Source organism: Azospirillum lipoferum 4B, assembly GCF_000283655.1.
Classification (GTDB): Bacteria; Pseudomonadota; Alphaproteobacteria; order Azospirillales; family Azospirillaceae; genus Azospirillum; species Azospirillum lipoferum_C.
In genome coordinates this window covers 525,663-582,294 of record NC_016586.1, presented here as the reverse complement: position 1 = coordinate 582,294, position 56,632 = coordinate 525,663, and the positions used below count along the sequence as shown (strand labels likewise).

Annotated in this window: 49 protein-coding genes (2 of these 49 only partly in view); 28 read left to right on the top strand and 21 right to left on the bottom strand. The window is 68.4% G+C overall.

What is annotated here, in order from left to right; genetic code table 11:
• The 5 genes from AZOLI_RS20840 to AZOLI_RS20820 form a co-directional block, all read right to left on the bottom strand.
• Positions 1-520, bottom strand: partial view of a Gfo/Idh/MocA family protein gene (locus AZOLI_RS20840; protein ID WP_014189122.1) — the start only. Its footprint begins 668 nt before the window's first position; 520 of the gene's 1,188 nt are visible here — the first part of the coding sequence; its start codon is at positions 518-520; its stop codon lies beyond the left edge, outside the window.
• Complete coding sequence (locus tag AZOLI_RS20835) at positions 517-1,584, bottom strand: sugar phosphate isomerase/epimerase family protein (protein WP_014189121.1); 1,068 nt, start codon at positions 1,582-1,584, stop codon at positions 517-519. The genes AZOLI_RS20840 and AZOLI_RS20835 overlap by 4 nt, the downstream gene beginning before the upstream one ends.
• Positions 1,585-1,748: 164 nt before the next feature.
• Positions 1,749-2,687 (bottom strand): substrate-binding domain-containing protein, encoded by a 939-nt coding sequence (locus AZOLI_RS20830; RefSeq protein WP_085938491.1) that lies wholly within the window; start codon positions 2,685-2,687, stop codon positions 1,749-1,751.
• A gap of 78 nt (positions 2,688-2,765) precedes the next feature.
• Entirely contained in the window at positions 2,766-3,797 is a 1,032-nt protein-coding gene (locus AZOLI_RS20825; protein ID WP_014189119.1) for an ABC transporter permease, read from the bottom strand.
• A complete protein-coding gene (locus AZOLI_RS20820; RefSeq protein WP_014189118.1) occupies positions 3,757-5,259 on the bottom strand; it encodes a sugar ABC transporter ATP-binding protein in 1,503 nt (500 codons plus the stop codon). The genes AZOLI_RS20825 and AZOLI_RS20820 overlap by 41 nt, the downstream gene beginning before the upstream one ends.
• 356 nt (positions 5,260-5,615) lie before the next feature.
• On the opposite strand from AZOLI_RS20820, the gene AZOLI_RS20815 reads away from it, so the two are divergent.
• Entirely contained in the window at positions 5,616-6,833 is a 1,218-nt protein-coding gene (locus tag AZOLI_RS20815) for an ROK family protein (protein ID WP_014189117.1), read from the top strand.
• 24 nt (positions 6,834-6,857) lie between these two features.
• Here AZOLI_RS20815 and AZOLI_RS20810 read toward each other — a convergent pair whose 3' ends face one another.
• The 3 genes from AZOLI_RS20810 to AZOLI_RS20800 form a co-directional block, all read right to left on the bottom strand.
• Positions 6,858-8,960, bottom strand: a complete 2,103-nt coding sequence (locus AZOLI_RS20810) for a methyl-accepting chemotaxis protein (protein WP_014189116.1) — start codon at positions 8,958-8,960, stop codon at positions 6,858-6,860.
• A gap of 493 nt (positions 8,961-9,453) precedes the next feature.
• Positions 9,454-10,875, bottom strand: a complete 1,422-nt coding sequence (locus AZOLI_RS30480; protein WP_014189115.1) for a DUF5666 domain-containing protein — start codon at positions 10,873-10,875, stop codon at positions 9,454-9,456.
• Entirely contained in the window at positions 10,872-11,786 is a 915-nt protein-coding gene (locus tag AZOLI_RS20800; RefSeq protein ID WP_048816547.1) for a DUF6502 family protein, read from the bottom strand. The genes AZOLI_RS30480 and AZOLI_RS20800 overlap by 4 nt, the downstream gene beginning before the upstream one ends.
• Positions 11,787-12,112: 326 nt before the next feature.
• Between AZOLI_RS20800 and AZOLI_RS20795 the strand changes: the two genes are divergently transcribed.
• Positions 12,113-12,814, top strand: coding sequence for a hypothetical protein (locus AZOLI_RS20795; RefSeq protein WP_014189113.1), 702 nt, complete (start codon positions 12,113-12,115; stop codon positions 12,812-12,814).
• A 103-nt stretch (positions 12,815-12,917) separates the two neighbouring features.
• On the opposite strand, the gene ptsP is transcribed toward AZOLI_RS20795, so the two are convergent.
• Positions 12,918-15,488, bottom strand: coding sequence for a phosphoenolpyruvate--protein phosphotransferase (ptsP, locus tag AZOLI_RS20790; RefSeq protein ID WP_014189112.1), 2,571 nt, complete (start codon positions 15,486-15,488; stop codon positions 12,918-12,920).
• Positions 15,489-15,821: 333 nt separating this feature from the next.
• On the opposite strand from ptsP, the gene ptsG reads away from it, so the two are divergent.
• The 3 genes from ptsG to nagA all read left to right on the top strand — a co-directional run bounded on the left by ptsG (position 15,822) and on the right by nagA (position 19,991).
• Positions 15,822-17,606, top strand: a complete 1,785-nt coding sequence (gene ptsG / locus AZOLI_RS20785; protein WP_014189111.1) for a PTS glucose transporter subunit IIBC — start codon at positions 15,822-15,824, stop codon at positions 17,604-17,606.
• A gap of 178 nt (positions 17,607-17,784) precedes the next feature.
• Positions 17,785-18,831 carry an SIS domain-containing protein gene (locus tag AZOLI_RS20780; protein WP_014189110.1) on the top strand — a complete coding sequence of 349 codons (1,047 nt, stop codon included), beginning with the start codon at positions 17,785-17,787 and terminating at the stop codon, positions 18,829-18,831.
• Positions 18,831-19,991 (top strand): N-acetylglucosamine-6-phosphate deacetylase, encoded by a 1,161-nt coding sequence (gene nagA / locus AZOLI_RS20775; protein ID WP_014189109.1) that lies wholly within the window; start codon positions 18,831-18,833, stop codon positions 19,989-19,991. Before AZOLI_RS20780 ends, nagA begins: the two co-directional genes overlap by 1 nt.
• 152 nt (positions 19,992-20,143) lie before the next feature.
• Here the strand turns inward: nagA and AZOLI_RS20770 are convergent, their stop codons facing one another.
• Both AZOLI_RS20770 and AZOLI_RS20765 read right to left on the bottom strand, forming a co-directional pair.
• On the bottom strand, positions 20,144-20,812 hold the full coding sequence (locus AZOLI_RS20770; RefSeq protein ID WP_014189108.1) for an HAD-IA family hydrolase: 669 nt from the start codon (positions 20,810-20,812) through the stop codon (positions 20,144-20,146).
• Positions 20,813-20,863: 51 nt separating this feature from the next.
• Positions 20,864-21,625 (bottom strand): GntR family transcriptional regulator, encoded by a 762-nt coding sequence (locus tag AZOLI_RS20765; RefSeq protein WP_014189107.1) that lies wholly within the window; start codon positions 21,623-21,625, stop codon positions 20,864-20,866.
• Positions 21,626-21,857: 232 nt separating this feature from the next.
• Between AZOLI_RS20765 and AZOLI_RS20760 the strand changes: the two genes are divergently transcribed.
• Positions 21,858-22,763, top strand: coding sequence for an N-acetylmuramic acid 6-phosphate etherase (locus AZOLI_RS20760; protein WP_014189106.1), 906 nt, complete (start codon positions 21,858-21,860; stop codon positions 22,761-22,763).
• Between the two features lie 65 nt (positions 22,764-22,828).
• Positions 22,829-24,298 carry an N-acetylglucosamine-specific PTS transporter subunit IIBC gene (nagE, locus tag AZOLI_RS20755; protein ID WP_044552310.1) on the top strand — a complete coding sequence of 490 codons (1,470 nt, stop codon included), beginning with the start codon at positions 22,829-22,831 and terminating at the stop codon, positions 24,296-24,298.
• Positions 24,299-24,370: 72 nt separating this feature from the next.
• Here nagE and AZOLI_RS20750 read toward each other — a convergent pair whose 3' ends face one another.
• Positions 24,371-25,123 (bottom strand): GntR family transcriptional regulator, encoded by a 753-nt coding sequence (locus tag AZOLI_RS20750; protein WP_014189104.1) that lies wholly within the window; start codon positions 25,121-25,123, stop codon positions 24,371-24,373.
• Between the two features lie 291 nt (positions 25,124-25,414).
• On the opposite strand from AZOLI_RS20750, the gene AZOLI_RS20745 reads away from it, so the two are divergent.
• The 6 genes from AZOLI_RS20745 to AZOLI_RS20720 all read left to right on the top strand — a co-directional run bounded on the left by AZOLI_RS20745 (position 25,415) and on the right by AZOLI_RS20720 (position 31,883).
• Positions 25,415-26,419: an ABC transporter ATP-binding protein gene (locus AZOLI_RS20745; RefSeq protein WP_014189103.1), complete on the top strand. Its 1,005-nt coding sequence runs from the start codon at positions 25,415-25,417 to the stop codon at positions 26,417-26,419.
• A 58-nt stretch (positions 26,420-26,477) separates the two neighbouring features.
• Complete coding sequence (locus tag AZOLI_RS20740; protein WP_014189102.1) at positions 26,478-27,782, top strand: ABC transporter substrate-binding protein; 1,305 nt, start codon at positions 26,478-26,480, stop codon at positions 27,780-27,782.
• 162 nt (positions 27,783-27,944) lie between these two features.
• Positions 27,945-28,862 (top strand): ABC transporter permease, encoded by a 918-nt coding sequence (locus AZOLI_RS20735; protein ID WP_014189101.1) that lies wholly within the window; start codon positions 27,945-27,947, stop codon positions 28,860-28,862.
• A gap of 3 nt (positions 28,863-28,865) precedes the next feature.
• On the top strand, positions 28,866-29,693 hold the full coding sequence (locus AZOLI_RS20730; RefSeq protein ID WP_014189100.1) for an ABC transporter permease: 828 nt from the start codon (positions 28,866-28,868) through the stop codon (positions 29,691-29,693).
• 14 nt (positions 29,694-29,707) lie between these two features.
• Positions 29,708-30,412 (top strand): aspartate/glutamate racemase family protein, encoded by a 705-nt coding sequence (locus tag AZOLI_RS20725; protein WP_044552304.1) that lies wholly within the window; start codon positions 29,708-29,710, stop codon positions 30,410-30,412.
• 157 nt (positions 30,413-30,569) lie between these two features.
• The gene (locus AZOLI_RS20720; RefSeq protein WP_044552609.1) at positions 30,570-31,883 is read left to right on the top strand and encodes an amidase; all 1,314 of its coding nucleotides are present in this window, start codon (positions 30,570-30,572) and stop codon (positions 31,881-31,883) included.
• A gap of 25 nt (positions 31,884-31,908) precedes the next feature.
• Here AZOLI_RS20720 and AZOLI_RS20715 read toward each other — a convergent pair whose 3' ends face one another.
• The gene (locus AZOLI_RS20715) at positions 31,909-32,289 is read right to left on the bottom strand and encodes a hypothetical protein (RefSeq protein WP_014189097.1); all 381 of its coding nucleotides are present in this window, start codon (positions 32,287-32,289) and stop codon (positions 31,909-31,911) included.
• A 260-nt stretch (positions 32,290-32,549) separates the two neighbouring features.
• On the opposite strand from AZOLI_RS20715, the gene AZOLI_RS20710 reads away from it, so the two are divergent.
• Positions 32,550-32,933 carry a nuclear transport factor 2 family protein gene (locus AZOLI_RS20710; protein WP_014189096.1) on the top strand — a complete coding sequence of 128 codons (384 nt, stop codon included), beginning with the start codon at positions 32,550-32,552 and terminating at the stop codon, positions 32,931-32,933.
• A gap of 17 nt (positions 32,934-32,950) precedes the next feature.
• Here the strand turns inward: AZOLI_RS20710 and AZOLI_RS20705 are convergent, their stop codons facing one another.
• Entirely contained in the window at positions 32,951-33,415 is a 465-nt protein-coding gene (locus AZOLI_RS20705) for an Lrp/AsnC family transcriptional regulator (protein WP_014189095.1), read from the bottom strand.
• A gap of 156 nt (positions 33,416-33,571) precedes the next feature.
• Between AZOLI_RS20705 and AZOLI_RS20700 the strand changes: the two genes are divergently transcribed.
• Together AZOLI_RS20700 and otnI are read left to right on the top strand one after the other, a co-directional pair.
• The gene (locus AZOLI_RS20700; protein ID WP_014189094.1) at positions 33,572-34,588 is read left to right on the top strand and encodes a 1-aminocyclopropane-1-carboxylate deaminase; all 1,017 of its coding nucleotides are present in this window, start codon (positions 33,572-33,574) and stop codon (positions 34,586-34,588) included.
• 140 nt (positions 34,589-34,728) lie between these two features.
• The gene (gene otnI, locus AZOLI_RS20695; RefSeq protein ID WP_014189093.1) at positions 34,729-35,502 is read left to right on the top strand and encodes a 2-oxo-tetronate isomerase; all 774 of its coding nucleotides are present in this window, start codon (positions 34,729-34,731) and stop codon (positions 35,500-35,502) included.
• 7 nt (positions 35,503-35,509) lie between these two features.
• Here otnI and AZOLI_RS20690 read toward each other — a convergent pair whose 3' ends face one another.
• Positions 35,510-36,868, bottom strand: a complete 1,359-nt coding sequence (locus tag AZOLI_RS20690) for an Nramp family divalent metal transporter (RefSeq protein ID WP_014189092.1) — start codon at positions 36,866-36,868, stop codon at positions 35,510-35,512.
• A 244-nt stretch (positions 36,869-37,112) separates the two neighbouring features.
• On the opposite strand from AZOLI_RS20690, the gene mntR reads away from it, so the two are divergent.
• Positions 37,113-37,592, top strand: a complete 480-nt coding sequence (mntR, locus tag AZOLI_RS20685; protein ID WP_014189091.1) for a manganese-binding transcriptional regulator MntR — start codon at positions 37,113-37,115, stop codon at positions 37,590-37,592.
• Positions 37,593-37,617: 25 nt separating this feature from the next.
• On the opposite strand, the gene AZOLI_RS20680 is transcribed toward mntR, so the two are convergent.
• From AZOLI_RS20680 to AZOLI_RS30475, 3 genes are read right to left on the bottom strand one after another with little or no spacing between them, the layout of a single operon-like run.
• Positions 37,618-37,839 carry a hypothetical protein gene (locus tag AZOLI_RS20680; RefSeq protein ID WP_014189090.1) on the bottom strand — a complete coding sequence of 74 codons (222 nt, stop codon included), beginning with the start codon at positions 37,837-37,839 and terminating at the stop codon, positions 37,618-37,620.
• A 3-nt stretch (positions 37,840-37,842) separates the two neighbouring features.
• Positions 37,843-39,753: a ferrous iron transporter B gene (gene feoB, locus AZOLI_RS20675; RefSeq protein ID WP_014189089.1), complete on the bottom strand. Its 1,911-nt coding sequence runs from the start codon at positions 39,751-39,753 to the stop codon at positions 37,843-37,845.
• A 36-nt stretch (positions 39,754-39,789) separates the two neighbouring features.
• Positions 39,790-40,167, bottom strand: coding sequence for a FeoA family protein (locus AZOLI_RS30475; protein WP_014189088.1), 378 nt, complete (start codon positions 40,165-40,167; stop codon positions 39,790-39,792).
• A gap of 775 nt (positions 40,168-40,942) precedes the next feature.
• Between AZOLI_RS30475 and AZOLI_RS20665 the strand changes: the two genes are divergently transcribed.
• The 8 genes from AZOLI_RS20665 (at position 40,943) to kduD (ending at position 50,309) form a co-directional block, all read left to right on the top strand.
• On the top strand, positions 40,943-42,460 hold the full coding sequence (locus tag AZOLI_RS20665; RefSeq protein WP_014189087.1) for an MFS transporter: 1,518 nt from the start codon (positions 40,943-40,945) through the stop codon (positions 42,458-42,460).
• A gap of 86 nt (positions 42,461-42,546) precedes the next feature.
• Complete coding sequence (locus tag AZOLI_RS20660; RefSeq protein WP_014189086.1) at positions 42,547-43,704, top strand: alpha/beta fold hydrolase; 1,158 nt, start codon at positions 42,547-42,549, stop codon at positions 43,702-43,704.
• 11 nt (positions 43,705-43,715) lie between these two features.
• The gene (locus tag AZOLI_RS20655) at positions 43,716-44,318 is read left to right on the top strand and encodes a histidine phosphatase family protein (protein WP_014189085.1); all 603 of its coding nucleotides are present in this window, start codon (positions 43,716-43,718) and stop codon (positions 44,316-44,318) included.
• 99 nt (positions 44,319-44,417) lie between these two features.
• Positions 44,418-46,094, top strand: coding sequence for a methyl-accepting chemotaxis protein (locus AZOLI_RS20650; protein WP_014189084.1), 1,677 nt, complete (start codon positions 44,418-44,420; stop codon positions 46,092-46,094).
• A 164-nt stretch (positions 46,095-46,258) separates the two neighbouring features.
• Complete coding sequence (locus tag AZOLI_RS20645; protein ID WP_244442599.1) at positions 46,259-47,386, top strand: malate/lactate/ureidoglycolate dehydrogenase; 1,128 nt, start codon at positions 46,259-46,261, stop codon at positions 47,384-47,386.
• 215 nt (positions 47,387-47,601) lie between these two features.
• The gene (gene kdgT, locus AZOLI_RS20640; RefSeq protein ID WP_014189082.1) at positions 47,602-48,618 is read left to right on the top strand and encodes a 2-keto-3-deoxygluconate transporter; all 1,017 of its coding nucleotides are present in this window, start codon (positions 47,602-47,604) and stop codon (positions 48,616-48,618) included.
• An 81-nt stretch (positions 48,619-48,699) separates the two neighbouring features.
• On the top strand, positions 48,700-49,536 hold the full coding sequence (gene kduI / locus AZOLI_RS20635) for a 5-dehydro-4-deoxy-D-glucuronate isomerase (RefSeq protein ID WP_014189081.1): 837 nt from the start codon (positions 48,700-48,702) through the stop codon (positions 49,534-49,536).
• Positions 49,537-49,550: 14 nt separating this feature from the next.
• Positions 49,551-50,309, top strand: coding sequence for a 2-dehydro-3-deoxy-D-gluconate 5-dehydrogenase KduD (gene kduD / locus AZOLI_RS20630; RefSeq protein ID WP_014189080.1), 759 nt, complete (start codon positions 49,551-49,553; stop codon positions 50,307-50,309).
• 49 nt (positions 50,310-50,358) lie between these two features.
• On the opposite strand, the gene AZOLI_RS20625 is transcribed toward kduD, so the two are convergent.
• Both AZOLI_RS20625 and AZOLI_RS20620 read right to left on the bottom strand, forming a co-directional pair.
• Positions 50,359-51,522, bottom strand: coding sequence for a hypothetical protein (locus AZOLI_RS20625; RefSeq protein WP_014189079.1), 1,164 nt, complete (start codon positions 51,520-51,522; stop codon positions 50,359-50,361).
• A gap of 8 nt (positions 51,523-51,530) precedes the next feature.
• Complete coding sequence (locus AZOLI_RS20620) at positions 51,531-52,772, bottom strand: polysaccharide pyruvyl transferase family protein (RefSeq protein ID WP_014189078.1); 1,242 nt, start codon at positions 52,770-52,772, stop codon at positions 51,531-51,533.
• Positions 52,773-53,511: 739 nt separating this feature from the next.
• Here AZOLI_RS20620 and rpoH point away from each other — a divergent pair.
• The gene (rpoH, locus tag AZOLI_RS20615; RefSeq protein WP_014189077.1) at positions 53,512-54,456 is read left to right on the top strand and encodes an RNA polymerase sigma factor RpoH; all 945 of its coding nucleotides are present in this window, start codon (positions 53,512-53,514) and stop codon (positions 54,454-54,456) included.
• Positions 54,457-54,544: 88 nt separating this feature from the next.
• Here rpoH and hypA read toward each other — a convergent pair whose 3' ends face one another.
• Positions 54,545-54,886 (bottom strand): hydrogenase maturation nickel metallochaperone HypA, encoded by a 342-nt coding sequence (hypA, locus tag AZOLI_RS20610; RefSeq protein ID WP_014189076.1) that lies wholly within the window; start codon positions 54,884-54,886, stop codon positions 54,545-54,547.
• 565 nt (positions 54,887-55,451) lie between these two features.
• Here hypA and AZOLI_RS20605 point away from each other — a divergent pair.
• Both AZOLI_RS20605 and AZOLI_RS20600 read left to right on the top strand, forming a co-directional pair.
• Positions 55,452-55,928: a 4Fe-4S dicluster domain-containing protein gene (locus tag AZOLI_RS20605; protein WP_044552276.1), complete on the top strand. Its 477-nt coding sequence runs from the start codon at positions 55,452-55,454 to the stop codon at positions 55,926-55,928.
• A gap of 2 nt (positions 55,929-55,930) precedes the next feature.
• Positions 55,931-56,632: the 5' portion of an aldehyde ferredoxin oxidoreductase family protein gene (locus AZOLI_RS20600; protein WP_014189075.1), read on the top strand. It continues 1,104 nt past the right edge of the window; 702 of the gene's 1,806 nt are visible here — the first part of the coding sequence; its start codon is at positions 55,931-55,933; its stop codon lies beyond the right edge, outside the window.

The window sequence follows — 56,632 nt, the reverse complement described above, 5'->3', positions numbered from 1 at the left end:
CATATTCGACCTGCACCACACGGATCTTGCCCAGCGTTCCGGCCGCGACCATGGCGCGGGCCTGCCGGATCATCGGATAGCCGCTGTAATTGTGGGTCAGCACGAAGACGAGGTCGCGTCGGCGCACCAGTGCCGCCAGTTCCTCCGCCTCCTCCACCGTGTGGACCAGCGGCTTGTCGCAGATGACGTGGATGCCGGCCTCCAGGAACGCTTTGGCGGCGGGGTAATGCAGGTGGTTGGGCGTGACGATGGCGACCGCGTCGATGCCGTCGGGCCGCGCCGCCTCCGCCTCTGCCATCCTGCGGAAGTCGTCGTAACAGCGGTCCGGCGCCAGGAACAGCTCCGCCCCGCTGGCCCGCGCCCGCTCAGGATTGGAGGACAGGGCGCCGGCGACCAGTTCATAGCGGTCGTCGATGCGGGCGGCGATGCGGTGGACCGCGCCGATGAAGGCGCCCTGGCCGCCGCCGACCATGCCCAGCCGCAAGCGTCTGGAGGCCGCGGGTGCTTGATCCGCGCTCATGATGTCCCTTTCCCCAGACCCAGAATTCGGCGGTTGGCCGCCTCGTCGGTTCCGGCATCGGCGAAATCGTCGAAGGCGCGGTCGGTGACGCGGATGATGTGGTCCTGGATGAAGCGGGCGCCCTCGGCGGCTCCCTGCTCCGGATGCTTGATGCAGCATTCCCATTCCAGCACCGCCCAGCCGTCGAAGCCGTACTGGGTCAGTTTGGAGAAGATGCCGCGGAAATCGACCTGTCCGTCGCCCAGCGAGCGGAAACGGCCGGCCCGGTCCTTCCATGGCGCATAGCCGGAATAGACGCCCTGCCAGGGGGTGGGATTGAACTCCGCATCCTTGACGTGGAACATGCGGATGCGGTCGTGGAAGACGTCGATGTAGCCGAGATAGTCCAGCTGCTGCAGGACGAAGTGGCTGGGATCGAACAGGATGTTGCAGCGCTTGTGCCCATCGACCCGGTCCAGGAACATCTGGAAGGTGGTGCCGTCGAACAGGTCCTCGCCGGGATGGATTTCATAGCAGAGGTCGCAGCCGGCCTCGTCGAAGGCATCGAGGATCGGGCGCCAGCGCCGGCCCAACTCGTCGAAGGCGGTCTCGATCAGGCCGGGCGGACGCTGCGGCCAGGGGTAGAGATAGGGCCAGGCCAGCGCGCCGGAAAAGGTGGCGTGGGCGGTCAGGCCGAGATTGGCGGATGCCTTGGCGGCGAGGTGCAGTTGCTCCACCGCCCAGGCCTGCCGCGCGTCGGGACGACCATGGACCTCCGCCGGGGCGAAGCCGTCATAGAGGGCATCGTAGGCGGGATGGACGGCGACGAGCTGGCCTTGCAGGTGGGTGGACAGTTCGGTCAACTCGACGCCGGCATCGGCGAGCGTGCCCTTGACCTCGTCGCAATAGGTCCGGCTGGTGGCTGCCTTCTGCAGGTCGAACAGGCGGCGGTCCCAGCTGGGGATCTGAACGCCCTTGAAGCCGAGGCCGGCAGCCCAGCGGGCGATGGCGTCCAGCGAGTTGAAGGGTGGGGCGTCGCCCGCGAACTGGGCGAGGAAGATCGCGGGGCCTTTGATGGTCTTCATGGGTTTGGGCTCCCCGGTTGTCGGGAGGTGTCGGCTGGCGGTTGCCCCCACCTAACCTCCCCCGCTGGGCGGGGGAGGGACTGCCGCCGAACGCCGACAAAGCTCCAATTCCCTCCCCCGCCCAGCGGGGGAGGGTTAGGGTGGGGGTCTAACTTCGCCGACGCTCAGTACGGCGAATCCGCGAAGTAGAACTCCTTGGCATTCTCCTTGGTGATCAGCGACGATGGGATGATGTAGGTCGCAGGCAGCTTGTCGCCCTTCAGACGCGCCTCCGCGGTCATCTTGATGGCGTCGTAGATGAACTTCGGCGAATAGGACACGTCGGCGTGCAGCAGCGGGTTGGAGCCGTCCATGATGGTCTTCACCATCGTCTTGGACCCGGCGCCGCCGAACACCTCCTTGATGTCGGTGCGCTTGGCCTGCTCGATGGCCTTCAGCACGCCGAAGGCCATGTCGTCGTCGGCGGCCCAGATGACGTCGATCTCCTTGAAGCGGGTCAGGAAGTCCTGCGTCACCTTGAAGGCGTCGTCACGGTTCCAGTTGGCGTATTTGGCGTCCAGGATCTTGATGCCCGGATGCTGCTTCATCACGGCGGTGAAGGCCTCCCACCGCTCGTTGTCGAGCGTGGTCGGGATGCCGCGCAGGGCCACGATGTTGGCCTTGCCGTTGTACTTCTTCGCGATGTATTCGGCCGGGATGCGGCCGAAGGCGGTGTTATCGCCGGCGATGTAGGCATCCTGCGCGCTCGGATCCGTCAGGCCGCGGTCGACGACGGTGACGTAGACGTTCTTCTTCTTCGCCTGCATCACCGGCTGGGTCAGGGCGGCGGATTCGAAGGGGAAGATGACCAGCGAGTCGATCTTGGTCACCGTCACCAGATCCTGAAGCTGGTTCGCCTGTTCCGGCGCGCCGCTGGCGGTCTTGACGGTGATCTTCAGGTTGGGATGGGCCTTCTCAAGCTCCGCCTTCGCCTGGTTGGCCCACCAGACGATGCCGCCGGTGAAGCCGTGGGTGGCGGCCGGGATGCTGACGCCCAGCTTCACCGCATCGGCCGCGAAAGCGATGCCGCCAACGGCACTGCCGAGGGCGACCGTCGCGGCCATGGCGACACCGGCGCCCAAGACAAGACGGCGGGAATAACGCGCAACTACCGACATGACGTTTCTCCTCCTTATCGTTTTTCAGGGACGCCGGCGCTGCAGGAAGGCGACGGCGATGATGACGCAGCCCTGGACCGCCGCGTTCAGATAGACGCTGATGATGCTGGTCAGGTTCAGGATGTTGCTGATGACCGACAGCAGCACCGCACCGATCACCGTGCCGGCGATCCGCCCCTCGCCCCCCTTGAAGGAGGTGCCGCCGACGATCACCGCGGCGATGGCCTCCAGTTCCCACAACAGGCCGGTGGTGGGGGAGGCGGATCCCAGGCGCGGCACATACAGCACCGTGGCGATGCCGACGCAGACGCCCAGCAGTCCATAGGTCAGCAGCTTCACCCGGTCGACATCCACCGCGGCGAAGCGGGCCACCTGCTCGTTGGAGCCGATGGCCTGGACATAGCGGCCGAAGGCGGTCCGGTTCAGCAGGACGGCACCGGCCACCGACACGGCGAGGAAGACCCAGACAGGCACCGGAATGCCCAGCAGGCTGCCGTAATAGACCGGGCCGTAGGCCTCCGACAGATCGTTGTCCAGCGTGATGGCGCCACCATCGGCCAGCCAGGTCAGCACGGCGCGGAAGATACCCAGCGTGCCCAGCGTGACGATGAAGGGCTCGATCCGTCCGCGCGTGATCAGATAGCCGTGCGCCAGCCCGAAGCCGCCGCCCAGCAGCAGCGCGAACAGCATGCCGAGCCCCACCACCGCGACCGGCGAAGCGACCGATGCGGCCAGCGCGTTCATCAGCAGGATCATGCCGCCGGCGATCAGCGCCGCCATCGACCCCACCGACAGGTCGATGCCGCCGGAGATGATGACGAAGCACATGCCGATGGAGATGATCCCGATGAAGGCCGTGCGGGTCAGCACGTTCATCAGGTTGTCCCAGGTCGCGAAATCCGGGTTCAGCGCCGTGCCGACGATCAGCAGCAGCACCAGCCCGATGACCGGGCCGAAGCGGTGCGGATCGAAGCGGCGGCTCGCCTTGCGCGGCGCCGCACCGTCGCGCCGGACGTCAGTGACGGGCGTGGGTGCCGATCTCTGTCCCGATGGCATGGGCAATCAACTCCTCTTCGCTGAGCCGGTCGGCGGGCACGGTCGCGGTCACCCGGCGCCCGCGCATCACGATCACCCGGTGGCAGAGCCCGATCAGTTCGATCAGTTCGGATGAGATCACGATCACGCCGCGCCCTTCGGCGGCCAGCCGCGCGATCAGGAAATAGATGTCTCGCTTGGCGCCGACATCGACGCCGCGCGTCGGCTCGTCCAGCACGAAGACGCGGGGGTCGGGCTCCAGGAACTTGGCGATGGCCAGCTTCTGCTGGTTGCCGCCGGACAGCGACGACGCAAACCCCTGCGGATCGCCGCGGATGCCGAAGTTGGCGACCGCGTGTTCCAACGCCCGATCCTCCGATGCCGGCGACAGCAACGGCTGGGCGTGGTGGCGCAGCGTCATCAGGGTCAGGTTGTCGCGCAACCCCATCTTGACGTGCAGGCCCTTGCCCTTGCGATCCTCGCTGAGATAGGTCAGGCCGTTGCGCATCGCCTCGCGCGGGGTTCGCAGGGACACCGGGCGGCCTTCGATCTCGACGGTTCCGGCGCTGCGCGGGCGCAGGCCCAGGATGCCTTCGAACAGTTCGGTGCGGCCGGCGCCGACAAGCCCCGCGAAGCCCAGGATCTCGCCGGGAGCAAGGTCGAAGCTGACATCCTCCGCCCAGCCGGGCACGGTCAGGCCGCGCACCGCCATCAGCGGCTTGCCGATGGGCGGGATGTGCTTGTCGGGGAACATGTCGGTCAGTTCGCGCCCGACCATCAGCGTCGCCATGCGCTGGCGCGGCGTCTCGGCCGTGGGGGCACGGGCGACGAAGCGGCCGTCGCGCATGACGATCACCTCGTCGGTGATGCGCTCCACCTCGTCCAGCTTGTGGGAGATGTAGACGATGGTGACGCTGTCCTGCTTGAGCCGGGCGATCAGGCCGAACAGCCGGTCGCATTCGGACGGGGTCAGGCTGGCCGTCGGTTCGTCCATGATCAGCAGGCGGGCGTTGCGCAGCTGTGCCTTGGCGATCTCCACCAGCTGCTTTTCGGCGACGATCAGGTCGCGCACCTTGCTGTCGGGATCGAGGTCGAAGCCGACCTGACGCAGGGCGTGGGCCGCCCGGTCGCGCATGGCGCGGTCGTCCAGCAGCCAGCCGCGCTTGATCTCGTGGCCGAGGAACATGTTCTGGGCGACGGTGAGATCGTCGGCGAGGCTGAGTTCCTGGTGGATCAGCACGATCCCGCGCTTCTCGGCGTCGCGGGAGCTTTTGAACGTCACCGCTTCGCCATCGATGCTGAGCGTGCCGGAGGTCGGCGCGTGATAGCCGGCGAGGATCTTCATCAGCGTCGATTTGCCGGCGCCATTCTCGCCCAGCAGCCCATGCACCCGGCCCGGATGCAGGTCGAAGCTGACGCCGTGCAGGACGCGCACGGCTCCGAATTCCTTGGTGATGCCGTCGAAGGCGACATGCAGGCTCATGGCTCCGCACCCCCTGACGGCCATTCCACCGGCCGCAAAGCTGCGGCAGGGCGGATGCCGTCCATGACGTTTCTCCCATTGCGGAGCGTGTCGTCCCGGAAGACGCCGCTTCGTCTGTTGAGCGGATGGTAAGCGTGATGCTTTGGACAGACAATGGACGACTTCGAACATAATTTGGCAAAAGTGGGGTGGGTGTGCTAGGGGTGGGGGAGCGTCGGCTAACGATGCCCCCTCCCTAACCCTCCCCCGCTAACGCGGGAGAGGGAACTACCGCCGCTTCGCACAAGGCACCCTCTCCCGCGTTAGCGGGGGAGGGATGGGGAGGGGGCGGGACCAGTTCGGAAAGGCATTCCTCCATGGTTGACTGGCAACGTCTGTCGGATGGCGAGCGCGCCATGCTGGAGCGGCTGTTCTGGTCGGGCGGGCTGTCGCGCGGCGAATTGGCCTCCTCCGTCGACTTCTCCAAGAGCAAGGCCAACCTCGCGATATCCAGCCTGATCGCCCGCGAACTGATCGAGGAGGGCGGGGTGCAGCCCTCATCCGGCGGGCGGCGGGCGGAGGTGCTGCGGCTGAGCCACCGGATGGGGGTGCTGGCGGGGATCGACATCGGCGCCACCAGCGTCGACGTGGCCCTGCTGGCTCCGGACATGACGGTGCTGGACCACCGGTCGGAACCGGCCGAGGTCCGCGACGGTCCGGCCGCCCTGTTCGCACGCGTGCGAGATCTGCTGCGCGAGGCGCGGGAGCGCTGCGGGATCGGTGCTGCGCAGCTGCTGGGGATCGGGGTCGGCGTGCCGGGACCGGTCGCCTTCGACAGCGGCATGCTGGTCAACCCGCCGCTGCTGCCGGGGTGGGAGAGCTTCTCGATCCGCGATTGTCTGGCGGAGGAGTATGCCGCCCCGGTCTTCGTCGACAACGACGTGAACATCATGGCGCTGGGCACCCATTGGCGCCTGCGCGGCCAGCTTCAGAACTTCCTGGTCATCAAGATCGGCACCGGCATCGGCTGCGGCATCATCTGCCACGGCATGGTCTATCGCGGGCGCGACGGGTCGGCCGGCGACGTCGGGCATATCTGCGTCGATCCGCAGGGGCCGATCTGCCATTGCGGCAATGCCGGCTGTGTCGAGGCGATGGCGGCGGGTCCGGCCATCGCCCGCATGGCGGAGGCGGCGGCCCGCGCCGGGGAAAGCCCGCGGCTGATGGAATTGCTGAAGCGAAACGGTGCGCTGACCACCGTCGATCTCGGCAACGCCAGCCGGGCGGGCGATGCTGCCGCCAATGCCATCGTCCAGCAGGCCGGCGCCCATATCGGGCGGATGCTGGCCGCGGTGGTCAATTTCTTCAACCCGTCGCACATCTTCATCGGCGGCGGCGTCGCCCGGATCGGCCCGTTGCTGTTGGCCTCGATCCGGCAGAGCGTCTATCAGCGCTCGCTCGCCCTCTCCACCCGGCATCTCAACATCCAGTATGTGCCGGAGGTGGAGAGCGCCGGGGTGATCGGGGCGGCGGTGATGGCGGTGCAGGAAACCATGCTGGCGGGGGCAGGCAGGGAGCGGAACGGCCGCTCCTGATGCCAGCCCTGACACCGCCGGGCGTTACGCCGCGCGCACCGCGGTGATGAAGGACGCGACCTCGCCGCGCAGGGTTTCCGCTTCGCGGGCGAGGCTGCTGGCGGCATCCAGCACCTCGGTCGCGGCGGAACCGGTTTCCAGCACCGCCCGGTTGACGCCGACGATGGTGGAGGACACCGAGCTGGTGCCGCGCGCGGCCTCCGTCACGTTGCCGGCGATGTCGCGGGTGGCGGCGCCCTGCTCCTCGATGGCGGCGGCGATGGTGGTGGTGATCCCGCTGATGCGGCCGATGGTCTGGCCGATGCCCTGGATCGCCTCCTGCGCGCCGCCGGTGGCTAGCTGGATCTCCCGCACCTTGGCCTGGATCTCGTCGGTGGCGCGGGCGGTCTGGCTGGCCAGCGCCTTCACCTCGCCGGCCACGACGGCGAAGCCCTTTCCGGCCTCGCCGGCGCGGGCGGCCTCGATGGTGGCGTTCAGAGCCAGCAGGTTGGTTTGCGCTGCGATGGTGTTGATCATCTCCACCACATGGCCGATCTGGTCGGCCGCGTCCACCAGGACGCGCATGGTGGCGTCGGTCTGTTCGGCCTGGGTCACCGCTTCGCCCGAGATGCGGGTGGAGGCGGCGATCTGCCGGCCGATCTCCAGGATGGAGGCCGACAGCTCCTCCGTCGCCGAGGCCACCGTCTGGACGTTGGCGGAGGCCTGTTCGGACGCCGCGGCGACGGCGGTCGCCTGCTCGCTGGCTTGGGAAGCGGTGGTGGACATGGCCCCGGCGGTGCCCTGCATCTCGGTGGCGGCGGACGCGACGGTCTCCACGATGTGCATCGCCTTGGCGTCGAAGTCGCGCATCAGCGCTTCCAGATGGGCCGCGCGCTTCTCCTTGGCGCCCTGTTCGCGCGCCTGCTCGGCGGCGAGCCGGTCGGCGGTGATCATGCTGTCGCGGAACACGGTGACGGCCGCGGCCATGCCGCCGATCTCGTCGCTGCGCTCCAGTCCGGGGATCGCAACCGCCAGATCGCGGTCGGCCAGACGGCGCATCGCGTCGGTCATGGAGCGGATCGGGTCGCTCACCCGCCGCTTGGCGACGACCAACCCGACGACGGTCAGGACGATGGCGGCCACCACCAGCAGGCCGGCAACCACGGCGTCGCGCGTGGCATGGGCCGCCTGCGTATCGGCACGGGCGACCATCCGGTCCACCGCGGCCAGCGCGGCGTCGACGATATAGCCCTGGCTGGCGGTGTCCTGCTGGCGCATCGTGCCGATCTCCACCGGCGACTTGCGTCCTTCGGCGAGCGCGGCGAGCACCGCCTTGCGCTGTTCGACCAGCGGGCCTTCGAAATTCACCCTGGCCTTCTCGACCGCACTGCGGATGGCGTCCGGCGTGTCGGGGCGGGCGGCGGCCTCCGTCACCAGGGTCCAGGCCTGGGTGGTGCGGCCGATGGCCTCCGCCACCGCCTGCGCGTCTGCCGGGGTCCAGGCCTGACCGGTCGCGACCGCGGTCTGGATGCGCAGCGCCATGCCGCCGGCATTCAGCCGGGTGTTCCAGGCAGCGCGCTTGATGCCCAGCAGGTGATCGACCATCGGGTCGGCCAGCTTCAGCGAGGCGTCCAGCAGGTCGGTGGCGGCGGTCAGCGCGTCGAGATAGGCGACCGGGACCGTCGCCCACGCTGCGGCCACCGCCGGATCGCGCGCCGCCTTGCCCTGCCGGAGGGCGTCGTCGGCCTGCCGGCGCAGGGCGGAAAGCGTGTCGTGACCGCTGCGCAGCTTTTCCATTGCGGCCGGCAGGCCGGGAAGGTCGAGCCCGCCCAGCTTGGCGGCGATGGCGGCGTAGCCGGCCTCCGCCACTGTGCGGTTCGCGGCGATCTCGCGCAGTTCGGTGTCGCCGGCTTGCCCTTCGGCCCCCAGAGCCGGCCCGACCAGCCCGCGCTCCAGCCGGATCGCCAGCAGCGTGCGCAGCAGCTCGCGGCTGGTCTCGCTGAGCGTGGCGACCCTGTCGGCGGTGCGCGTGCGGTTCACCACGTCGATCGTCGTGTAGGTGCTGGTGGCGATCAGCAGCAGGCCCAGCGCGGCGACGACAAGGCCAAGCGTGGCGCGGATCGACAGCCGCGGAAGGAGCGTGATCATGGTCAAGTCCTGTCTATGCAAAGAATTCCAGCCCGTGCGGAGGAGGCGACAGTGACGCCGGCCGGCATGAGCCCGGGAGGTGCCCGGGTCCGTGCGGCAGGGGAGCTTTCGACATGGTCCATGGTCTGAACCGAAGGCAATAAAGGACTCCGGGCGGTCTGCCGGGCTCTTCCCTTACTGACAACTGGACATGTCCTTCCGCGGGGGCATTCCTCCGATGTTGATATATTAGTATGTTAACGTAGATAACTTCAAGAGTGCAGGCATATTGAAAGCGTGGATCAAAATGCCGCAGAGTAACCAACTTCCGCACTGAAAAATGTTTTCAACAATATCGAGTAAAATGATGGATACGGAGCTTGGGTATCTTGCGATGGTAAGAGTCGCCGAGGGTTTTCGATCAGAGTGTGTGCGGATTCCAGATCTCTCCAAGATCGGGGTCTTTGCGGGGCTTCCAGCACAACGATAATTTGTCGAATTGCGCCGCAAGGCACTATTGAACGCCACCACCACGGCCGCCCGGTCTACCCCCCGGTCCACTCCCTGGTCCGCGTGGGCCTCTGTCGGGACCGGCGCCGCGGCCGAAGCCGCTGCCGGGCACCCCGGCCGATCCCCTGTGCGGCCCGCCGAATCCGCCATTCATTGGCGAGGATGCGCCGGGAGAGGGGGGGCTGGCGGCGCGTGCCGGGCCGGATCCTGCGTCTTCGCCAGCGGCTGAGCGGCCGGGTCCCGGCGTCGGACCGGGAGCGGCATATCCGGGATGGGCGCGCATCGCGTCGTTGGGGCTTTCCTGTCCCTCTGGTGGCGGGCCGTCGGGACGCAGGCCATCCGGACGCGGGCCATCCGGACGCGGGCCATCCGGACGGGGGCCATCCGGACGCTGGCCGTCGCGCGCCAGCCCGGCGGCGCGTGCCGCGGGATCGGCGCCGGACAGCGACCGTCCGCCCAGGCGCTGGGCGCCGTAGGCGCGGCTGCTGCCGAGTCCGCCGCCGGACGTCACCACGCTGTCGATCACCACCCGTGCCGGCGCCGCGCCGCGATCCGACATGTCCAGCCGGGGGCCGCCGGGGATCGCCGTCTGTCCTGACGGATCCACATAGGTTTCGACCGACAGTGCGCCGACGGTCGTGCCGAAGGGATTGAAGGGATCGGATTCGACCGACAGCGCCGAATTGCCGGAGGCACCTGCCGCAGCCCGAATTCCGGCGACACGCACGAGACTTCCGACCGGCGGCACGGCAAGGTTCAGCCCACGCTGGAGCGGCACCCCGGAAACGGTCAGGGTGGTGGGCGTGACCGCATCCAGCCGGCCGCGCAGAACCCAACCCTGGGCGGGATTCCAGGGATCGACGCGGCTGGCGTCCACGACGCCGTCCGGACGGCGCAGGCCGGAAACGGCGACCCAGCGGCCGGGGGTGAGCGCGGTGGTTCCCTCCGCATCGGCAAGGTCGATGCGCTGCCCCATCACCAGACCGCCGCCTCCCTCCACCCGCTCTACCGGACCGGCCACGGCATAGCGGACCTCCAGCGTGCGTGCGGTGAGGCCGGTCGGCCCGCCGGGACCAGCGGTCATTGCGACCGTCTGGCCGAGCCTGACCTCACCGGGATCCGCCGGCTGCCCTTCGATCCGCACCGCGGTGGTCGGCGGCAGATCGACCCGCAGTCCGTTGACCCAGACGCTGCCGAAGGCGGTCACGGTGCCGACTATTCCTGTGCCGCCGATCCCGCGGTCGGTGACCGCAATGCCGGTTCCCCCGATCCCGCGGTCCGCCACGCCTCCATCGCGCGAGGAACCGTCGTGCAGCGGACTGCAGCCGGCGGCGGCCAGCATCAGCGTTGCCACAATGTTGCGGGTCAGCGTGCTGGCCAGAATGCCGACCGGGCGGCGAGGCGGGGGGCTGGCGGGAGCGGTCACGGCGGCGCCGTTTCCCCGCCGGCATCGGCGGTTTTCAGCGCAGGAGCGGGCGGTTCCGCCTCGTCATAGAGGTAGAGGCCGGCGGTGAAGCGGTGGTTGGCGTCCTCGCGGCCGGCATCGCCATCGGCAAGGTCGGCGGCCATCCGGTTCAGTTCCACCAGCATCGCCATGCCCAGCCGGTCCGCCTCCCGGCGCAGGGCGGCGATGGATCCGGGGCTCAGCCGGTCGTAGGCCAGCGCCCGTTCCAGGAAGGGCGGCACGCCGCCGGCCAGATTGTGCCCGGACGCCGCCAGATGGTCGGCAAGATTGCGGCCATAATAATAGGCGAGCTTGTCCAGATCGCCCCGTGGCACATGCGCCGCGGTGTCGAGTTCGAGCAGACCGTCCGGCCGCTCCGCCACCAGCCCGGCATGCAGCAATTCGTCCAGCAGGGCGCGAGGCCGGATGTCCTTGCTGATACCGGTCACCAGCGTCTCGAAGCTGGCCCCGCCATCGGAGGGAGCATTGCGGGGCAGGGGGCGCGGCCGGCCGCCGGCATCGCGGTAGGCGGCTTCGGTCAGCCAGCGGCTCAACACCTGCGATCCGAATGACGGCGCGGCGGCGGCGGCGGCCTCCGCCGGCGGCGGAGCGTTGCGGATCTGGCTGACGTCCTTGCGGTGGACGCCGGTCAGCAGGGTGATGCGGCTGTCGGTCATCGGCTTCCCGGGCAGCGCGAAGCCTCGCTCCGCCACCTCGACATACACCGACTTCAGCAGGTTCGCCAGCATCGGCCAGGATATCCCGAAGCCGATCAGCGTCCGCACCAGCGGAACCAGAACCCGGCGCACCGCCGTCAGCACGGCCGGAGGGGGAGCCGCCCCGGACAAGCCGCCCCCCTTCGGGCTGTCGGTTTCGGGGTTGCGGGTCGGCACGCGCCGGAAACTCCAACATAGCTGGCCAATGACGAGGGCGACCATGCCCCATGACAGAGCTGACAATAGCGCGGGGCGGCGGAAAGGGAATCACCTTTTCGCTTGAAGTGGGAAATTTTCCCACGCATCATGCCCGCGATGCACCGGTCTCCGGCCCGGCGCACAGTTCCAGCGCCCCGTGGTGAAGGAGCGGCCGTCCGGCCGTAACCCGCATGAGCCTTGTATCGTTCGAGCAGTCCGCCCATCGGGATCCACCGGCTCCAAGCCCGGGCATCGGGGGGCGATCCACGTCTCCGGTCCTTCCTTTTCGAACGCGAGCGTCCGCCATGGCGTCGTCCACCGCCCGTCACGCGGCCATCAACCGATCCGCTCTGATCCGCAGCGGTCTGTTCGGAGCGTTGGCGAATCTGCTGGTGGCCGGCAGCGCGCTTTATGCCGCTCCGCTCCAGTCGGCCCTGTGGGACGGCGCGGGGAATGGCGCCCTGCTCGCTCTTGTCGCCGTCGCGCTGGGGCTTTTCGCCCTCCATGCCCTGCTGGACTTCGCCCAGGCGCGGGAACTGGCGCGGCTGATGCCGTCTGCAGGAGCCGTGGCGTGGCTTGAGCGCGTGTGGTTGCTGGAGGCCGTCTGGGCGCCGATCCATCTGGCGATCCTGGCCTTGCTGCATCCGCTGCTGGGCGCGCTGGCGTTGGCCGGTGTCGCGGCGCTGGCGGCGATGATCGCGCTTGGCGCCACCGGACCGGCGAGCCCGATGACCGGGCAGTCGCAGGTCGGACGGCTGGCCGGCGGCGACAGTTTCGGCGGTGCCGACGCCTTCCTGGCCGGGCTGCGCTATTGCGAGACGGTCTACCGGGTGCTGGTTGTCGGCATGGCCGCTGCGCTGTTGACGCGGGGTGACCTGCAAACCGGCCTGTTCGTCGCTGCGTCGCTGATCGGCATCGCCGCGATGCGCACCGCCACCCGCGGCGCCGCCCGCTGGTATGGCGGGCGCCGGGCGGTGGCCGCCTTGCCGATGACCGGACGGACCTGATCCGGGCCGATAGGCGTTCGCCAGGTCGGAAGGAAAAGGCCGGTCCGCCCGGGAATGGGCGGCCGGCCTTTCATTTGTGCGCCTCTGCTCTGCAAGCCCGGCGTCAGATCGCCGGCCACGCCTCCGCCACCAGCCGGCGGACCTCGTCGGCGCTGTCGGTGGCCAGCGCCGCTTCGGCGACGCGGCGGCAGTCCTCCATGCGCAGGGTGCGGATGAAGGCCTTCAGGTCGGCGATCACCGCCGGGGTGGCCGACAGTTCCGTCACGCCCAGCCCGATCAGCAGCGGCGCCGCCATCGGGTCGGAGGCGGAGCCGCCGCAGACCGCGACCGTCCGGTCATGGGTCTTGGCCCCCATCACCGCGAGGCGGATCAGCCGCAGTACGCCCGGATGCAGCGCGTCGAGTTGGGCCGCCACATGCGGGTTGCCGCGGTCCATCGCCAGCACATACTGGGTCAGGTCGTTGGTGCCGATGGACAGGAAATCGGCCACGGCGCCGATGCGGTCGGCGATCAGCGCCGCGGACGGCACCTCGATCATCGCACCCAGCTCGATCGGTTCGGCGCGGCCGAGCTTTGTGCGCTCCTCATCCACCATCGCCCGCACCGCCAGCAGTTCCGATGGCGAGGCGATCATCGGCACCATGATGCGGCAGGCGCCTGCCGGCTTAACCCGCAGGATGGCGCGGATCTGCGCCCGCAGAAGCTCCGGTTCGCGCAGGCCGACGCGGACGCCGCGCAGGCCCAGCACCGGGTTCTCCTCCTTCGGCAGCGGCAGATAGGGCAGCGGCTTGTCGCCGCCGACGTCCAGCGTGCGGATCACCAGCGGCCGGCCTTCCAGCGCGTCGGCGATCTGCTGGTACTGCTGGTGCTGCTCGTCCTCCGTGGGGGCGGACTGGCGTTCCAGGAACAGGAATTCCGTGCGCAGCAGGCCGCAGCCTTCCGCCCCCTCCACCACTGCGCCGGGGGCGTCGCTGACCCGGCCCAGATTGGCGAACACCTCGATCCGCGTGCCGTCGGCCATCCGGCACTCCTCGCCGGCGCTGCGGCGGTTCTCCTCGCGCCGCGCGGCGCGGGCGGCGACGGCGGTGCGCGTGGTCGCCAGCATGTCCTCCGGCGGGAAGACCAGCAGTTCGCCGCGGTTGCCGTCGATCACGACGGGGGCGCCGTCCGGCACCCGCTCCGCCTGCCGGCCGAGCGCAACCACGGTCGGCACGCCGAGCGCCGCCGCCAGGATGACGGCGTGGGAGGTCGGGCCGCCATGCGCCATGCCGATACCGGCCAGCCGCCCCGCCGGGACGCCGGCAAGGTCGGAGGGGAGGATTTCGTCGGCCAGTACGATGCTGCCGGCCGGCAGCTCCGCCAGACCGACGCTCGGCGCCTTGCCGGACAGCGCGGTGAGCACCTGCTGTTCCAGGTCGCGCAGGTCGGCCGCCCGTTCCGCCATGCGCGGGTCGGCCAGCGCCGCCAGCGCATCGGCCTGCAGCCGCGCCGTCCGCTGCCACGCCCATTCCGCGCTCTTGCCGGCGCGGATGTCGGCGAGCGCGCCGTCCAGCAGTTCCGGATCGTCCAGCAGTTCGCGATGGGCCTGGAAGATGGCGGCGTGTTCCGGCATCCGTTCGGCCGAGCGGCCCAGCTCCGCGATCACGCTGTCCAGCGCCCGATGCAGCCGCGGTTCCTCCACCGCCGGTCCGGCGCCCTCCTCCGCCACGCGCACGGCGCTGCGGAAGCGGCGGACGACGGAGCCCACCGCCTGACCCGGCACGGCGATGGTGCCCTTCAGCAGAACCTCCTCGCCGGGGGCGAAGGGCGGGCCGATCTCCTCCGCCGGTTGGGCCGCAGGAGCGGCCGGGGTGGCGGCAACCGGCGCGGCAGCGGTCGCGGCCGGTGCCGCGGCAGTGTCGACGACCGGATCGCCCAGCCCGCCTTCGATCAGCACGGCGATGCTCACCGCCATGTCCTGGGCGCCGGGACCCGCGGCGCGCACGGTCAGCCGGTCGCCCAGCACGGTGCCGAGCCCCATCAGGGCGACGACGCTCTTGGCGTTCGCGCTGCGGTCGCGGCAGTGGATGGTGACGGTTCCGGGATAAGCCTTGGTGGCGGCGACCAGGGCGGCGGCCGGCCGGGCATGCAGCCCGTTGGCGATGGGCAGGACAACGCTGCGCTCGCCGGTCTCGTCCGAGTCGGGGGTGGCGAAGGGAAGGGCGGCATCGGCGCCGCTGCCGCCATGGACGGTCATCGCCGGCTCACCCACCGCGATCTCGCGGTCGACGGACTGGCCGTCGACGGTGAAGCCGTCATTCACGACGACCATCATGCTGACCAGGCTCTGCGCCCGGCTTCCCACCAGATCCATGTCGAAGCTGATCAGGAGATCGCCGGCCTTCACCGCCTGCCCGTCGCCGACATGGGCGGTGAAGCCTTCGCCGTTCAGCCCGACGGTGTCGACGCCCAGGTGCAGCAGCACCTCCGCCCCGCTGGCGGCCCGCAGGGTGCAGGCATGGCGCGCGCGGTGAACCGACAGCACGACGCCGTCGCAGGGGCTGCGCAACTCGTTCACGGTCGGGTCGATGGCCATGCCGGTCCCGACGAGCCCCTGGGCGAAGGCGGGGTCGGGAACTTCGGCCAGCGGCATGGCCCATCCGGCCAGCGGTGCTGCAAGCGTGATCGCGGTCATGTTTGGTTGGTCCTCATTCTTAACGCATCGACCCCAGCGGGCGCCTTCGCGTCGGACGGCTGCGATCCTGGCACGGTCGCCGGATCGTTTGTATGCGCGCAGACGCCGCATGGCTCAGGCGCAATTCCCGCTATAGATTATCGAAACTTTCTGTCCGGGAAAGGCGGAAGCCTGCGGCCAATCCGCGCCCGATCGGGCGCGTTCGGGATAAGCCTCCAGCCTTGCCTGACAAGCTATGTCGCCTATGTCGTGCAACCTGTCCCCCTTGCGGGTTGTATTCCCGTCCGGGGATGACGATGTTGCCGCCGCCGGACAAATTGCGGGAGAGCCGTCATGGCATTGAACCCCTTTGCGTTTCTACAGAAAATCGGCAAATCGCTGATGTTGCCGGTGGCGGTTCTTCCCGTCGCCGGTCTGCTGCTGGGTATCGGTGCGGCGAATTTCGAATGGATGCCGCCGCTGCTGTCGATGCTGATGAAGAATTCGGGCGACGTGATCTTCGGGAACCTCCCGCTGATCTTCGCCATCGGCGTCGCGCTGGGATATACCGAGAATGACGGCGTGTCGGCCATTGCCGCCACCATCGGCTATATCGTGATGCTGGCCACGCTGGGCGTGATGACCGGGGTCTGGGGGATGGAGCCCAAGACCATCATGGGCATCAAGTCCATGGAAACCGGCGTGTTCGGCGGCATCCTGGCCGGCGGTCTGGCGGCGGCGATGTTCAACCGCTTCTACAAGATCGCTCTCCCGGCCTATCTCGGCTTCTTCGCCGGCAAGCGGTTCGTGCCGATCATCACCGCGCTGGCCGCCATCGTGCTGGGCGTCGTGCTGTCGGTGATCTGGCCGCCGATCCAGGGCGGCATCAACAGCTTCTCGCACTGGGCGGCGGTGAACGATCCGCGTCTGGCGGCGACCATCTACGGCTTCGTCGAACGCCTGCTGATCCCCTTCGGCCTGCACCATATCTGGAACGTGCCCTTCTTCTTCGAGATCGGGTCCTTCCAGAATGTCGACGGGCAGATCGTCCATGGCGACATCGCCCGCTATTTCGCCGGCGACCCGACCGCCGGCATCCTGTCCGGCGCCTTCCTGTTCAAGATGTTCGGCCTGCCGGCCGCGGCCATCGCCATGTGGCATGCCGCCAAGCCGGAGAACCGGGTGCGCGTCGGCGGCATCATGATCTCCGCCGCGCTCACCTCCTTCCTGACCGGCATCACGGAACCGATCGAATTCTCGTTCCTGTTCCTGGCGCCGGTGCTGTACCTGATCCACGCCGTGCTGGCGGCGACCTCGCAGTTCATCATGAACTCGCTGGGCGCCCATATGGGCTTCACCTTCTCGCAGGGCGGCATCGACTTCGTGCTGTTCAACGTGCTCAGCCCCTATTCGCAGAAATGGTGGCTGGTGCTGATCCTTGGTCCGGCCTATGCGGCGATCTACTATGTGGTGTTCCGCTACACCATCCAGGCACTGAACCTGAAGACCCCCGGCCGCGAGGATGCGACGGAGGGCGGCGCCATGGCGGCCACCGGCAGCGAGCGGGCGCGCGATCTGGTTCTCGCCTTCGGCGGGCGCGGCAACATCTCCAACCTGGACGCCTGCATCACCCGCCTGCGCGTGGTGGTCCGGGATCCGGCCCGCGTCGACGAGGGCAAGCTGCGCGGCATGGGGGCCTCCGGCATCCTGCGGGTGCGCGACAGCGTTCAGGCGGTGTTCGGCACCCTGTCGGAGAACCTGAAGACCGAGATGCAGGAGTATCTGCGCTCCGCCGGCGTGGAAGCTGACGGTCCGGCCGCCGTCGTGGCGCCTGTCTCGGTCAAGCCTGTCTCCGTTCCGGCCGCGGCACCGCTGCCGACCGACCGCGCCGCCCGCATCGCCGAGGCGCTGGGCGGGGCCGGCAACATCAAGACGCTTGCCGCCTTCGCCACCACCCGTCTGCGGATCGAACTGGCCGATGCCGGCAAGGCGAATGCCGAGGCGCTGAAAAGGGCCGGCGTCCGTGCCGTGATGGAGATGCCCCCCAACGGCCTCGACCTGATCGTCGGCAACGACGCCGACGCGCTCGCCGGGGCGCTGACCGAACTGCTGGCGGGCGGGCGCCGCGCCGCCGAATAGCGCGCGTCCCATCTGGTATTCTACTGGTTCCATCATGCGGCGCGGCCCTTCCAGGTCGCGCCGCTTTTCTTCTGCGTGGTGAGGGCAGGGTTGCGATGCGATTCCACCAATGGACGCTGGCCTCCGGCGCTAGAAGGTCTTACATTGGTATCTATACCAGTCAATCGCGAGCGCCGCCATGACAGAGCAGAAGCCGCCCCGAAATCTTCCCCTGATGGCCACCGAGGCCGCGGAGGCGCCCGCCGCGGTGGCCCGGCAGATCGAGCGTTGCGGCGCCGGCTTCGCCGAATTGGGGGAGCGGCTGCGCCGCAATCCGCCGCGCTTCGTCGTCACCTGCGCGCGCGGCAGTTCCGACCATGCGTCGGCCTACGGCAAATACCTGATCGAAACGCGCATGGGCCGGGCGGTGGCCTCCATCGGGCCGTCCATCGCCTCGGTCTATGGCGGGCGGCTGAGCCTGGAGGGCGCGCTGTTCGTCGCCGTCTCGCAGTCCGGCCGCAGCCCGGACCTGCTGCGGCTGGTGGAGGCGGCGAAGGCCGGCGGGGCGCTGGTGGTCGGCTTCGTCAATGCGGAGGACTCGCCGCTGGCGGACATGTGCGACCATTGCCTGCCGCTGTCGGCCGGGCCGGAGCGCAGCGTGGCGGCGACCAAATCCTGCATCGCCTCGCTCGCCGCCTATCTGCAGCTGGTCGCCCACTGGCAGGACGACCCGTCGCTGAAGGCGACGCTGGCCGCCCTGCCGGAAACGCTGGAGGCGGCGAAGGCGCTGGACTGGAAACCGGCGCTGATGCCGCTCGTCACGGCGCAGAACCTCTATGTGCTGGGGCGTGGAGTCGGCTTCGGGGCGGCGCTGGAGATGGCGCTGAAGTTCAAGGAGACCTGCCGCCTGCATGCGGAAGCCTTCAGCGCGGCGGAGGTCGTCCACGGGCCGCTGGCGCTGGTCGGTCCCGGATTCCCCATGCTGGCCCTGACCCAGGCGGACGCGGCGGAACCGCACACCCGCGCGGTGGTGGAGCGCATCGTCGGGCTGGGAGCCGCCGTCGCCACGACGGAAAGCGGCCTTGCCGGCACCACGCTGCTGCCCGGCCTGCCCAACCTGGCGCCGGAGGCCGCACCGCTGGCGGCGTTGCAGAGCTTCTACGGCGCGGTCTATGAACTGGCACTGGCCCGCGGCATCGATCCCGACAGCCCGCCCAACCTCGCCAAAGTGACGAAGACCGTCTGATGCGACAGCTCCTGACCGGTGCCCGGATTTTCACGGGCGAGACCATCCTCGACGGCCGCAGCCTGCTGGTCGGGGATGGCCGCATCCTCGACATCGTCGCCCCCGGCCGCACTCTGCCGGACATCGACCGGACTGTGGCGCTGGAGGCCGGCGACCTGCTGGCCCCCGGCTTCATCGACATCCAGGTGAATGGCGGCGGCGGCGTTCTGTTCAACGAGCGGCCGACGCTGGAGGCGACGCTGGCCATCGCCGCCGCGCACCGGCGCTTCGGCACCACCGGGCTGCTGCCGACGATCATCACCGACACGCCCGAATGCCACCGCGCCGCCGCCGAGGCTGCGGTGGCGGCGGTGGCGCAGCCGGGCAGCGGGGTCTTGGGCATCCATTTCGAGGGGCCGTTCATCAGCCCGCAGCGGGTGGGCGCGCATGATCCGCGCTTCGTCCGCGCGCCGGACGGGGCCGACCTGGACTTCATCGGCGGCTTGCCGGGGCGGATGCCGGGCGGGCGGGTGCTGCTGACCCTGGCGCCGGAATGCGTGGAGGATGCCGCCCTGTCGCGGTTGATGGCCGCCGGGGTGATCCTGTCGGTCGGCCACACCATGGCGAGCGCGGAGCGGGTGGTGGAGGCCTTCGACCTCGGCGTACGCGGGGTCACCCACCTCTACAACGCCATGCCCGGCATCGCCAACCGCCAGCCCGGCCCGGCCGGCGCGGCGCTGGCCGACGGGCGGCCCTGGTGCGGGCTGATCGCCGACGGGCACCACGTCCATCCGCTGATGATGCGGGCGGCGCTGGCTGCCAGGCCGCGCGGGCGGATGATGCTGGTGACCGACGCCATGCCGCCGACGGGCACCGACGCGGATCGCTTCGAGCTGAACGGCCGGACGATCTACCGGCGGGACGGCCGGCTGGTGCTGGCCGACGGCACGCTGGCTGGGGCCGACCTGGACATGGCGACGGCGGTGCGCAACGCGGGGACGCTGATCGGTTTGCCGCTGGAGGAGTCGCTGCGGATGGCGTCGCTCTATCCGGCGGAGTTCCTGGGGATGGCCGGCGAGCGCGGGCGGATCGCGCCGGGCTGGCGGGCGGATCTGGTGCTGCTGCGGCCGGACCTGACGGTGAAGGGCACCTGGGTGGAAGGGGAGTGGCGGGCGAGCTAGTGTGAGGGAGTTTCGGCTTCGATTGCCCCCACCCTAACCCTCCCCCGCTGGGCGGGGGAGGGAACTGCCGTCGCTTCGCAGAAGGCACCCTCTCCCGCGAAGCGGGGGAGGGTTGGGGAGGGGGCAATCGACGCCTGGACATCAAGAACCCGTCACCCACCCACCGCCACGATCTCCAACCCATCCTCGTCCACGCGCACCTGCAGCGCCGTCAGATCGGGCAGGCACAGAGTCTCGCCCAGCTCATGCGCCGGCAGCGTCGTGGTCAGCGCGATCACCCGCGCGCCGGCCGCTTTGCCGGCTGCCAGGCCGGCAGGGGCGTCCTCGAACACCACGGTTTCACGTGGGTCGAAGCCGAGCTTTTCGGCGGCGGTGCGGTAGCCTTCGGGGTGGGGCTTGCCATGGGTGACGTTGTCGGCGCCGATCAGCAGGTCGGGCAGGGGCAGGCCGGCCTGGGCGATCCGCTTGCGCGCCATGTCCTGCGGCGCGGAGGTCACCACCGCCCAGCGATGGCGCGGCAGCGATTGCAGAAGCTCCAGCGCGCCGGGAACGGCACGCACGCCTTCGGTGTCGTTGGTGTAGCACTCCTCCACCAGACGCACCTCCTCGTCGATGTCGGCACCGGCGGGGGCGAAGCGGCGGACGGTTTCGATGCTGCGGACACCGTGGCAGACGGCCAGGATGGCGTCGGGATCCAGATCGTGCCGGGCAGCCCAGCTGCGCCAGGAGCGTTCCACGGGACCCGTGGTGTCGATCAGGGTGCCGTCCATGTCGAACAGGATGGCGCGGACACGGAACGGGGTATCAAGGGCAGGCTTCATCGCGCGCTCTCGTCAGGATTTTACTGCGTGGGAGAGAATGACCCGCAGGGATCAGGCCAGCGACAGCTCCACGACGAAGTCATAGGCGTCGCCGCGGTAGTGGGAACGGACGAACTCCAGCGGGGTTCCGTTCTCCAGGAAGGTGCGGCGCTCAATGTAAAGGGCGGGGGCGCCGTCGGGAACCCCCAGAAGCGCCGCCTGATCCGCCGGCAGGCGAATGGCAGACAAGCGTTGCAGGGCACGGAAGGGCGGATGGCCACGTCCGCGCAAGGTCTCATAGAGGGAACCCTGCACCAGTTCCGGATCGGGCAGGAAGCTGGCTGGCAGGGCGCTGAGTTCGATTGCGAGCGGCGTGCCGTCGGCCAGACGCAGCCGGTGAAGCCGCACCACCTCCGCCCCCGGACGCAGCCCGAGCGCCATCGCCTCCTCCGGCGTCGCGGTGCCTGCAGACCGGCTGAGCCAGCGCGAATCCGGCTTCAACCCGCGCCCGCCGATATCCTCGGTGAAGCTGGTCAGCGTCGACAGGCGCTGTTCCACATGGGGGCTGCGGTTGATGAAGGTGCCGGCCCCCTGGCGCTGGTGCAGCAGCCCTTCCGCGATCAGCTCCCGCAATGCCTTGCGCACGGTGACGCGGGACACGCCGAAGGTTTCCGCCAGCTCGCGCTCCCCGGGCAGGGCATCCTGGTCGGTCAGCCGCCCTTCGACGATCAGCGTCCGCAGATGCCGCGCCAACTGGAGGTAGAGCGGCAGCGGCAGGGCATCGGACAGGGCGGTCGGGTCGAACGGGGCCGCGGTGGCGGCGGCGGTGGACATCGGCAGCCACTCCAGTGCTTTGGGATGAGCATGATACCACTGAAAGGCCAATGGGCAACAGCTGCCGGCGGGATTCCTGAAAGGAGCAAAGGCGAACAATCAGATTGCGATTGCGGACGAACCGGATTTTGGTATGCTGCACATACAGTCCAATCTAATACCACCGGCGGCCGGCAGGCGGTCGGCGATGGGTCGCCCGCCAAGGGCGGCAAGCAGCGCGGGAGCGGCGGGAATGGCGGGCGGCACGGAGGATACGGCGCACCGGTACAGCCGGCTGGACCTCTGGCCGGCCAATGAACTGATGACGGCCCTTTGGGAGGGGCAGACTCGGGCGCTCGCCGCCTGCGCACCCGCCCTGCCGGCCGTCGCCGCCGCCGTGGAGGCCGCGGCGGACCGCCTGTCCGGCGGCCGGGGGCGGCTGGTCTATGCCGGCGCCGGATCCTCGGCCATGGTGGCGGCGCTGGACGGGCTGGACCTGGGGCCGACCTTCGACTGGCCGGCCGAGCGTCTGGTCCTGTTGATCGCCGGCGGGCTCGACCTGTCGCGCGGGCTGACCGGTGCTGCGGAGGATGACGAGGATGCCGGCCGCGCCGAGGCCGCCCGTGCGGGTATCGCCGCGGATGACGTGGTCGTCGGCCTGTCGGCCAGCGGGGCCAGCGCCTACACCGTCGGCGTTCTCCGCGCCGCGCGGGAGGCGGGAGCCCTGACCATGGGGATCGCCAGCAGCGCCGGGTCCCCGCTCTTGGAGGCCGTCGAACATCCCATTCTGACCCTGACCGGGCCGGAGGTGATCGCCGGTTCCACCCGCCTTGGCGCCGGCACCGCGCAGAAGGTGGTGCTGAACCTGTTTTCGACCGGCGTGATGACCGCGCTCGGCAATGTCTACGACAACCTGATGATCAATGTCCGGCCGGAGAACGCCAAGCTCCGCCGCCGCTGCGCCGCCATGGTCGCGCGCATCGCCGGGGTGGACGAGGCGGCGGCCGGGGTGGCGCTGGAGCGGCATGGCGACGTCCGCCGCGCCGTGCTGGGCCTTGCCGGCCTGGACGGTTCCGACATCGACCGCCTGCTGATCGAGACCGGCGGCAACCTGCGCCGGGCGATGGAACGCGCCGCCGGGCTCCGCTCCGTCGCCTGATACCCGAAATCCAATCCTGATGCCCGGCCCGGTGAGGCCCGGCCTGTTGTAGGGGAGACGTCCGAATGTCTGCTGATCGTTTTTCGGGCGACCGTTTTTCGGGCGTCCAGAGGCTCGGGCGGGCGTTGATGCTGCCGATCGCCGTGCTGCCCATCGCCGGGCTGCTGCTGCGCATCGGTCAGCCCGACCTGCTGAACATCGCCTTCATCGCCGCGGCGGGCGACGCCGTCTTCTCCAACCTGGGCGTCCTGTTCGCCGTCGGCATCGCCATCGGCTTCGCCCGCGAGAATCATGGCGCCGCCGGGCTGGCCGGTGCGGTGGGCTATTTCGTGGCGGTGAAGGGCGCCGTCGTGCTCAGCGGCGTGGCGCCTGAGCTGGTGGCGAAGATGTCCAGCCGCATCAGCATTCCGGTCGGCATCCTGATCGGCATCATCGCCGGCCAGCTCTATAACCGGTACAAGGACATCAAGCTGCCGGACTATCTCGCCTTCTTCGGCGGCCGGCGCTTCGTGCCCATCGTCACCGGTCTGGCGGCGCTGGGGATCGCGGTGATCTTCGGCTATGGCTGGCCCGTCGTCGATGCGGGCCTGAGCGCGCTGACCACCGGCGTGCTGGGGCTCGGCAAGCTGGGGCTGTTCCTTTACGGCGTGCTGAACCGGGTGCTGATCATCACCGGCCTGCACCACATCATCAACAACATCGCCTGGTTCCTGCTGGGCGATTACCAGGGCGTCACCGGCGATCTCAACCGCTTCTTCAAGGGCGATCCCGCGGCCGGCGCCTTCATGGCCGGCTTCTTCCCGGTGATGATGTTCGGCCTGCCCGCCGCCTGCCTCGCCATGTACCACACGGCCAAGCCGGAGAACCGCGCGGCGGTCGGCGGGGTGCTGCTGTCGATGGCGCTGACCGCCTTCCTGACCGGAGTGACGGAGCCGGTGGAATTCGCCTTCATGTTCCTGGCGCCGATGTTGTTCGCCGTCCATGCCGTGCTGACCGGCCTGTCGATGGTGCTGATGGACGTGCTGAACGTGAAGCTGGGCTTCGGCTTCTCGGCCGGCCTGTTCGACTATGTGCTGAATTACGGCAAGGCCACCAACCCGATCCTGCTGCTGCCGGTGGGTGCTGCCTATTTCGTGATCTATTACACGCTGTTCCGCGTCGTCATCCGGCGCTTCGACCTGAAGACGCTGGGCCGCGACGATGTCGCCATCCCCGCCGGGCAGGCGGCGGCACCAGTGGCGGCGGTGCATGCGCCGGCATCCGCGGCGGCGGCGGCGAGCGACCGGGCCGGCGCCTATGTCGCGGCGCTGGGCGGGGCCGGCAATCTGCGCTCCGTCGAGGCCTGTACCACGCGCCTGCGTCTGGCCGTCGCCGATGCCGCCCTCATCGATGAGGCCGAACTGAAGCGGCTGGGAGCCCGCGGCGTGGTGAAGCCGTCGGCCAACTCCGTCCAGGTGATCGTCGGTCCAATCGCCGACCAGCTGGCCGGTGAGATCCAGGACACGCTGAACCTGTCGGCCGGCATGCGGGTCTGACCCCTCAAGAAACGCGAAGAGTCCCGGTCTCGTCGGAGGCCGGGGCTCTTCGCGTTTCAGGGACCTGTCGCGTCAGGCCGGCTCATGCTCGTCGGCGAAGATCGCCTTCAGGTCGATGCGGGTCTCCGTCTTGGCCTCCAGATCCAGCTGGCGTTCGACGTCGTCGAGATGCTCGATCATCAGCGCGGTTGCCTCGCCCGGCGCGTTGCCGATCAGGGCGGCGATCAGGCGGCGGTGATCGTCGGCGGAGCAGGTGTGCGACGACCGCCGCTCGAAGGCGGCGATGGCAAGGCTAGAGCGGTCGATCAGGTCGGCCAGGATCCCCGTCAGCGTCGCGTTGCCGGCGAATTCCGCCAGCAGCAGGTGGAACTGGCCGGACAGCCGGATCATCGCCTTGCGGTCGGCCGCGAGTTCCGCCGCATCCTCCAGCGCGCCGTGGCCGCGCAGCTTTTCCAGCACATCGTCGGGCAAGGGGCGCGGCATCCGCTCCAGCCGTTCCATGACTGCGCGTTCGATCACCCGGCGGGCCTCGAACACCTCGCGTGCCTCCTTGGGGGTCGGCTTGGCGACGAAGGCGCCGCGGTTGGGGATCAGCGTCACCACGCGCCGCTGCGCCAGCAGAAGCAGGACCTTGCGCACCCGTTCCCGGCTGACCCCGAAGGCTTCCGCCAGGCTTTCCTCGGTCAGCTTGGTGCCGGGCGGCAGGCGGCGGTCGGCAATCGCCTCGCCGATGCTGCGGACGATGCGGGTTTCGGCGCTGGCGCGGGCAGCGGTGCGGGCGCGGGGCGTGCGGCGGGCTGGCTTGGCGGGCGCGGCGGTCGTCATGGGCTGGCAGGGTGCTTTTAGCGGTGTGCGGGAAACCTGCAGAACATTGTGCACAAACCGGGCCAGCAGGGAAACAGCAATCGCCGGAGTGGCGCGGCGGAGGTTGTTGGAAGCAGCATTGCCTAAAATGACGCCATTGCGCCAAAACCCTGCACAATTGCCGAGCCATTGCGCAACAGAGCATCGGGAAAGCGGCTGATTTCCGGGATTCCACCGCTGGCACGCGACATGCACAAGGCGAACCGGTCACAAACGACCGCGCATATTGTGCACAATGTTGGAGGCCATCCGATGACGGCGGGTTCGACGGTCGAACTGGTGAAGCTGCGCAAGGCCTATGGCGCGACCGTGGCGGTGGACGGCATCGATCTGCGGATCGCCGCCGGCTCCTACTGCTGCCTGCTGGGGCCGAGCGGCTGCGGCAAGACCTCCACCCTGCGGATGATCGCCGGGCATGAGGACATCACGGATGGCGACCTGCTGATCGGCGACAGCGTGGTCAACGACGACCCGCCGGCCAAGCGCGGCACGGCGATGATGTTCCAGAGCTACGCCCTGTTTCCACATCTGGACTGCACCGACAACGTTGCCTTCAGCCTGAAGATGAAGGGGGTGGGCAAGGAGGAGCGCCGCCGCCGGGCGGCCGAGATGCTCGATCTGGTCGACATGGGCAAATATGCCGGCCGCCTGCCGTCGCAGCTATCGGGCGGGCAGCAGCAGCGCGTGGCGCTGGCCCGCGCGCTGATCACCCGGCCGGGCGTGCTTCTGCTGGACGAACCGCTGTCGGCGCTCGACCCCTTCCTGCGCGTGCGCATGCGCGAGGAGCTGAAGCGCCTGCACCGCGACATCGGCATCACCTTCATCCACGTCACCCACAGCCAGACGGAAGCGATGGCGCTGGCCGACCTCGCCGTGGTGATGAACCAGGGACGCATCGAACAGGCCGGGCCGCCGCGCGAGCTGTTCAACCGGCCGCGCACCGCCTTCGTCGCCCGCTTCATCGGCGGCCACAACGTCATCGAGGGCGGGGTCGTCGGCGATGCCGGCCGCTGCGCCGTGCGGGCCGACCGCATCCTGTTGGGCGGTGCCGAGCTGCCGACCGAAATCCAGGTGGAGGGCACCGTGCGCTCGCTGGAATATCACGGCGCCTCCGTCCATCTCAGCCTCGACATTCCCGGCGCCGACGAATTCGCCGTCGTGCTGGACGAGGCGCGCTATTTCGACGCGCCGGTCGGCGTGGGCGACCGCGTGCGCGCCGGCTGGAGCCGCCGGGACGTCCACCCGCTGGCGTCCTGACCCGCCTTTCAAAAACGCTATCCAAAAACAACACGACGAACAGACTGGAGGCTCAGCGATGACCGACACCCGTACTCCTTCGACGCTCTCCACCGGCGTCAGCCGCCGCACCCTGCTGAAGGGCACCGCCGCCGTGGCGGGCGCCGCAATCGGCTCCGGCGCCATCACCGGCTTTCCGACCATCTGGGCGCAGAACATCAAGAACATCACGCTGCGCCAGTTCGGCACCGGCGTGTCGAACCTGAACGCCGTCGCCGACAAGGTGAAGGAGGATCTGGGCTTCACCTTGCAGATGACCGCGCTCGATTCCGACGCGGTGACCCAGCGCGCGGTGACGCAGCCGAAGTCCTACGACATCGCCGATATCGAATACTGGATCTGCAAGAAGGTCTTCCCGGCCGGCGTGATGCAGCCGATGGACGTTTCCAAGATCAAGAATTTCGACAAGATCGTCCCGATCTTCGTCACCGGCAAGCTGACGCCGGACAGCGCCATCGCCCAGGGCACCGCCCCCCACACCGTGGGCTTCGTCGAGGGCAAGGACAGCACCAAGTTCGCCAAGTCGCCGACCCAGTGGATGACGCTGATCCCGACCATCTACAACGCCGACACGCTGGGCATCCGCCCCGATCTGGTCGGCCGGCCGATTTCCAGCTGGAAGGATTTGCTCGACCCCGCCTTCAAGGGCAAGGCGTCGCTGCTGAACATCCCGTCCATCGGCATCATGGACGCCGCCATGGTCTGCGAGGCGATGGGCGAGATCAAGTATGGCGACAAGGGCAACATGACCAAGGAGGAGATCGACAAGACCCTCAAGATCATGACCGAGGCCAAGAAGGCCGGCCAGTTCCGCGCCTTCTGGAAGACCTTCGACGAGAGCGTCAACCTGATGTCGTCGGGCGAGGTCATCATCCAGTCGATGTGGTCGCCCGCCGTCGCCGCCGTGCGCGCCAAGGGCATCCAGTGCGTCTATCAGCCGCTGAAGGAAGGCTATCGCGCCTGGGGCGGCGGCCTCGGCATCGCCAAGCATCTGAGCGGGCTGGAGCTGGAAGCTGCCTACGAGTACATCAACTGGTATCTGTCGGGCTGGGTCGGCGCCTATCTGAACCGTCAGGGCTATTATTCGGCCGTGCTCGACACCGCCAAGCAGCACATGACGCCGGAGGAGTGGGCCTTCTGGATGGAGGGCCAGCCGGCCAAGACCGACATCCTCAGCCCCGAAGGCAAGGTGATGGAAAAGGCCGGCGCGGTGCGCGACGGCGGCTCGTTCCAGGACCGCATGGGCCGCGTCGCCTGCTGGAACGCGGTGATGGACGAGGACCGCTACATGGTCCGCAAGTGGAACGAGTTCATCGCGGCGTAACGTCGTCGGTTTTGCCCCCTCCCTAACCCTCCCCCGCTTCGCGGGAGAGGGGACTGCCGCTTTCTGTCCCTCCACCGCCGAAGGCGGGGGAGGGAGGGACCCGCGAAGCGGGAGGGAGGGGGCACAGCACTGATCCTATCTTTAAATTGCAGGACCCCGCCGATGACCCTGACCGCCGAAACGTCCCGACCGTCCGTCACGGCCGCCGCCGGCAGGGCGCGGCGTCCCCGTCTGCTGCCGCGCGTCGCCCCCTATCTCCAGGCGGCGCCGCTGACCGTCGCGCTGCTGCTGTTCCTGCTGGTGCCGATCCTGACCATCGTTGCGGTCAGCTTCTGGGATTACGACAGCGTGCGCATCTACCCGGATTTCGTGCTGACCAACTACACCGAACTGCTGACCTCGCCGGTCACCTGGAAGACCTATCTGAACACGCTGAAATATGCGGCGCTGACCTGGGCGATCACGCTCGGCATCGGGTTTACGGTGGCCTATTTCCTGGCCTTCCATGTGCGCTCGACCACTTGGCAGATGGTGCTGTTCCTGGTCTGCACCATCCCGTTCTGGACCTCCAACATCATCCGCATGATCTCGTGGATCCCGTTCCTGGGGCGCAACGGGCTGCTGAATTCCGGGCTGATCTCCGCCGGGATCATCGACCAGCCGCTGGAGTTCCTGCTGTTCTCCGATTTCTCGGTCGTGCTGGCCTTCGTCCACCTCTATGCGCTGTTCATGGTGGTGCCGATCTTCAATTCGATGATGCGGATCGACCGCGCGCTGATCGAGGCGGCGCGCGACGGCGGCGCCAGCGCGGCTCAGACCTTGTGGAACGTCATCCTGCCGCTGACCAAGCCCGGCATCGCCATCGGCTCCATCTTCGTCGTCACGCTGGTGATGGGCGACTTCATCACCGTGCGGCTGATGAGCGGGGGGCAGAGCGCCTCCATCGGGCTGATGATCGCCAACGAGATCTCGCTGCTGCAATACCCGGCCGCCGCCGCCAATGCGGTGGTGCTGCTGGCCGTCGTCCTGATCATGGTGGTGGCGATGCTGCGCGTCGTCGATATCCGGAAGGAGCTGTGAGCGATGAATTCGTCACGCCGGGGCCTGTCCTTCTATCTGCTGGGCGCCTTCTTCGCGCTGTTCGTGCTGTTCCTCTACGGACCGACGGCGACCATCCTGATCCTGTCCTTCCAGGGACCGGAGGGCGGACTGACCTTCCCGATGAACGGCGTCTCGCTGCACTGGTTCCGCAACCTGTTCGAACAGCAGGCAGTGGGCGATTTCGGCGGATCCTTCCGCCGCTCCATCGCGCTGGGGCTGATGGTGATGGTGCTGACCGTGCTGTTCTCGGTCCTGGCCGGCTTCGCCTTCCGCCGCCGATTCCGGGGCAGCGGGGCGCTGTTCTATCTCGCGGTCGCCAGCCTGATCGTGCCGTCGATCCTGGTCAGCCTGGGCATCGGCCTGTTCTTCAACATCCTGGGGCTGGAGCCGGCCTGGTACAGCTCGGCGCTGGGCGCGCATCTGACCTGGACGCTGCCCTTCGGCCTGCTGATCGTCTTCGCCATCTTCAACCGCTTCAACCCGGCCTATGAGGAGGCGGCGCGCGACCTCGGCGCGTCCCCCTGGCAGACGGTGCGCCATGTCGTGCTGCCGATCCTGCTGCCCAGCCTGATCGGCGTCGGCCTGTTCGGCTTCACCCTGTCCTATGACGAGTTCGCCCGCACGCTGATGACCGCCGGCAGCTTCAACACGCTGCCGCTGGAGATCTACGGCATGACCACCAACGTCACCACGCCGGTGCTCTATGCGCTGGGATCGCTGACGACGGTCTTCTCCTTCACCGTGATCGGCGTGGCCCTGCTGGGCCTGATCCTGCTGCGCCGCCACCGCCTGCGCCGAAGCGGCATTTGAGGAACCCCACCACCATGCGCATTCTGGTCGTCAACCCCAACAGCACCGCCTCCATGACCGGGCGGATCGGCGCCGCGGCCAGCAAGGTCGCCGCACCCGGCACCGAGATCGTCGCGACCAATCCGCCGACCGGCCCCGCCAGCATCGAGGGCTATTACGACGAGGCGCTGGCTGTTCCCGGCCTGCTGGCGGAGATCGACCGGCACCAGCGCGGCGGCGACATCGCCGGCACGGTGATCGCCTGCTTCGACGATGTCGGGCTGGATGCCGCGCGCAGCCTTGCCGACGCGCCGGTGATCGGCATCTGCGAGGCGGCGATGCAGACCGCCGCGCTGCTCGGCGGACGGTTCAGCGTGGTGACGACGCTGCCCCGCTCCATCCCGGCGCTGGAGCGGTTGGCCCAGCGTTACGGCATGGCCGGCCGCTGCACCATCCGCGCGGCGGGCGTGCCCGTCCTGGCGCTGGAAGACCCGGAATCCGGCGCCGTCGAGCGCGTGCGCGCCGAAATCCGCCGGGCCATGGAGCAGGACGGTGCCGAAACCATCGTGCTGGGCTGCGCCGGCATGGCCGACCTCGCCCGCGCGCTGAGCGAGGAGATGGGGCTGCCGGTGATCGACGGCGTGACAGCAGCCGTGAAGCTGGTGGAAGGGTTGGCAGCGCTCGGCCTGCGCACCGGCAAGTCCGGCGGCTATGCACCGCCGCTGCCCAAGGCGCGGTGACGCTTCCGCAGTTTTTCATCCGCGGCCTCGGGGCACTCCGGCGGCGGCATAACGGGCGGCGCTCACGATCCTGTCGCCAAGCCGGCGCCGATGTGGCACATGCGATGGGACGTCCCGCACCAGTCCGGTTCGCTCCATGACCTGCCAGGAATCCGCCATGCCCGTGCCCGCCACCCCCCGTCCGTCCGCGTCCGACCGGCTGGAGGCGGCGCTTGCCCGCATCGCCGACCCGGAGCGGCAGGGCGCGCTGGTCTTTACCGAACTCTATGCCGACGAGGCGCGGGAGGCCGCCGCCGCCAGCGACCGCCGGGCCGCGGCGGGCCGGCCGCTGGGACCGCTCGACGGCCGGATCGTCTCGGTCAAGGCGCTGTTCGACGTGGCGGGGGACATCACCGCCGCAGGCTCCGCCATCCTGCGCGGCCGGCCCGCCGCCCGGCGGGATGCGCGCGCCGTGGCGCGGCTGCGTGCCGCCGGCGCCGTCATCGTCGGCCGCACCCACATGACGGAATTCGCCTTCTCCGCCGTCGGCATCAACCCGCATTACGGCAATCCCGGCAATCCGCGCGACCGGTCGCGGGTGCCCGGCGGCTCCTCCTCCGGTGCGGTGATCTCGGTGGTGGAGGGCATGGCGGAGATCGCGGTCGGCAGCGATACCGGCGGTTCGCTGCGCATTCCGGCGGCGCTGTCCGGCGCGGTGGGATTCAAGCCGACCGCCGGCCGCCTGTCGGCCGAGGGCGCCTTCCCGCTGTCGCCGTCGCTGGATGCGATCGGCCCCATCGCCTCTACCGTCGCGGACGCGGCCTTGCTCGATTCGATTGTGAGTGATAGCGACCCGGCGCCGCTGGCCCCGTTGCCGGTTGCCGGCCAGTCCTTCCTGGTGCCGCGGTGGCGGTTGTTCGACGGGATCGAGCCGGCGGTCGCCGCTGCTTTCGAGGCGGCGCTTGACCGCCTGCGGGCCGCCGGTGCCCAGATTATCGAGGGCTCCATCGACGCCGAACTGGACGCATTGGCCGATCTGGACCGCATCGGCGTCTTCACCGCCATCGAGCTTGCGGCGACGCTTGCGGAACTCGGCATCACGGCGCTGGACGGCATCGATCCCAAGACCCGCGCCCGCATCGAGGCCGGCGGCCGGACGCCCGCCGCCGATTACGTCCGCATGCAGCGCCGCCGCGCCGACCTGATCCGCCTGATGGACGAGCGGCTGGCCCGGCATCCCGTCCTGCTGCTGCCCACCGTTCCGCTGACCGCCCCCACCATCGCCGATGTGCTGGAGGATGCCGCCTTCCACCGCGTCAATCTGCTGCTGCTGCGCAACACCCGCATCGCCAACCTGTTCGATCTGCCGGCGATCTCGCTGCCGGTGCCGTCGGCCGGGCTTCCGGTCGGGCTGATGGCGATGGGCCGCCGCGGCAGCGACCGCAGCCTGCTGGGCATCGCCGCCGGGCTGGAGGCTGTCTTGGCGGCCTGAGCCTCGGCTGCTCCGCGTCCTTCCTTCAGGCGACCGGGGAGCGCCAGAGCCAGACCAGCCCCGCGACCGCACCGGCCACGAGAAGGACCAGCACCAGGATAATGGCAAAGGCGGTGCGGCGGTCCTTCGCCTCGCGCTGCTCCGCCTCGCGCCGCTTCTTCAGCAGATATTGCTGTTCGGGGCTGAGGAAACGTCCGGCGGCGGCATCGGGCGTTGCGGCGAAGCTCGGCCTGCGCCCCTTGGTGGCGGTCTGAGCCGTGGTCCTGGCTGCCGTTCCCCTCACCGCGGTGGTGAGGCCGCCGGGCGACGGCCGGCCCGTGTTCATCGTGTCCGCCGCCGTCCCGCGGGCGGCCGTCACCTGCCTGCCCTTGCGCTTGCGCGGTAGCTTGCGCCGTCTGGTCGCCATTCCCGTCCCCTTGCTGTCCGTCCCTCGAGTCGCGGCGGGGAGCATACCCGTCCCGACCGTCCGGCGCAGCCGATCACAAGAGGATCTGCGGAAAGTTACATAGGACGACCCGCACGCCGTCATCCGGCCCGCCTCCACCCCCTGCGGCGAACCGGCGCACACCCGCAAGCGGTTCTGGAACCGCAATGCATACTAGTATACCAATCTATGACCCGTTCCGCTCCGGGCGGGCATGACAGCAATCGATTGGGAGGGTCACCATGCTCAGGAACGACGACGACCATCAGCTGGTGGCGAAGGCGGTGGCTGCGCTGCGCGATGCCATGCTGGCCGGCGACGGCGCCACGCTGCAGGCGATGACGATGGACCAGCTGACCTACGGCCATTCCAACAGCCGGTTGGAAGACAAGGCGGGCTTCGTCGGCAGCCTGGACGGCAAGAACGCCTTCAAGGCGCTGGACCTCAGCGACCATGCGATCCAGGTGGTCGGCGACGTCGCCATCGCCCGCCACACCTTCGATTGCGTCAACAACCTGGCCGACGGCAAGACCAGCACCGCCCACATCAAGGTGCTGCAGGTCTGGACGAAGGTCGACGGCAGCTGGAAGCTGCTGGCCCGTCAGGCTTCGCCGCTGCCGGCCTGACCGGACCGGCGCCTTGCTCAGAAATCCAGCAGGGCGTTGTCGATCACCTCCTTCATGACGAAGAAGGTCCGCGTCTGCCGCACGCCGGGAAGGGCGATCAACTGTCGCCCGTGCAGTTCGTTGAAGTCGGCGATGTCGCTGACGCGGATCTTCAGGAAGAAGTCGAAGTCGCCGGCGACCAGATGGCAGTCCAGTACGAAGGGCAGCTTGCGGATCGCCTTTTCGAAATCGCCGAAGCTTTCCGGCGTCGAGCGGTCCAGCACGACCCCGACGATCACCAGCGTCCCGCGGTCCACCTTCGCCGGCGCGATTTCCGCCCGCACGGACCGGATATAGCCGTCCTCGAACAGGCGTTGCGTGCGCCGGTGGCAGGTCGCCGGGCTGACATGGACCGCGGCGGCGACATCCGCGTTGGTCATCCGGCCATCCCTTTGAAGATGTTGCAGAATCCGGCGATCCACCGCATCCAGCTTTTCGGTCATGGAAGAGTCTTCCGTTTGTCGGCCCGGAATGAGGCTATCCGTATCGCCAAAGGCCGGCAATAGCCGGCTGGCAGGAAATTTACCGCAGAACTATGGAAGCACCTTTCAAAAAGGCGGTGATACCGTGGCTCCACCTCACCATTGGAGCATGCCACGATGCGCCTCGACCGTTTCGAACGCTATCCGCTGACCTTCGGCCCGACCCCGATCGAGCATCTGCCGCGCCTGACCGCCGCGCTGGGCGGCAAGGTCGAGATCTACGCCAAGCGCGACGACTGCAACTCCGGCCTCGCCATGGGCGGCAACAAGCTGCGCAAGCTGGAATACATCGTCCCTGACGCCATCGCGTCGGGCACGGACACGCTGGTGTCCATCGGCGGCGTGCAGTCCAACCACACCCGCATGGTGGCGGCGACGGCGGCGAAGATCGGCATGAAATGCGTCGTGGTGCAGGAAAGCTGGGTCCCGCACGAGGATGCCGTCTATGACCGTGTCGGCAACATCCTGCTGACCCGCCTGATGGGGGCGGACAGCCGCATCGTTCCGGACGGCTTCGACATCGGCATCCGCAAGAGCTGGGAAGAGGCGATCCAGTCGGTCAAGGATGCCGGCGGCAAGCCCTACGGCATCCCGGCCGGCGCCTCGGTGCACAAATATGGCGGGCTCGGCTATGTCGGCTTCGCCGAGGAGGTGCGCAAGCAGGAGGCAGACCTCGGCTTCAAGTTCGACTACATCGTCGTCTGCGTGGTGACCGGTTCGACCCAGGCCGGCATGATCGTCGGTTTCGCCGCCGACGGCCGGGGCGACCGCGTGATCGGCATCGACGCCTCCGGCACGCCGGAACAGACCCGCACACAGGTCCGCCAGATCGTCGACAGCACGGCCGAACTGGTCGAGCTGGGCCGCAAGGTGCGCGACGACGAGATCGTCATCCTGGAAGACTACGCCTATCCCGCCTATGGCGTGCCGAGCGCCGAGACCAACGAGGCCATCCGCCTCGCCGCCCGCACCGAGGCGATGATCACCGACCCGGTGTATGAGGGCAAGTCGATGCAGGGCATGATCGACCTCGTCCGGAAGGGCTGGTTCCCAGAGGGTTCCAAGGTGCTCTACGCCCATCTCGGCGGGGCGCCGGCGATCAACGGCTACAGCTACACCTACCGCAACGGTTGAGTCCCGCCGGCAGGGGTGTGCAGGCGGCCTTGACCATTGGGGACGACTTGTCTTGAATCCCGCGCGTGGTGCGGCCGGATGTCCGGCCGCATCCGCCGGGGCAATCCCGGACGTTCCCCTCGCCAAGGCCGGTCCGCGCCATGCCCCGTTTCGCCGCCAACCTGACGATGATGTTCACGGAGCGGCCGTTCCTCGACCGGTTCGACGCCGCGGCGGATACCGGCTTCCGCGCCGTGGAGTATCTGTTCCCCTACGATCATGCGCCGGACGAGATCGCCGGCCGCCTTCAGCGCAACGGCCTGACCCAGGCCCTGTTCAACATGCCGCCCGGCGACTGGGCGGCGGGGGAGCGCGGGCTGGCCGCTCTGCCCGGCCGCTTCGATGAGCTGAAGGCCGGCGTCGCCACCGCGCTGCGCTATGCCGGGGCGACGGGGTGCCGCCGGCTGCACCTGATGGCCGGACTGGCCGATCCCGGCGATCCGGCGGCGGCGGCGCGCTATCGCGATGCGGTGCTGTATGCGGCCGATGCGCTGGGCGAGCGCGGCATCGAGCTGATGCTGGAGCCGATCAACGGCCGCGACATGCCCGGCTATTTTCTGAACGGATTCGCCGCCGCGGAAAGCCTGATCGCCGGCATCGGCCGGCCGAATGTGCGGCTGCAGTTCGACATCTACCACCGGCAGATCCTGCATGGCGACGTCACCATGGCGCTGCGCCGGCTGATGCCGATGATCGGCCATATCCAGATCGCCTCGGTCCCGTCCCGCCAGGAACCGGACGGGGAGGAGCTGAACTGGCCCTTCCTGTTCGCCGAGCTGGACCGGCTGGGCTATGGCGGCTTCGTCGGTTGCGAATACCGCCCGCGGGGCCGGACCGAGGACGGGCTCGGCTGGTTCGGCCCCTATCGCGCCTGACCGGCCGTTATGCCAGGACGGTGTCGTACAGCAGCTTCAGGTTCAGCACGACGATCACCGTGGCGACGATCCAGGACAGGGTGGCGACCCAGCCGGGAACGACGAAGTTGCCCATCTTGCTGCGGTCGGTGACGAAGCGGACCAGCGGGATCACCGCGAAGGGCAGCTGCATCGACAGCACCACCTGGCTGAACACCAGAAGCTGCGCCGTGCCGCGTTCGCCATAGATCGCCGTCACCACCACGACGGGGATGATGGCGAGCCCGCGGGTCAGCAGCCGGCGCGCCCAATGGGGCAGGCGCAGCCGCAGGAAACCCTCCATCACGATCTGGCCGGCCAGCGTCGCCGTCACCGTGGAATTGAGGCCGGAGGCCAGCAATGCCACCGCGAACAGCGTCGATGCGATGCCGAGGCCGAGCAGGGGCGACAGCAGCTCGAAAGCCTGTCCGATCTCTGCCACCTCGGTATGGCCGCTGCCGTGGAAGACGCTGGCTGCCAGGATCAGGATGGCGGCATTGACGAACAGCGCCAGCATCAGCGCGATGGTGCTGTCGGCGGTGGCCCAGGTGATGGCGTCGCGCCGCCCCTCCTCCGTCCGCGGATAGGCCCGCGTCTGCACGATGGAGGAATGGAGGTACAGGTTGTGCGGCATCACCGTCGCCCCCAGGATGCCGATGGCGATGTAGAGCATCTCGGGATTGGTGACGATCTCAGCCGACGGCACGAAGCCGTGCAGGACGGCGGCAACCGGCGGAGCGGCGGCGGCGATCTGCACCATGAAGCAGCCGGCGATGACCACCAGCAGCGCGATCACGAAGGCTTCCAGATAGCGGAACCCGCGCTGCATCAGCAGCAGGACCAGGAAGGCGTCCAGCGCGGTGATCAGCGCGCCGCCGATCAGCGGGATGCCGAACAGCAGGTTCAGCGCGATGGCGGTGCCGATCACCTCGGCAAGGTCGCAGGCGATGATCGCCGCCTCGCACGCCACCCACAGCACGAGGTTGACCGGACGCGGGTAATGGTCGCGGCAGGCCTGGGCCAGATCGCGCCCGGTGACGATGCCGAGCCTTGCGGCCAGCGACTGCAGCAGGATCGCCATCAGGTTCGACAGCATGATGACGGCCAGCAGCGTATAGCCGAACTGCGACCCGCCGGCGAGGTCGGTCGCCCAGTTGCCTGGGTCCATATAGCCGACAGACACCATGTAGCCCGGCCCGGCGAAGGCCAGCATCCGCCGCAGCCACAGGCCGCCCTGCGGCACCGCGACCGAGGCGTGGACCTCCGGCAGGCTGAGTCGCGCCTCGCCGTCCGGGCTGGAGTATCTCCAGGCCTTTGGGGATGGCAGGGCGGCTTCGGCTTCCGACATCGGCGAGACTCCTGGCCGAGTTGCGAATTGGTATCAATCAAGTATGTACCAGGACAACGAGTATGCAAGGTGCTATACTTTCCGGACCGCAACTTTTTTCCGGAATTGCCATCCACCCCCGAAGGATGCGCCTTCCGAAGGGTGGGAGCGGCCGGATCGATGGTGGGCTTGACGGCTGGCGGCTGGCGTCGGAGGGTGGGGCGCAACCGTTAGGGCACGACTTTCAGAGGAGGCGACGCGCGCGATGGCCGAATCCCGGAAGTCGCCTGAGTGGGAAGAGGGTGGGGCTGCGCCGGGCGATACCGTGTTGCCCGATGCCGAACTCCATGCCGAGGGGTTCCGCCGCACGCGGGAAGCGCAGCGCTCCGCCCTGGCCGAGGATTATGTGGAGCTGATCGCCGACCTGATCGAAAGCGGGCAGGAGGCGCGGCAGGTCGACATCGCTGCAAGGTTGGGTGTGGCGCAGCCCACCGTCGCCCGCATGCTCGACCGGCTGGCGGCGGAGGGGCTGGTCACCCGCAAGCCCTATCGGGCGGTGTTCCTGACCGAGGCCGGCCGCCGGATCGCCGAGGAAAGCCGGGAGCGCCACCAGACGGTGGAGGCCTTCCTGCGCTCCCTCGGCGTCAGCGCCGACACCGCGCGTATCGACGCCGAAGGCATCGAGCACCATGTCAGCGCCGAGACGCTGGACGCCTTCCGCCGCGCGCTGGCACGGGGCGGCTGACCGTCACCCCGCCGCAACGGCGTCCTCAATGGCTCCCGCAGGAGCCGCCCCGACGCCCGGCCGGCTTGGGTCCCGCCGCAGCGCAGCCGCAGCAGCCCCCGCCGCAACCGCCCGCCGGTGAGGGCGGGGCGGGGCGTCCGGCCAGACGGCGCAGTCGGTCGCGGGCCGGGGCCGGCAGCAGGATGGTCCAGGCGACCCAGGCGAAGGCCAGGGCGACGATCAGGCCGACGACGAGTTGCTCCATCATCGTTCACCCTCCCAGCAGGGCGCTGGACAGCCGGAAGGTGACGAAGGCGGCACCATAGGCGAGCAGCGTCATGTAGGCGATCATCACCAGCATCCAGAACCAGGAGTTGGTCTCCCGCTTCACCACCGACAGGGTGGAGACGCATTGCGGTGCGAACACGAACCATGCCAGCAGCGACAGGGCCGTCGGCAGGCTCCAGTCCGCCGCCAGCACGCCGGACAGCGATCCGGACAGCGCGTCCCCCGTCTCGCTCAGTGCATAGACGGTGCCGAGCGCCGCCACCGCCACCTCGCGCGCCGCCATGCCTGGAACCAGCGCGATGGCGATCTGCCAGGTGAAGCCGATGGGCGCCAGCAGCGGCGCCAGCGCATGGCCCAGCATGCCGGCGAAGCTGTAGTCGATTGCCGGACCGGTCGCGCCCTCGGGCGCGCCGGGGAAGCTGCCAAGGAACCACAGCAGGATCATGATGGCGAAGATCACCGTGCCGGCGCGGGCCAGGAAGATGCGGGCGCGTTCCAGCAGGCCGATCAGGATGTCGCGCGGGCTGGGCAGCCGGTAGGCCGGCAGCTCCATCAGCAGCGGCTCGCGCGCGCCTTTGAAGATCGTGCGCTTCAGCACGAAGGCCACCGCCAGTGCCGACAGGATGCCCGCGGCATAGAGCGTGAACATCACCAGCCCCTGCAGCCCGATCATGCCGCCGGCCACCGTCTGTTCGGGGACGAAGGCGGCGATGATCAGCGTATAGACCGGCAGCCGGGCCGAGCAGGTCATCAGCGGCGCGATCATGATGGTGGCCAGCCGGTCGGCGCGGTTCTCGATGGTGCGGGCCGCCATGATGCCGGGCACGGCGCAGGCGAAGCTGGACAGCAGCGGGATGAAGGCCCGGCCATGCAGCCCGACGCCGCCCATCAGCCGGTCGAGCAGGAAGGCCGCCCGCGCCATGTAGCCGGTGGATTCCAGGATCAGGATAAAGAGGAACAGCACCAGGATCTGCGGCAGGAAGATCACCACGCTGCCCACCCCGGCGATGATGCCGTCGGTGATCAGGCTCTTCAGCATGCCGTCGGGCAGGGCGGCACCGGCCGCCGCCTGGACCCAGCCGAGGGCGCCGTCGATCATGTCCATCGGCAGCGCCGCCCACGCGAACACCGCCTGGAACATCAGGAACAGCACCAGGAACAGGAAGGGCAGGCCGATGGCCGGGTGCAGCAGGGCCGCGTCGATGCGTTGCGTGGCGAGCGACGGCTTTCCGGCATCGCGCAGTGCCGCGGCCAGGATGGCTTCGACCTCCTGGTGGTAGGCGCGCAGGTCCCGTGCCGATGGCTCGCTCCAGCCGCAGGGCGCCGGGGGACCGTTGCCCGCCATCACCATCATGCTGCGGTCGATCTGGTCGAGCAGGCCGACCACGCCGGTGCGCTTGATCGCCACCGTCGGCACCACCGGCACGCCGAGCGCCGCCGACAGGGCCGCCGCATCGACGCGGCAGCCGCGCGCCTCGGCGACATCCATCATGTTGAGCGCCAGGATGATGGGGCGGCCGAGCTTCTTCAACTCCAGCACCAGCCGCAGATGCAGGCGCAGGTTGGTGGCGTCGGCGACGCAGACCATCACGTCCGGCGGCGTTTCATGCTCGAACCGGCCGAGCACGACGTCGCGTGTCACCTCCTCGTCGGGGGAGCGGGCGCGCAGGCTGTAGGTGCCGGGCAGGTCGATCAGCTGGACGCGTGCGCCGGCGGGGCTCAGGAACTCGCCCACCTTGCGCTCCACCGTGACGCCGGGATAGTTGGCGACCTTCTGGCGGGCGCCGGTCAGGGCGTTGAACAGGGCGGTCTTGCCGCAGTTCGGGTTGCCGACCAGCGCGATGCGAGGCGGTGCGGTGAAAACGGGGGCGGCCAAAGCGGCAGAATCAGACATCGCGGAAATCCTTTCCGCAGGAAGGGGAGGTGACGCTCAGCCGAGCGTCACCAGAACGGCGTGCGCCTCTGCCCGGCGCAGGGCCAGGGTGTGGTCGTCGATGCGCACGGCAAGCGGATCGGAGCCCGGGAATCCCTCATGCAGGATCTCCACGCGGGCGCCTTCGATCAGGCCCATCTCGATCATGCGGCGTTCCAGTTCGCCGGGGGGCAGCGGGGTGGCGACCGCGCTCTCGTCGAGACCGGTCACCACCGCGCGCTGGCCCTTGCGCAACGCGCCGAGACGGCAGCCGTCGACAGCGGGCGGCGGGTCGGAGGAGGTGCCGGGCGCCGGACCGGGCGTCATGCGGGCAACGGGGGAGGAAAGGGCGGCGGAAGCGGGTCCGGAATTCGGAGCCGACACGGGGGCAGTCATGGGGGATCACCTTTCGGCTGCACGGCACCGGCAGGGCGTGCAATTCGGCGGCAGCGGGCCGCAGGCCCCATAATGATGCGAATCACTCTTAACAGCGATGTGGCGAAGCGTCGCAAAGCCCTGCTATGGATGTGCCGCAGAAGGGGAGCGCGTCGGGAATCTGATCAAGGCCATGTTTTTTCCTGCAATTTTGCTGTGCAGATGTGGTGCTGACCGGCATGTGCGAACGGCCGGGCGAACTACTTTTTGTGGAGATAACGGCTATTTCCCAATTTGAAATAGCGTCGAACGGTTATGCTGCACCGCAACCGACGTTTGTTCTTTGGGGGTGGAGATCCCGGTTGCTTTGGTATGTGCTGTAGCGCAGACAAGAAAACAGTCGATTTTCACATGAAAAGGTCGTTGCTCCCTATCTCCGCGGGTATCCATCAGCATTTTACCAAAGATCTTCAGTATCAGCGATTTGAACAATCTGCATACATGGATATGTAACAATCCAGACGGAACTTTTATTTCCAACGCAATTTCGGTTTACCAATTCTTTGGAGTTACGATTTAGCCTCCAACCCACTTCCTGAAAGCGGTTGTGTGTCTGGAGCTACCTATGCAACCAAATTCGGTCGCACGTCCGCGCGTGACTCTGCCTGTCATCACGATAACTATCCTCTTCATCCTGTCTTTTCTGGTTTGTGCTAAATTCAATGCAATCGATGTCTCAGCGATTGAGTCCGATGCCGCACAGGTTGTGTTAAATGCCGTTGTTCGTAATCGCTTGATGGCGGTTGCCGCCGCAGTTTCGGCTGTGGTGGTGCTGTCGGCTCTGTTGGTGCCGGTCCTGCTGCGCGCAGCCGGAGCCACGCCCTTGCGCGCCGTTGCGATGGTGGCGACGGCACTGCTTGCTTTTGCGGCCGGGGTGCTGCCGCAGCTGACCTCCGTGCTGCCGACCGAGGCGCTGCACGGCTTCCTCTATGACGGCGGCGTTCTGCTGGTCGTCCTGCTTCTGCTGGTGTTCGAGGCTCTGCTCCTGCTTGCCGCGGCGCCGCGCCGTGGGGGATCGGAATCGACATCGGCGGTGGCGGGAATGCGCGCCGCGCTGTTCCTGTTCATGCTGGCGGAGGAGCTGTCGCGATCCTTCCTGCCGCTTTACACGCGCGAGCTCTACACGCCGGTGCCCGGCCTGTCGGAAGCCCTGATGATGGGTCTGCCGATCGGGTTGTTCATGGCGCTGGTCGCAGTCTTCACCCCCTTTGCCGGCACCTGGGCCGACCGGTTCGGCAGCCGCCGCACATTGTTGCTGGGCACCCTGCCGGCGGTCGCCGGATTCGCCGGGACGGCGCTTGCCGGGTCGCTGGCGGAACTGCTGCTGTGGCGCAGCGCCTGCGCGCTCGGCTATGCGGTGATGTTCATCGGCGCGCAGGGCTTCATCGCCCGCCACACCCCGGCCGGACAGCGGGCGCGCGGCATGGCGCAGTTCGTCGCCGCCGTGGTCGTCGCCGGCCTGTGCGGCGCGCCGCTGGGCGGCATCCTGGCCGACCTTCTCGGCTATCGCGCCACCTTCGCGGCCTCGGCCCTGCTGGCACTGGCCGCCGCCGTCGCCGCCGCAACCCTGCTGCCGGCCGACCGGGCGGAGCGGGCACGGAATCGCGGCTTCCGCCTGGGCGAAGTCAAAGGCCTGCTCGCCAACCCGCGCTTCGTCGCCCTGCTGCTGTTCTCGTCGGTGCCGACGAAGCTGATGCTGACCGGCTACCTCTTCTATCTGGTCCCGGTCTCCCTCCATGCGGCGGGCGAGACGCCGGCGGGGATCGGCCGGCTGATGATGACCTATGGGCTGATCATCGTGCTTTTCGGACCCTGGGTGTCGCGGCTGGCCGACCGCACCGGCCGCCACGCCCTGTTCGCCGGGATCGGCGGGCTGGTCGGCGGGGCCGGCACGCTGGCGATCCTTCAGGACCCAGGCGTTCCCGGCATCCTGGCCGGCATCGCGGCACTGGGCGTCGCCCACGCCCTGAACAACGCCACCCAGCTCGCCCTGGTGCCGGAGGTCTGCCGTAGGGAATGCGCCCGCATGGGCGAGTCCAGCGTCTTCGCCGTCTACCGCCTGCTGGAGCGGGGCGGGTCGGTGGCCGGCCCGCTGTTGGCCGCCGCCGTCGCCGACCGTTTCGGGACTCACGCGGCGCTGGTTGCGCTGGGAGTGCTGGGCATGCTGTGCGGCACGGCCTTCTGCGCGGTGTTCCTGCTGGCCCCGGCGGCATCCCCCGCATCACGGACAGCCGGGGAGGGCGCCGCCCCATGACCACCGCACGCCCGCTGACATTGCCGCATTCATCGATTCCCCACCCATCGACCCCCCACCCATCGATCAAGGAGGCGAAGACGCCCATGCCTGACCAGATGCTCGTGGAGCCGCTTTGCACCATGCCGGCCCTGCCGTCCTGCGGCAGCAAGCCCCTTCCCGCCGATGGCCGCCATGGCCGCGCGATGGAGGCGCTGCGCGCCACGCTTGATGCGCTCGGCATCGGATCGGTCGAAGAGATCAACTGGAAGACCTATGACACGATCATGCGGGTGATCGAGCCGCTGATCGGCGCCGGCCACACGCTCCGCCATTTCGACTACACCCACAGCGCCGCGCTGCAGCCCGGCACGGTGGAGCGGTTGCGCAGCGACTACAGCATCCGACTCGCCTATACGGAATGGGGCAGCCCGCAGAATCCGGCGCTGATCTGCCTCGGCGGCATCGCCAACTCGGCCCGGCGCTTCGACTATGTCGCCCGTGCCCTGTCGCGCCATTACCATGTCCTGTGCCTGGACTGGGCGGGGCGCGGCCGCAGCGGCTGGCTGGCGGACCAGTCCGACTACAGCTTCGACGCCAATGTCGCCCAGGTGCTGGCGCTGATCCGGCACAAGCGGCTGGGGTCGGTCACGCTGCTCGGCTCCTCGCTCGGCGGCAATGTCGCCATGCGGGTGGCGGCCGAGGCGCCGGAGCTGGTCGACGGGCTGATCCTCAACGACATCGGCCCCTTCATCCCGAACGAGCGTCGCCGCCGCCGCGCCGAATCGGTCGCCCGCCACTATGTCTTCCGCCATCCGGCGCAGCTGTTCCACCGCACCGGCGCCGCCCAGAAGAACGACGGGCCGGTGGACGATACCGTGCTTCTGCACAACAGCTTCCACCAGACCCGCTGGTCGGAGGAGAATGGCGGCCGCGTCTACCGCCACGACATCCGCGCGCTGCAATGCTACCGCGACGGCGCCGCCCAGGACCATGACCAGTGGGACGACTGGCAGCGGGTATCCTGCCCGGTGCTGCTAGTCCACGGCATGATGAGCGACGCCCTGCAAGAGTCGACCATCGCGCGGATGATGGAGAAGCCGCGGGTCAGCGTCGTCCATGTGCCGGACGTCGGCCATACCCCGACGCTGAGCGATCCGCTGCACATCGACACCCTGCGCCGCTGGATCGCGACTCCCCATGGCTTGCCGGCGGAAAGCACCATCGGCTGGACCGCGGGCGCCGACCGCATCCTGTTCCGCTGAGGGGCCCGGCGATGACCGACCGCTTCCATTTCGTGCGCCACGGCCAGACCGAGGACAACCGCCGTGGCGTGCGCTGCGGCGGCGACCGCGACATCGCGCTGACCGAACAAGGCATTGAGCAGGCTCGCCGGGCTGCGGAGCGATTCCGCGCCCAGGGGCACGACTGCGGCCTGGTGATCGCCGGGCCACTGCAGCGCACCGCGGTCACCGGCGCCCTGTTCGCCGAGGCGCTGGGCGTCCCGCTTCTCTCCCGCGACTGGTTGCGCGAGCGCCGGCTGGGGGAGTGGAACGGGCTGCCGATCGACCTGACCCGCCCCTGGTTCGCCGTCGGCGAGACCCCGCCGGGCGGCGAGAGCGAGGGCGCGTTCGCCGCGCGCGTCCTCGACGGCGTGGAGGAACTCGTCGACCCCGCCGCCGACCTGCTGGCCCGCCGGCCGCTGCTGGTCGGCAGCAAGGGCATCGGCCGCATCCTGCTGCACCGTCTGGCCGGCCGGCCGGGGGTGGAGCTGGAGAATTGCGAAGTCGTGGCCTTCACCCGTCTGTCCGCCCCGCCGGGCGGGCCGGGGCGGTGGCGCTGCGACCAGCTGGAAAGGCTGGCCGGATGCGCCGCCTGACCGAAGACGACCAACCGACCGACAAACCGACCAACCAGATCGAACGATGCGTGGATGCCATGCGGTGCCGCGTGGATCAGGACTGAGGAGAAGGGCGTGATGAAGCTCAAGATTGGTACACGGCTGATGCTGCTGGTGTTCGGTGTGGCGTTGCTCAGCACGCTCGCCGCCGCCTCCGTCCACCTGACGGGAATGCGCACGAACCTGATCGAACAGCGCAAGGCCAAGGTCAAGGAGATGGTCGACGCCGCCTCCTCGGTGGTCGCGCTGTATGGGGAACAGGAGAAGGCCGGCAAGCTGAAGCGTGCGGAAGCGCAGGAGCTTGCCCGCAACGCCGTGCGCGCCATGCGCTATGGCAACGGCGAGTATTTCTTCGTCTATGACTATTCCGGCGTCAGCCTGGTCCACGGCCTGCGCCCGCAGGTCGAGGGCAAGAACCTGCTGAATTTGAAGGATCCCGACGGCGTTCCCTTCAACCTGCAGATGACGGACGCGGCCAAGGCCGGCGGCGGCTTCGTCGCCTTCCGCCACAAGCGCACCGACACCGCCGATCCGTCGCCGAAGATCGCCTATGCCACCGGCTACCAGCCCTGGCAGTGGATGATCGGCACCGGTCTCTACACCGACGACGTCGATGCGGAGTTCCAGGCCCGCGCCCTGCGTGAACTGGGCGTCACCCTGCTGCTGCTGGCGATCAGCGTCGGCATCGGCATCTGGGTCTCGCGTGGCATGTCGCGTCCGCTGCTGGCGATCCGCGACGTGCTGGGCCGTATCGGCGCCGGCGACCTGACCGTCACCGTTCCCCATGCCGACCGTCCGGACGAGATCGGCGACATGGCCCGTGCCGTGGCCGGCCTCGCCACCACCCTGCAGACCGCCCGCGACGAGAGCCAGCGCGCCGAACTGGACCGTGCCGCCCGCGACATCCAGCGCGAGCGGCTGTCCGCCCGCGCCGCCGAGTTTGCCCGTGCGATGGACGAGGTCGTGGCGACGCTCAGCACCACCACCGTCGCCCTGCACGAGCGCACCGCGGCGCTCAGCAACGACGCCGCCAGCACCACCGATCAGGCGCATGCCGCCGCCGGTGCCGCCCAGGGCGCATCCGACAGCGTCGAGTCTGCCGCCCAGGCCAGCGAGGAGCTGCGCGGCTCCATCGCCGCCATCAGCCGTCAGGTGGAAAGCGCCGCCCAGACCGCGTCGCGTGCGGTGACCGAGACCTCCAACACCACCGGCATCGTCACCGGCCTCGCTTCGGCCGCCGAGCAGATCGGCGCGGTGGTAGAGCTGATCAACTCCATCGCCGGCCAGACCAACCTGCTGGCTCTGAACGCCACCATCGAAGCGGCGCGTGCCGGCGAGGCCGGCAAGGGCTTCGCCGTCGTGGCGAGTGAGGTGAAGAGCCTCGCCACCCAGACCGCCAAGGCGACAGAGGACATCCAGTCGCAGGTGGGGGCGATCCGCGCCGCGACCGCCAACGCCATCGGCGCCATCGAGGGCATCGCCAGCCTGATCACCAACCTCAGCGCCCTGAACGGCGAAGTGGCGTCGGCCGTGCAGCAGCAGGAGGCGGCAACCCACCAGATCTTCGCCAACGCCCGCACCGCCGCCGACAACTCCCGTCAGGTCACCAGCAGCGTCGGTTCGCTCTCGGCGACCATGACCACGACCAGCGAGCGGATGCGCCTGGTGTCCACCAGCGTGGAAAGCGTGTCGGAGCAGTCGGAGCGTCTGAAGGACGAGGTCCGCCGCTTCGTGGCCGAAGTCAACGCGGCCTGACCTGATGGTCACCGGCTCCCGGCGGTGCAGGTCGCCGGGAGCCGTCTCCTCGGCGATTTCTGCCCTCCCATTTCCGCCCTTGTTCCGGTTGTACGGCCGGGACCAAATAGGGACCTGAAATGGGGCCGTCGCCCGGTGGCGGCGGTCGCCCGTCGGGAAGGCAGATGATGACTGAGACTCCAAAGGATCCCTTCGCCGCGGCGGCATCCTTCAATGCCGGCGTCTATGGCACCAGCATCCGGCCTGTACAGGCCGACAGGCTGGCCGAGGCCGTGCGCCGCCTGCTGCGGGCGGCCGGCAGCGAAGAGGGTGAGGCGCGGGTGGTCGCCGACCATCTGGTCGAGGCGAACCTCCGCGGGCATGACAGCCACGGCGTCGGCATGCTCGCCATGTATATGCCGGCCATCGTCGCCGGGCTGCTGCGTCCCAACCAGCACGCCACCGTGATCGGCGAGTCGGGTCCCTTCCTGTCGGTTTCCGGCGGCAGCGGCTATGGTCAGGTGATCGCGCGGGAGGCGACGGACCTCGCCATCCAGCGGGCGCGGCGGGACGGGCTGGCGGTGCTGTCCCTGCGCGACAGCCATCACATCGGCCGCGTCGGCTCCTATGGCGAGCAATGCAGCGATGCGGGCCTCGTCGCCATGGCCTTCGTCAATGTCGTCACCCGCCCGGCGGTGGCGCCGCATGACGGCACCCGGCCACGGCTGGGCACCAACCCGATCTGCATCGCGATTCCGGCCACGCAGGCGACCCCGGCCCTGATCCTGGATTTCGCCACCAGCGCCGTGGCCGTCGGCAAATGCCGGGTCGCCATGGGCAAGGGGCAGGAGATGGCGCCGGGCCTGCTGCTCGATTCACATGGCGAGGCCACGCGCGATCCCGGCGTGATGTTCCAGGATCCGTCCGGCGCGCTGCTGCCGCTGGGCGGCCACAAGGGGTTCGGCCTGTCGCTGATGTGCGACGTGCTGGCCGGGGCGCTGGCGTCGGCGATGCCCGGCACGCCGGCGCACCAGGATTCCGGCCGGGTGATGAACAACATGTTCGCCATCGTCTTCGACCCGGCACGCGGCGGCAATGCCCAGTGGGCCGCGGATCTCGACGATCTGGTCGCCTATATCCGCGACACGCCCACCGCACCCGGCGCCGACGCCATCCAGATGCCGGGCGAGCCGGAAAGCCGCACCCGCGGGCAGCGGCTGGCCGACGGCATCCCGCTCGACGGCGCCACCCTGGCGATGCTGGACAGCCTGGGCCGGGAGTGCGGGGTGGAACTGGCGGAGTTGCTGGCCTGACCGTTCGCGACGCCTGAGGAGCGCGGCCGCAGCCCCTTCCGCGCTCCTGTCGCCCCTGCCTTTGCCCGTGTTCCTGCGAAAATTCCGAATTGATCCATATCAAGGCCTTTCGCAGCGCTGCACACTAGTATACTAGTACACACGAACACAACGCGGCCAGCCGGCCGCGCGCTCCCGGCGCAAACCCAGAGCGGGCATTTCAGGAGCCTAGCGTCATGAACATCAAGAAGCGCATAGACAGCATCCCCGGCGGAATGATGATCGTTCCCCTGTTCCTGGGTGCCTGCCTGAACACCTTCGCCCCGAACACCGGCAAGTTCTTCGGCTCCTTCACCAACGGGCTGATCACCGGCACGCTGCCGATCCTGTCGGTCTGGTTCTTCTGCATCGGCGCCAGCATCAGCCTGAAGGCCACCCCGTTGGTCCTGCGCAAGAGCGGCGTCCTGGTTTCGGTGAAGATCATCACCGCGGCGCTGGCCGGCGTCGTCGCTTCCTGGTTCATCCCGACCGAGGGCATCTCTTCGGGCTTCCTCACCGGCCTGTCGGTTCTGGCGATCATCGCCGCGATGAACGACACCAACGGCGGCATGTATATGGCGCTGATGCAGCAGTACGGCACCAAGGAGGAAGCCGGCGCCTTCTGCCTGATGTGCCTGGAATCCGGCCCCTTCATGACCATGGTCACGCTGGGCATCGCCGGTCTGGCCGTCTTCCCGTGGCAGACCATGGTCGGCGCCCTGCTGCCCTTCGTCATCGGCTTCGCGCTGGGCAACCTGGACAAGGATCTGCGTGCCTTCTTCACCCAGGGCGTGGGCGTCATGGTTCCCTTCTTCGCCTTTGCTCTGGGCAACAACCTGAACTTCACGACGATCCTGAACACCGGCCTGCTGGGCATCGTCCTGGGTCTCGCCGTGATCGTCGTCACCGGCACGACGCTGGTCCTGGCCGACATCTTCCTGGCCAAGGGCAACGGCACGGCCGGCATCGGTGCCGCCTCCACCGCCGGTGCGGCCGTCACCGTCCCGCCGATCATCGCCTCGATCGAGCCGTCCTTCGCCCCGTCCGCTCCGGCCGCCACGGCCCTGGTCGCCACCAGCGTGGTCGTCACCGCCCTGCTGACGCCGCCGTTGACCGCCTGGTGGGCCCGCCGCTTCGGCGTGCTGTCGCCCCGCTACCAGGCCGCCGAAGCCGCCAAGGCCGCTCAGCCGGCGCAGGCCGTCGCCGCCGAATAAAGCTTCAACGCGGTCCCGGCAGCGCCCCGCCGCCGCCGGGACAGCTTGCCACCGAATGCCCGCCTTCAGAGGAACGCCATCATGAAGATCACCACCCGGTACGACACCCATCCCGCCGACGCGCGCGGCTACGACACTGAGACCCTGCGCGACCGCTACCTGATCGACGGGATCTTCCAGGCCGACGACATCGTCCTGACCTACAGCCACGTCGACCGCGTCGTCGCCGGTGGCGCCATGCCGGTTTCCGCCCCGCTTGCCCTGGTGGCGACCAAGGAGATCGGGTCCGACACCTTCCTGGAGCGCCGCGAGCTCGGCCTGTTCAACGTCGGCGGCGCCGGCCGCGTGACGGTCGACGGGACCGTCTACGATCTGGAGACCCGCGACGCCCTCTATGTCGCGATGGGCAGCGTCGACATCCGCTTCGAAAGCCTGGACAGCGCCAATCCGGCCAAGTTCTATCTGGTCAGCACCCCGGCCCATGCCCGGTTCGAGACCATGAAGATCTCCGCCGCCCAGGCCAAGCAGCGCCCGCTGGGCGAGACCGCCACCGGCAACAAGCGCGTCATCTACCAGATGATCCACCCGGACGTGGTGCGCACCGCCCAGCTGGTCATGGGCCTGACCGTGCTGGAAAACGGCAACATGTGGAACAGCATGCCGTGCCACACCCACGAGCGCCGCTGTGAGTTCTATTTCTACTTCGACCTGCCGGACAGCGCGCGGCTGTTCCACTTCATGGGCGAGCCGACCGAGACGCGCCACATCGTGGTCGCCAACGAGCAGGCGGTGATCTCGCCCTCCTGGTCGATCCATTGCGGCGTCGGCACCCACAGCTACTCGTTCATCTGGGCGATGGGCGGCGACAACCAGACCTTCGACGACATGGACCAGGTTTCCCTGGCCTCGATGCGCTAACGGAGACGCGACACATGACCAAGCCTTTCGATCTGACCGGCAAGGTGGCCCTCGTTACCGGGGCCAACACCGGCATCGGCCAGGGCATCGCCCTGGCCCTGGCCCAGGCCGGCGCCGACATCGCCGCCGTCGACGTCGTCTCGCTGGACGAGACCAAGGGCCTCGTCGAGGCCGCCGGCCGCAAGTTCCACGGCATCCATGCCGACCTGACCAGCATCGCCCCGGTCCAGGGGCTGGTCGAGGAAACGGTCGGCACCTTCGGCAAGCTGGACATCCTGGTCAACAATGCCGGCCTGATCCGTCGTGCCGACGCGGTGGACTTCACCGAGGCCGACTGGGATCTGGTGATGAACATCAACATCAAGACGGTGTTCTTCCTCTGCCAGGCCTTCGGGCGCTATGCCATCGACAACGGGCGCAAGGGCAAGATCGTCAACATCGCGTCCATGCTGTCCTTCCAGGGCGGCATCCGCGTGCCCTCCTACACCGCGTCGAAGAGCGGCGTCGCCGGCATCACCAAGCTGCTGGCCTGCGAATGGGCGGGCAAGGGCATCAACGTGAACGCCATCGCGCCGGGCTACGTCGCCACCAACAACACCGCCGCCCTGCGCGCCGACGAGAAGCGGAACGCCGAGATCCTCGGCCGCATCCCGGCCGGCCGCTGGAGCGTGCCGTCCGACATCGGCGGCCCGGCGGTGTTCCTGGCCTCCGACGCGGCCGACTACATCCACGGCACCATCCTGCCGGTCGACGGCGGCTGGCTGGCGCGCTGATCGGTTCTTCCACGGCCTGCATTCCGGGAGTTCCCCGGGATGCAGGCCGTCAGCGTTTTTGGGGAGCGATCTCCACCGGCATGCGGACGAGGTCGCGGTTCCAGGTGATCTTGCACCCGGTCAGGTTCAGCCGCGTCATGTAGAGGTAGGCGGTTCCGCCGACATCCTCGAAATTGCGGCTCTCGCTGCCGGGGTCGAGAAGGGCGGGATAGTCGAAGGCGGCGGCATCGCCGCAGCCGTAGCGGAACAGCAGCGGCGCGGCCCACAGCAGCTCCGGCTTCGACCAGGTGAGCAGGTCCGGCGATGTCGTCGTCCACATGCCGGTCTGTCCGTCGCGGGTCATCGCCAGCGTGGCGATGAACTGGCCGCTCGCCCGGTGGCGGACGATGCTGCGCACGGTGCCTTGCAGTGTGTCGGGCGCCACCGGGGCGCAGAGATGGGCTTCCGGCGAATCCGCGGCTTGTCCGTCGCGGACGAAGCGGACCGCGAAGGACTTCCCGTCCCAGCCGCGCCAGGATTGCGGATCGGCGAGACTGTCGGTCCGCATCAGGCAGGCGCCGCGCTTCTGCGCGCCGAAGCGTTCGGCCCACAGGAAGGCGTACCAGTGATCGCCATGGCGGACGATGTTGCTGGGCGCGAAATAGCCGGTGCGCTTGCCGGCGTCGCCGCTGTAGGGATAGGGCAGCGTCGCGACGGTGTGGCCGGGCGGCGCGGTGCTCAGCCGGAAGCTCGCCCCGCCGTCGGTGGAGACCGCCGCGGTGATGCTGTTGCGCCAGCAGCGCATATAGTCGCCGGACGGGCAGAGCGCCCGCCGTTTCTGGGCATGGAACTCGTTGCTGACCAGCGCGAACACCGTGCTGCCGTCCAGCGTGTAGAAGGATGAGATCCAGCTGCGGTCGTCGTGCAGGCGGGGATCGTCCTGGCCGTGGCCCTGGAAGATGATGACGCAGTTGGGGCGCACGTCATTCAGTGACGGGCCGGTGAGTGCCCGCGCGGTGGAGTGCGAGGCGATCAGATGCACGGTGCCGTCGGCATCGCGGAAGGCGCGCGCCGGGGTGTCCGGCGCGTCGCTCTGCGCGCAGGCGTCGCGCTGCCAGGAGGTGACCGCTTCCGGCTCCCCGGCCTTTCTGACCGTCAGCGCCTGCGCTCCCGCCGTCCCGGACACCAGGACGATGCCCAGGGACAGTGCGAGCGCCGCGGTCCGACTGCGCATGGCCGGCGTCACTTGCCGGCGGCGATGGACTTCAGGAAGGGGGCCGGCTGCAGCCGGTTGGCGACCAGGAAGTCCAGGTAGCGGGTGGCCGACTCCGCGCGGTGGTGATCGTAGGCGTCGGGATCGAAGGCGATCAATGACTTCAGCCGGTTGCGGGTCAGCGGCGCCGTCAGGTCGGCGGCATCGGCATAGGGAACGCCGGTGTTTTCGCACAACTCGCGCGTGCGGGAATCGATGGTCACCGTCAGCCCCATCCGTTCGGCCTGGATCGCCAGGGCGACGCCGTGATAGCGGCAGCCGATGGTCAGATCCTGCTGGCGCAGGGTGTCCATCCAGGCCGGCACGTCATAGTAGGAGCGCATGTAATTGCGGCACCAGGCCTTGAACTCCTCGAAGGAGTAATGCGGCACGGTGTGGCGGTGGATTTCCTTCAGCGCATGGGCGTCGATGCCGTCGAACAGGCCGCGCGAGGCCTTGATCATCTCGCCCATCGACTGGACGATGTACTGGCCCGGCGCGATGGGGTCCATCATCAGGGCGATCAGCTGGTGTTCGATCTCCCGCGTCTTGCCCCAGGCCTGATGGCCGCCGGCCACCGTGATCGAGCGCGGCAGGTCGAGAGCCGACCAGTGCGCGTGGATCTTCCGCCCCAGCCCCGGCGCCTGGTTCAGGAAATGCGACGGGCAGCCGCCCGGCAGGGAGCCGGTGATGCCGAGCTTGTCCAACTGCGCGGTGGTGTAGGCGCCGCGGGTGTAGATGTTGGGCGAGGCCGCCGAGGACGGGTTCGACGCCGCGATCACCTGGGCCCAGCGCAGCGTGCCGGGGCTGAGTTCGATGTCGTGGTCATAGCTGTTCGCCTGGGCGCCGAGGCCAATGGCGACGATCGGCAGGCCCGACTTTTCCAGATTCTCCGCCATCTGCCCGTAATCGGTGTGGCGGCCCAGCTGGTTGGCGCAGGGGATGACGATGATGTCGGCATTGTTCCGCAGCGTCTCGGCCGAGGATCCCCAGCTGAAATGCTTCACCGGATTGGTGATGTGGCTGCAGATCGAATGCACGAAGGCGAGGTTGCCGTTGTTGTGGCCGATGCCGTTGTACAGGTCGTCGAATGCGGCGTTCGAATACAGGCCGAGATTCGGCGTCTTCCACAACACCGCGACGCGCAGAGGCTGGGACGACGCACGCCCGGACCCTTGTCCGGAGGAGTGCGGCCGGTCGACAGGAGTATCGATGACGATGTCTTCAAGCATGTCGGCTCTAGCCTCGGGTCGGTGGATGCTGGAAATGAACCGACCGTATGCGCAGAAGATGTAAGACTGCAAGTGACATCCGAAAAATAACACAAAGAGAAAAATCGCAGACTATACATTTAATTTCTATACAAAATGGGGTGTGTGTGGATTTTTTGCCGGAATGATGCGGGATATCTTGTGATGATTCATGAAAATGATTCGAAATTCGAATGAAGTTCCTGTGGCGCCATGTGGAGGCATGGTGCCAGAGCGATGGGCTTGAAACCGGCGAAGCGTCGTCCTATTTCAGGCGAAGTTCCCGCCAAATCAGACGCGGGTCAAAGCGTAAGATAAGGTGCCAGGAAAATTCGCCTGGGCGCCCCTTTAATCCGTTGCCGAAATTCCTATATAGAGTTCGTTGCGCCGTTGAACGCGCCGGCCCCTGCAGGATGGTTTCCTCTTTTGTGATCGATCCGTTCCCTTCGGTTCGGCTGCGCTGAACGGCGTGGCCCTGCCTCTCCTCTCCGGCCCCGTGGCGTGCCGGCTGCCGCGATCCTTCCCCGGTCGCGGCGCTGCCCGCGGGGCTGGAGAGGACCCCTTCACGATCCGGCACCGCCCCGGTGCACGCCGTCCGGCAGCGTCGAATGCCGGCAACGCAATAAACAAACAAACCCAACGTCAACAGGACCGACCCGGACGGCGCGGGGGGCAATCCCCTGTGGCGCCGTTTCCGTCGGCTGGGAGAGACAGAGACACCATGCAGCGAGACGCCGAGACCCATACCGTTCAAACCCGCGCCACCCAACCCCGTGCAGCAGAACCCCGTACCGCCGAACCGATGCAGCTCTATCTGCAGGATGCCCGCAAGTACCAGTACCTGACACCCGAGCGGGAGCATGAGCTGACCGTCCGCTGGCACGACCACCAGGACCCGGCGGCACTCGACCAGCTGGTCGGCAGCCATCTGCGGCTCGTCGTCAAGATGGCCCGCGGCTATCTCGGCTATGGCCTGCCGCTGGCCGATCTGGTGGCGGAAGGCAATGTGGGCGTGATGCAGGCGGCGCAGAAGTTCGATCCTTCCAAGGGCTTCCGCTTCGCCACCTATGCGTCCTGGTGGGTGCGTGCGGCGATCCAGGAATATGTCCTGCACAACTGGTCGCTGGTGAAGATCGGCACCACGGCCGGCCAGAAGAAGCTGTTCTTCAGCCTGCGCCGCCTGAAGGCGCGGATGCAGGAACTGGAGAGCGGCGACCTGTCGCCGGACGCGGTGGAGAGCATCGCGACCGAGCTGAACGTGTCGAAGGCAGAGGTGGTGGAGATGAACCGCCGCCTGGGCAACGACCGTTCGCTGAATGTCGGGCTGTCGGAAGACGGCGACGCCGAATGGCTGGACCTGCTGGCCGACGACCGGCCCGACCAGGAAACGACGCTTGCCGATTCGGAGGAACGGCGTCGGCGCCAGCAGTTCCTGAAGCTGGGACTGGGCGTGCTGGACGACCGCGAGCGGCGGATCCTGGTCGCCCGCCGCCTGCGTGACGAGCCGCTGACGCTGGAGGAGTTGAGCCAGACCTTCCATGTCTCGCGCGAGCGCGTCCGGCAGCTGGAGGTGCGTGCCTTCGAGAAGCTCCAGAAGGCGGTGATCGCCAACGCCCGGACGGAGCAGGTGGCGATGGAGAAGAACCGCCTGCTGTCCCGCGCCTGATCGCGCGGGGTTCGAACCTGTCGTCTCGAATTTGAGTGCCCTGGGGCGCGGCTTTCAAAAGGCCGCGCCTTTTTCTTGTCCGGATTCCTCACTCCCCCTCGAACGACACCACCCGCATGTCGCGGCCGGCCAAGAGGGTGCGGTCATGGCCACCGCAGGCGGGGCAGGGGGAGATCAGCGTTTCCGGGGAGAAGTCGGTGCCGCAGCCGGCACAGCGGGCCTTCAGCGCGATGCGGTTGACGGCGAGCTCCGCCTCCGCCGCGGCCGTGCCCTCCGTCACGATGGGAAAGCAGAACAGCAGGGCGTCCGGATCGATGGCGGAGGCCACGCCGATATCGACCGTCACGCGGGTGACCCGGTGCAATCCCTCACGGCGGGCGCTTTCCGCCACCATTGCGACGATGCTTTCGCACAGCGACAGTTCATGCATCGGTAACTTTTCCTTCAGCGTCCTGAATTACTTCGCGAGAATGACCGGCCGCCAATTGTATCAAGTCTTCACCGCAAACGCTGTGTACGCTTTGATGTAAATCATATCGGAGCATGCAAAGCCGTGTTAAAGCTGGCATGTCTGTTCCAAAGATTGCCAGACCCGCCTTCCAGACCAAGTCGCCAGACGGGCCCTATGTTTCCCCGATCATAGCGGGCCAAGATTATGAACGACAAGACAGCGCAGAGTCTTCTCTTCTCCGACCTTCCCCTCCGCGGGATGGAGCCGGTCATCGCCGGCTGCCATCCGCCCTGAGCCGGGATCCGTCCTGACGGACCGGCACCGTCCCCGGACCGGTCCACAACGGACTCCACCCGCGCATCCCGTGCGCCGCTTGTCGGCGCCGTCCCTGTCGACGCAATAGGACCGCCCGTCATCGGGGCGGCCGTCCGCGTTGCGTGCGGGGGGTGCGGGACCATCCGGGGGCATCCCAGAGCCGGACGCGCAAGAACGGCCGCCCACCGCAAGCGGCGCCCGCGTCACGGTATCGAGGAGGTCATCGACCATGAGCATGATGCTGATGATCCATCCGGACAAATGCACCGGATGCCGTAACTGCGAACTGGCTTGCTCCATGGAGCATGAGGGGAGCTTTCGCCCGAAAGCCTCCCGCATCCATGTCTATACGTGGGAGCGCGAAGGCTTCTCCGTTCCCATGATGTGCCAGCAGTGCAAGGATCCCGCCTGCGTTGCCGTCTGCATGCCCAAGGCCATGCACCGCAACCCGGCGAACGGGCAGGTGGAGCTGGATGCAGATAAGTGCATCGGCTGCAAGATGTGCGTCCAGGCCTGCCCCTTCGGCTGCGCCTCCTGGGATTTCCAGGGCCTGCAGATCCTGAAATGCGACACCTGCGACGGTGCGCCGTCCTGCGCGGCGATCTGCCCCACCCACGCGCTCGAATGGGTCGAGGACACCGTCTCGGCGCAGGCGCGCAAGCGCTCCTTCGCCGCCAAGCTCAAGAACGCCTTCGCGGAGGTCTGATCATGCATGGCTGGATTGGAAAAATCCTTCGGGTCGATCTCGGCACCGGCAAGATCACGACCGAAGCGCTGAAGCCCGACCTGGCGCGCGATTACATCGGCGCCCGCGGGCTGGGCACGAAGTACATGTATGACGAGGTCGATCCCACGGTGGATCCGCTGTCGCCGGCGAACAAGCTGATCTTCGCCTCCGGGCCGATGACCGGCACCTTCGCGCCGTCGGCCGGGCGCTACGACGTCGTCACCAAGGGGCCGCTGACCGGCACCATCGCCGCCTCGAACTCCGGCGGGGCCTGGGGGCCGGAGCTGAAATACGCCGGCTACGACATGCTGATCCTGGAAGGCCGCGCGGCCAAGCCGGTCTATCTGTGGATCCAGGACGACAAGGTGGAGATCCGCGACGCCGCACACCTGTGGGGCAAGGACGTGCCGGAGACCACCGAGGCGCTGAACGAGGAGACGGCGGCCGACGCCAAGATCGCCTGCATCGGACCGGCGGGCGAAAAGCTGTCCTACATCGCCTCGATCATGAACGACATGCAGCGCGCCGCCGGCCGCACCGGCGTCGGCGCGGTGATGGGATCGAAGAACCTGAAGGCGGTGGTGGTGCGCGGCACCGGCGCCGTGACCGTCGCCGACAAGGAGGCCTTCCTGGCCGCGGTCGCCAAGGCCAGCACCATGATCAAGGAGCATCCGGTCGGCGGC

Bases quoted from the DNA above. Each gene is read 5' to 3' on its own strand.
- AZOLI_RS20835 (WP_014189121.1), bottom strand. From the start codon at position 1,584: ATGAAGACCATCAAAGGCCCCGCGATCTTCCTCGCCCAGTTCGCGGGC.
- AZOLI_RS20830 (WP_085938491.1), bottom strand. From the start codon at position 2,687: ATGGCCGCGACGGTCGCCCTCGGCAGTGCCGTTGGCGGCATCGCTTTC.
- AZOLI_RS20825 (WP_014189119.1), bottom strand. From the start codon at position 3,797: ATGCCATCGGGACAGAGATCGGCACCCACGCCCGTCACTGACGTCCGG.
- AZOLI_RS20820 (WP_014189118.1), bottom strand. From the start codon at position 5,259: ATGAGCCTGCATGTCGCCTTCGACGGCATCACCAAGGAATTCGGAGCC.
- AZOLI_RS20815 (WP_014189117.1), top strand. From the start codon at position 5,616: ATGGTTGACTGGCAACGTCTGTCGGATGGCGAGCGCGCCATGCTGGAG.
- AZOLI_RS20810 (WP_014189116.1), bottom strand. From the start codon at position 8,960: ATGATCACGCTCCTTCCGCGGCTGTCGATCCGCGCCACGCTTGGCCTT.
- AZOLI_RS20795 (WP_014189113.1), top strand. From the start codon at position 12,113: ATGGCGTCGTCCACCGCCCGTCACGCGGCCATCAACCGATCCGCTCTG.
- ptsP (WP_014189112.1), bottom strand. From the start codon at position 15,488: ATGACCGCGATCACGCTTGCAGCACCGCTGGCCGGATGGGCCATGCCG.
- ptsG (WP_014189111.1), top strand. From the start codon at position 15,822: ATGGCATTGAACCCCTTTGCGTTTCTACAGAAAATCGGCAAATCGCTG.
- AZOLI_RS20780 (WP_014189110.1), top strand. From the start codon at position 17,785: ATGACAGAGCAGAAGCCGCCCCGAAATCTTCCCCTGATGGCCACCGAG.
- nagA (WP_014189109.1), top strand. From the start codon at position 18,831: ATGCGACAGCTCCTGACCGGTGCCCGGATTTTCACGGGCGAGACCATC.
- AZOLI_RS20770 (WP_014189108.1), bottom strand. From the start codon at position 20,812: ATGAAGCCTGCCCTTGATACCCCGTTCCGTGTCCGCGCCATCCTGTTC.
- AZOLI_RS20765 (WP_014189107.1), bottom strand. From the start codon at position 21,625: ATGTCCACCGCCGCCGCCACCGCGGCCCCGTTCGACCCGACCGCCCTG.
- AZOLI_RS20760 (WP_014189106.1), top strand. From the start codon at position 21,858: ATGGCGGGCGGCACGGAGGATACGGCGCACCGGTACAGCCGGCTGGAC.
- nagE (WP_044552310.1), top strand. From the start codon at position 22,829: ATGTCTGCTGATCGTTTTTCGGGCGACCGTTTTTCGGGCGTCCAGAGG.
- AZOLI_RS20750 (WP_014189104.1), bottom strand. From the start codon at position 25,123: ATGACGACCGCCGCGCCCGCCAAGCCAGCCCGCCGCACGCCCCGCGCC.
- AZOLI_RS20745 (WP_014189103.1), top strand. From the start codon at position 25,415: ATGACGGCGGGTTCGACGGTCGAACTGGTGAAGCTGCGCAAGGCCTAT.
- AZOLI_RS20740 (WP_014189102.1), top strand. From the start codon at position 26,478: ATGACCGACACCCGTACTCCTTCGACGCTCTCCACCGGCGTCAGCCGC.
- AZOLI_RS20735 (WP_014189101.1), top strand. From the start codon at position 27,945: ATGACCCTGACCGCCGAAACGTCCCGACCGTCCGTCACGGCCGCCGCC.
- AZOLI_RS20730 (WP_014189100.1), top strand. From the start codon at position 28,866: ATGAATTCGTCACGCCGGGGCCTGTCCTTCTATCTGCTGGGCGCCTTC.
- AZOLI_RS20725 (WP_044552304.1), top strand. From the start codon at position 29,708: ATGCGCATTCTGGTCGTCAACCCCAACAGCACCGCCTCCATGACCGGG.
- AZOLI_RS20720 (WP_044552609.1), top strand. From the start codon at position 30,570: ATGCCCGTGCCCGCCACCCCCCGTCCGTCCGCGTCCGACCGGCTGGAG.
- AZOLI_RS20715 (WP_014189097.1), bottom strand. From the start codon at position 32,289: ATGGCGACCAGACGGCGCAAGCTACCGCGCAAGCGCAAGGGCAGGCAG.
- AZOLI_RS20710 (WP_014189096.1), top strand. From the start codon at position 32,550: ATGCTCAGGAACGACGACGACCATCAGCTGGTGGCGAAGGCGGTGGCT.
- AZOLI_RS20705 (WP_014189095.1), bottom strand. From the start codon at position 33,415: ATGACCGAAAAGCTGGATGCGGTGGATCGCCGGATTCTGCAACATCTT.
- AZOLI_RS20700 (WP_014189094.1), top strand. From the start codon at position 33,572: ATGCGCCTCGACCGTTTCGAACGCTATCCGCTGACCTTCGGCCCGACC.
- otnI (WP_014189093.1), top strand. From the start codon at position 34,729: ATGCCCCGTTTCGCCGCCAACCTGACGATGATGTTCACGGAGCGGCCG.
- AZOLI_RS20690 (WP_014189092.1), bottom strand. From the start codon at position 36,868: ATGTCGGAAGCCGAAGCCGCCCTGCCATCCCCAAAGGCCTGGAGATAC.
- mntR (WP_014189091.1), top strand. From the start codon at position 37,113: ATGGCCGAATCCCGGAAGTCGCCTGAGTGGGAAGAGGGTGGGGCTGCG.
- AZOLI_RS20680 (WP_014189090.1), bottom strand. From the start codon at position 37,839: ATGATGGAGCAACTCGTCGTCGGCCTGATCGTCGCCCTGGCCTTCGCC.
- feoB (WP_014189089.1), bottom strand. From the start codon at position 39,753: ATGTCTGATTCTGCCGCTTTGGCCGCCCCCGTTTTCACCGCACCGCCT.
- AZOLI_RS30475 (WP_014189088.1), bottom strand. From the start codon at position 40,167: ATGACTGCCCCCGTGTCGGCTCCGAATTCCGGACCCGCTTCCGCCGCC.
- AZOLI_RS20665 (WP_014189087.1), top strand. From the start codon at position 40,943: ATGGCGGTTGCCGCCGCAGTTTCGGCTGTGGTGGTGCTGTCGGCTCTG.
- AZOLI_RS20660 (WP_014189086.1), top strand. From the start codon at position 42,547: ATGCCTGACCAGATGCTCGTGGAGCCGCTTTGCACCATGCCGGCCCTG.
- AZOLI_RS20655 (WP_014189085.1), top strand. From the start codon at position 43,716: ATGACCGACCGCTTCCATTTCGTGCGCCACGGCCAGACCGAGGACAAC.
- AZOLI_RS20650 (WP_014189084.1), top strand. From the start codon at position 44,418: ATGAAGCTCAAGATTGGTACACGGCTGATGCTGCTGGTGTTCGGTGTG.
- AZOLI_RS20645 (WP_244442599.1), top strand. From the start codon at position 46,259: ATGATGACTGAGACTCCAAAGGATCCCTTCGCCGCGGCGGCATCCTTC.
- kdgT (WP_014189082.1), top strand. From the start codon at position 47,602: ATGAACATCAAGAAGCGCATAGACAGCATCCCCGGCGGAATGATGATC.
- kduI (WP_014189081.1), top strand. From the start codon at position 48,700: ATGAAGATCACCACCCGGTACGACACCCATCCCGCCGACGCGCGCGGC.
- kduD (WP_014189080.1), top strand. From the start codon at position 49,551: ATGACCAAGCCTTTCGATCTGACCGGCAAGGTGGCCCTCGTTACCGGG.
- AZOLI_RS20625 (WP_014189079.1), bottom strand. From the start codon at position 51,522: ATGCGCAGTCGGACCGCGGCGCTCGCACTGTCCCTGGGCATCGTCCTG.
- AZOLI_RS20620 (WP_014189078.1), bottom strand. From the start codon at position 52,772: ATGCTTGAAGACATCGTCATCGATACTCCTGTCGACCGGCCGCACTCC.
- rpoH (WP_014189077.1), top strand. From the start codon at position 53,512: ATGCAGCGAGACGCCGAGACCCATACCGTTCAAACCCGCGCCACCCAA.
- hypA (WP_014189076.1), bottom strand. From the start codon at position 54,886: ATGCATGAACTGTCGCTGTGCGAAAGCATCGTCGCAATGGTGGCGGAA.
- AZOLI_RS20605 (WP_044552276.1), top strand. From the start codon at position 55,452: ATGAGCATGATGCTGATGATCCATCCGGACAAATGCACCGGATGCCGT.